The organism is Streptomyces melanogenes (genome assembly GCF_014649795.1).
GTDB classification, from domain to species: Bacteria; Actinomycetota; Actinomycetes; order Streptomycetales; family Streptomycetaceae; genus Streptomyces; species Streptomyces noboritoensis.
In genome coordinates this window covers 1-44,488 of sequence record NZ_BMTS01000041.1, presented here as the reverse complement: position 1 = coordinate 44,488, position 44,488 = coordinate 1, and the positions used below count along the sequence as shown (strand labels likewise).

Below are 44,488 nucleotides of genomic sequence, written 5' to 3'. Positions count from 1 at the left end.
GGTGTCGGTTATGTCGTGATCGCGTGGTTCATGAAGTTCATCTCCAGCAAGAGCTTCATGCCGTTCGTGGTCTACCGCATCCTGCTCGGCATCGTGCTCTTCGCGCTGGTCGGCGCCGATGTGCTCAGCCCGCACGCGGGCGAGGTCACCGGCGGCTAGCTAGGCCCCGGGCGGCGCGCCTCACTCCCCGAACGCCCCATGCCGCCCCGCACCCCCCGCGAACCGCGCCGCCCCCTCGCCCGCCCGCTCCAGCGACCGCACGCCGTGCGCGAGTTCGTTGCGCAGGGCCTCCGGCTCGGGCAGGGCCTCCTGTTCGAGGAGGGAGAGGCGGTCCTCGCGCAGGCACAGCTGGGGGAACGCGGCGATCTCCGACGCCAGCTTCTCCGCCGCCGCCCGGGCCGTCCCAGTCGGCACCACCCGGTCGGCCAGGCCGATCGCCAGCGCCTCGGACGCGTCGACCGGGCGGCCGGTCAGGACCAGGTCCATCGCCCGGCCCGCGCCGATCAGCCGGGGCAGCCGTACCGTACCGCCGTCGATCAGCGGGACTCCCCAGCGGCGGCAGAAGACGCCGAAGACCGCGTCCTCTTCAGCCACCCGCAGGTCGCACCAGAGCGCGAGCTCCAGGCCGCCCGCCACGGCGTGGCCGGAGACCGCCGCGATCACCGGCTTGGTCAGCCGCATCCGGGTCGGGCCCATCGGGCCGTCGCCGTCCTCGGTGACCGCGTTGCCGTGCTCGGTGCCGATCGCCTTGAGGTCGGCGCCAGCGCAGAAGGTGCCGCCCTCGCCCCAGAGCACCGCGACCGCCGCCTCGTCGTCGGCCTCGAAGGCGCGGAAGGCGTCGGCGAGCGCGCGGGCGGTCGGCCCGTCCACCGCGTTGCGCGCGTGGGGGCGGGAGAGCACCACGGTCGTGACGGGGCCGCTGCGCTCGCTGCGGACGGCGGCAAAAGCGGGGGCGGATTCGCTCGGTGCGGTCATGGCGCCCAGCGGTAGCACGTGCCCCCGGACGCCCACAAGAGCGGGTCCGTCCGCGTTGTCGGCCGTCGAGGCCCCGGGCAGACGGGAATTTGACGACAGGCCCTAGGCCCCTCGCGTCCGCTGCCGGACACTGAGGCGATGACCCAGCGTGTGGAACTCTCGACCGTGATGGACCGGCTCGCCATCGATGAGATCGTCACCGGGTACGCGGCCGCCGTCGACGACGCCGACTGGTCCGCGTACGGCGAACTGTTCACCCCCGACGGACGCGCCGACTACCGCGCGGCGGGCGGGATGGAGGGGCCCGCGGCCGAGGTCGCGGCCTGGCTCGCGGAGACCATGCGGCTCTTCCCGGTCCGCCAGCACCTGATCGTCAACCGGCTGCTCACCCTCCAGGACCTGGGCGGCTATCCCGGCGACCGGGCCCGGGTGCGGGCCGACTACCTCAACCCGATGCGGTTCGGCGCGCAGGACAACGGCGACGGCGGGCCGGTGGAGCCCAACTTCGTCTCCGGCGGCCGGTACGCGTTCTCGCTGCTGCGCACCGACGCGGGCTGGCGGCTGCGCGAGGTGACCGTGCGGGAGAAGTGGCGGCATGTGTCGGGGGCGCTCGGCGCGAACTGAACCAGCGTACGGGCGCGCGGCGGGGCGGACTCGCCGGGCGCGCGGGCCATCTGGGCGCCGCCGCTCCGCTGTCGCACACTGAGGGCGCACACTGGGGACACGCTCGGGCGGAAACCACTGCTCACGGGCGGGGCGAGGAGGCGCGGCATGCGGGTTCCGGTCGGGCTGCGGCACACCCTCACGGGGCTGCGCCACCGCCTCATGGTGTCGCGGTGGTGGCGGGGCGCGGCGGCGCTGCTCGCCGGGGCGCTCCCGGCGCTGGCGTTCCCGGCGCCCGCCCTGTGGTGGTTCGCCTACGTCGCCCTGGTGCCGTGGCTGCTGCTGATCCGCTCCGCCCGCGACGGGCGGCGGGCCGCGCTCGACGGCTGGCTGGGCGGCACCGGTTTCATGCTCGCGGTGCACCACTGGCTGATGCCGAGCCTGACCGTCTTCATCGTCGTCCTGGCCGCGCTCCTCGGGCTGCTGTGGGCGCCGTGGGGCGCCCTGGTGCGCTCGACGCTCGGCGGGCCCGGCGCGGGCAGGCCCTCGCCGCAGCGCGCGAGCGCCGCGCTCGTGGTGCTGCCCGCGGGCTGGCTGATGGTCGAACTGGTCCGCTCCTGGCAGGGGTTGGGCGGCCCGTGGGGCCTGCTGGGCTCCAGCCAGTGGCAGGTGGTTCCGGCGCTGCGCCTCGCCTCGGTCGGCGGGGTCTGGCTGGTGAGCCTGTTCGTGGTGGCCGCCAACGTCGCGGTGACGGTGCTGCTCGTCTCCCGCCCGGCGCGGACGCCCGTGCTGGCCGCGGTGCTCGCCGGGGCCGTCGCCGCCGGGGCCGTGTGGGCGTGGGCGCCGCGCCCCGAACGGGCGGGCCGGGTGCGGGTCGCCGTCGTCCAGCCGGGCATGTACGAGGGCGGCGACGCCCGCTTCGCCCGCAGCGAGGCCCTGACCCGTTCGCTGGCCGGGCGGGACGTGGACCTGGTGGTGTGGGGCGAGAGCAGCGTCGGCTCCGACCTGACGGCCCGGCCGGATCTGGCGGCCAGGATCGCCGCGCTGTCGCGGGCGGTGGGCGCGGACGTCCTGGTGAACGTGGACGCCCGCCGCGCCGACCGGCCGGGGATCTTCAAGAGCTCGGTCCTGGTCGGGCCGGACGGACCGACGGGCCAGCGCTACGACAAGATGCGCCTTGTGCCGTTCGGCGAGTACATCCCGGCCCGCTCGCTGCTCGGCTGGGCCACCTCCGTCGGCAAGGCCGCGGGCGAGGACCGGCGCCGGGGCTCGGCGCCGGTGGTGATGACGCTGCCGGACGGGCTGCGGTTCGGCCCGGTGATCTGCTTCGAGTCGGCGTTCCCGGACATGAGCCGCCATCTGGTACGCGAGGGCGCCCGGTTGATCGTCGCCCAGTCGTCGACGTCGTCGTTCCAGCACAGCTGGGCGCCCGCGCAGCACGCCTCGCTCGCCGCGCTGCGCGCCGCCGAGACGGGCCGCCCGGCCGTGCACGCCACGCTCACCGGGATCAGCGCGGTGTACGGCCCGGACGGCGAGCGGATCGGCCACTGGCTCGGCACCGGCCGCAGCACGGCCGAGGTCTACGACGTGCCGCTCGCCGACGGCACCACGCTCTACGTCCGGTTCGGCGACTGGGCGGTGTACGCGGCGCTGCTGGTCCTCGCCGCGTACTGCGCCTTCACCGGGCGGCGCTCGCTCAGGAGGCCTGCTCCAGAGCCTCCCGTACCACCCGCTCGCACAGCTCATGAGTCGCGAGAGCGTCCCGTGCACTGAGCGTCTTCCCGGCCCGGACGGCGTCGAGGAAGGAGTGCACGGACTGCTCGATGCCGCGCTGGCGGGCCACCGGCACCCAGTCGCCGCGCCGGCGCACGGTCGGCTGGCCCTTGTGGTCGACGACGTCGGCCAGGTTGAGGACCTGCCGCTTGGTGTCCTGGCCGGAGACCTCCAGGATCTCCTCGGTGGAGCCGTTCATCCGGTTCATGGTGCCGATGGCGGTGAAGCCGTCGCCGGACAGCTGCAGGACGACGTGCTCCATCAGGCCTTCGCGCACCCGGGCCCGTACGACCGTGTGCTCGATCGGTCCCGGCGCCAGGAAGCGCAGGGTGTCCACGACGTGGATGAAGTCGTCCAGGACCAGCGTGCGCGGGTCCTCGGGCAGCCCGACGCGGTTCTTCTGCATCAGGATGAGCTCGCGCGGGTGCTCGGCGCACTGCGCGTAGCCGGGCGCGAGCCGCCGGTTGAAGCCGACGGCCAGGCTCACCCCGCGCTCCTCGGCGAGCTCCACGAGCCGCTGGGAGTCGGCGAGTTCGTACGCCAGCGGCTTGTCGACGTAGGTCGGCACGCCCGCTTCGAGCAGCCGGGCCACGATCGTCGGGTGCACGGCGGTCGGCGCGTGCACGAAGGCCGCGTCGAGGCCCTGCGCGAGGAGCGCGTCGAGCTCGGTGTGGCGCTGCGCGAGCGGCACGTGGTGGGTGTCGGCGACCCGCGCGAGGGTGGCGGGGGTGCGGGTCTGCAGATGCAGCTCCACCCCCGGCAGGGTGGTCAGGACCGGCAGATAGGCCTTCTGCGCGATGTCCCCGAGTCCGATGCAGCCGACCTTCACGAAGTCTCCTGTCGCCGTCCGGCTTCCTGCTTCCTTGCCTGGTCAGCATACGTGGGCCGGGATCGGGCCGGACCTCGCCCGATATCCCGTGGCGGGGGCGGGGGCGATCCGTGAGGATGGCCGCCATGACGACGACCGAGATGCCCGAACGCCAGGAGCCCGCCCTCGACGCCGACGAGCTGTCGATGCTCGTGGGCTGGCTGGACTACCACCGCGAGACGCTGGCCGCGAAGTGTTCCGGCCTCACCGACGACCAGCTCAGGACGGCTTCCATGCCGCCCTCCTCCCTCACCCTCATGGGCCTGGTACGGCACATGGCCGAGGTCGAACAGCACTGGTTCGGCAATGTCTTCGGCGGCGAGCAGGGCGCGCCGCTCTACTTCACCGACGAGGACCCGGACGGCGACTTCCACCCCGGCCCCGACGCCACCTACGAGGAGGCGCTCGCCACCTGGCGCGGTGAGATCGCCAAGGCCCGCGCGCACGCCGAGGGACACGCCCTCGACGATCTGAGCACCGGCACCTCGCGCGGCGGGCAGCACTTCAACCTGCGCTGGATCTACACCCACATGATCGAGGAGTACGCGCGCCACAACGGCCACGCCGACCTGCTCCGCGAGGGCGTGGATGGCTCGACCGGCGACTGACCCCGTCACCCTCGGCCGTCACTCGTGCGGGCCAATCCGGGCCCGCACGCGCGCACAACGGGCCCCGCACCCAGCAGAGTTGAGCGGGTGCACCGAACACGAACCGCAGTGAGGCTCCTCGTCGGGGTGGCCGCCCTGGCCGTTTCCGGCTGTGTCACCGTCCCGCGCGGGCCCGCCCCGGGGCCGCCCGCGCCTTTGCCGCAGACCAGCGAGCGGGCCGACCGGAACGTCCGGCCCCAGATCGTCCAGGCCCCCGTCCGCGAGGCCCTGGACGCGGCCCTGCCGCCCGTCCCGGCGCCCCGCGCTCCGGCCGCCGCGCACCGTTCCCCCACGCCACACCCGCATCCGCGTGCCCGTCCGGCGCCGGCGCGCCCGCGCCCCGCGCCGCACCCGGCCGTGCCGCAGGTGCCTCATGTGCCGAGTCCCGCGCCGCTCATCGGGGACGACGTCTGCGACCTGGGCAGGTCGCTGGGCGGCTGGCGTCCGGACAGCCCGGAGGCGCGCATCTGCGAGGGGACGTACGGGAAGTAGCGGCGGGCCCCCGGCACCTGCGGCGACAGGCCAGGGGGCCGCGCCGGAGCCTGAGCCCGATTGTCGGTGCGGGCGGCTAGCGTCGAGGCGACCGGATGCGTACGACAGGCTCGCGGAGGCCGCAGTGACGGAGCAGCAGGAGGCGTCGGAGGACGTCGTCATGACCCGGATCGGGCAGGCGCTGATGCTCCTGCACGGCGGCGACCGGGAGGAGGCGCGCAACCGCTTCGGCGTCATCTGGGCGGAGATCGGCGAGCACGGAGACCCGCTGCACCGCTGCACGCTGGCGCACTACATGGCGGACGCGCAGGACGACGCGGGCGACGAACTCGCCTGGGACCTGCGGGCGTTGGCCGCCGCCGACGGCCTCGGCCAGGACCGCCTCGACGCACACCACGCCTCACTGGCGGTCCGGGCCTTCTACCCCTCGCTGCATCTGAACCTGGCGGCGGACTATGTGAAGCTGCACCGTCCGGACGCCGCCCGCATCCATCTGGACCGGGCGCACACCGCCCTGGACGCGCTCGACGACGACGCGTACGGGAACGGGATCCGGGCGGCGCTCGACCGGCTGGAGGGGCGGCTCGAAGGCGCCTGAGCACCCGCGCCGACGGGCACCCGCGCGGACCGTCGCGCGGGCGCCCCCGGGCGGGTCAGCCCAGGTTCGGGATACGCCAGTCGATCGGGTCGTGGCCCTGCGCGGCGACCGCCTCGTTGATCTGGGTGAAGGGCCGCGAGCCGAAGAAGCGCTTGGCCGACAGCGGCGAGGGGTGGGCGCCCTTCACCACCACATGCCGCTCCTCGTCGATCAGGGGGAGCTTCTTCTGCGCGTAGTTCCCCCACAGCACGAAGACCGCCGGGTCCGGGCGGGTGGCGACCGCGCGGATCACCGCGTCGGTGAACTTCTCCCAGCCCTTGGCCTTGTGCGAGTTGGCCTCGCCCTCGCGGACGGTCAGCACCGCGTTGAGCAGCAGGACGCCCTGCTCGGCCCACGGCATCAGATAGCCGTTGTCCGGCACCGGGTGGCCGAGCTCCTCCTGCATCTCCTTGTAGATGTTGCGCAGCGACGGCGGCGTCCTGACGCCCGGCCGCACCGAGAAGCACAGCCCGTGGCCCTGGCCCGCGCCGTGGTACGGGTCCTGGCCGAGGACCAGGACCTTCACCTTGTCGTACGGAGTCGCGTCCAGGGCGGCGAAGACCTCCTCGCGCGGCGGATAGACGGGACCCTTCGCCCGCTCCTCCTCGATGAAGTCGGTGAGCTCCTTGAAGTACGGCTTCTGGAGCTCCTCGCCGAGGACGCCGCGCCAGGACTCGGGCAGCATGGCGATGTCGGTCACGTCAACAACCTCCGTGGGACGTTCGGTTCCGCACCCTGCGGTGCGATACCGAAAAACCTACCGGCCGCCACTGACAACGCCCGCCACGCCCGTTCCGCCGGGCCTCCTACCAGCTGGTCTTGCGGTGCAGCTCCCACATGCACATGACCGTCTGGGGGTCGATGGCCCGCTCGCCGCCCGCGATCTCCTCGCTGGCCGCGACGTACAGCTTGCCCTGCCACAGCGGCAGCAGCCGCACGTCGTCGGAGAGCACGTCCTGGGCCCGCTCGAACTTCTTGCTGACCGCGCCCCGGTCGGAGACCTCGCGGGTCTGCGGGATCAGCTGGTCCACGATCTCCTTGGGCTCGTACGGGGTGCCGACCGCGTTCTCCTTGCCCACGAAGGGGGCGATGAAGTTGTCCGGGTCCGGGAAGTCGGGGAACCAGCCGCGCCCGAAGACGGGGTACTCACCGGCCTGCATGCCCTGCGTGTACGCCTTCCAGGGGCGGCTCTCCAGGGTCACCGTGAACAGCCCCGAGGCCTCCAGCTGCCGCTTGATCTCGGCGAACTCCAGCGCCGTGGACGAGCCGTACCGGTCGGTCGTGTACCAGAAGGTGAGCGGCACGGGGTCGGTGATCCCGGCCTTGCGCAGAATGGACTTGGCCTTGGGGGCGCTGGGCGCGCCGAAGGTGTCGAAGAAGCTCACCGTGTGCCCGGCCACGCCCTTGGGCACCATCGAGTACAGCGGCTCGGCCGTGCCCTTGTAGACCTTGGCCACCAGCGCGTCCCGGTCGACGAGCTGGGCGACGGCCCTGCGGACGGCCGGGTTGGCGGCGAGCGGGTCCTTGGGGTTGAAGACCAGGAAGCGGATCTCCGTGCCGACGGTCTCGACCAGCTGGAGCGGCTTGCCCGCGGCCTTCTCGTTCTGGACGTCCACGACCTCGTCGGCGGTCAGGCCGCGGTAGGTGACGTCGATCTGCTTCTTCTTGAGGGAGTCCACCATGGCGGCGGAGTCCTTGAAGTAGCGGATCGAGACGGCGTCGTTCTTGAGCTGCGCGAACCCGGCGTAGTGCGCGTTCTTCTTCAGCTCGGCCCGGTCGCCCGCGTGGTACGACTCCAGGGTGTACGGGCCGGAGCCGGTGAGGCCGCCGTCCTCGCGCAGCGCGTTCGCCGGGTAGGCCTTGGGGTCCACGATGGACATGGCGGGCGCGCCGAGCACGAAGGGGAAGGTCGCGTCCGGCTTGTTCAGATGGAAGGTGACCGTCCGCTCGTCGTCGGCGGTGACCCGGTCCAGGCTGGTGAGCAGGCCCTTGGGGCCCGCCTTCACATTGATCTTCACAATGCGGTCGATCGAGTACTTCACGGCGGCCGCGTCGATCTTGTCGCCGTTGGAGAACTCCAGCCCCTTGCGGAGCGTGCACTGGTACGTACGGCTGTCCGAGCCCTTGAACTGGCAGTTCTCCGCCGCGTCCGGCTGGGGCGTGTTGCTGCCGGTCGGGAAGGACACCAGCGTCTGGAAGACGTTACGGAACAGTTCCCAGGAGCCGTCCCAGGAGGCGGCCGGATCGAGGGTGCTCGGCTCGCTCACCGTGCCGACCTTGATCGTCTGCTCGGTGTCCGAACCGCTCCCGGAGAGCAGTCCGCAGCCGCTCAGCAGGGACATCGCCGATATGGACGCAAGGGCCGCGGTGGTGCGCAGGCATATGGTCCGGTTGAACACGTGCACGCTCCTCGTTCAGCCATGAGTCGGCAGACCATACCGCAGCGCCCCGCCCGGTCAACTGGAGGACCGGACGGGGCACTTGTGGCGATTGAGGGGCAAACCGGGCTACTACTCACCGGTACGAAGATCACCCTACGCGACGCACGCGCGCGTACGCGCGGCGGCGCACCCGCGCGTCAGTGCACGCCCGCGCCGAGGAACAGTCCTCCGTCGACCACCAGCGTCTGCCCGGTCACCCAGGCCGACTGCTCACTGGTGAGGAACGCGACCGCTCCCCCGATGTCGGAGGGCACCCCGAGGCGCTTGAGGGGGTAGGCCGCGGCGGCCTCCTCCTCGCGGCCCTCGTAGAGCGCCTGGGCGAACTTGGTCTTGACCACCGCCGGGGCGATGGCGTTGACCCGCACGTCCGGCGCGAACTCGTGCGCCAGCTGGAGGGTCAGGTTGACCATGGCCGCCTTGCTCATCCCGTACGCGCCGATGAAGGGCGAGGGGGCGAGGCCGGCGACGGAGGCGATGTTCACGATCGCGCCGCCGTTCTCCTTCTGCCAGGCCTTCCAGGTCTGCTGGGCGAAGCCGAGCGCCGAGATCACATTGGTCTCGTACACCTTGCGCGCCACGTTCAGGTCGAGCTCCGCCATCGGGGAGTAGACCGGGTTGGTGCCCGCGTTGTTGACCAGGAAGTCGACCCGGCCGAAGGCCTCCATGGCGCGCTCGACCGCGACGGCCTGGTGGGCCTCGTCGTGGGCCTTCCCGGCGACGCCGATGACCCGGTCCGCGCCGAGCCGCTCGACGGCCTCCTTGAGGGCGTCCTCGCCCCGGCCGGTGATGCAGACGCGGTCACCGCGGGCGACCAGCGCCTCGGCGACGCCGTAGCCGATGCCCCGGCTGGCGCCGGTGACCAGCGCGACCCGGCCGGAGAGCTCGGGGAGCTGAGTGTCCGTCATGATGTCTTCTCCCGGCTTCAGTTGAGGGGTCCGCCGGCCACGTACAGCACCTGGCCGGAGACGAAGCCCGCGTCGTCGCCGGTGAAGAAGGCGATGGCGTTGGCGATGTCGTCCGGCCTGCCGACGCGCTGCACGGGGATCTGGGTGGCGGCCGCGGCCTGGAAGTCCTCGAAGCCCATGCCGACCCGGGCGGCGGTCTGCGCGGTCATCTCGGTGACGATGAAGCCGGGGGCCACGGCGTTGGCGGTGACGCCGAACTTGCCGAGCTCAATGGCGAGGGTCTTGGTGAAGCCCTGGAGGCCCGCCTTGACGGCGGAGTAGTTGGCCTGGCCGCGGTTGCCGAGCGCGGAGGACGAGGAGAGCGAGACGACACGGCCCCAGCCGGCGTCGACCATGTGCTTCTGGACGGCCTTGGCCATCAGGAACGCGCCCTTGAGGTGCACGTTCATCACGGTGTCCCAGTCGGACTCGCTCATCTTGAAGAGCAGGTTGTCGCGCAGCACGCCCGCGTTGTTGACGAGGATGGTGGGCGCCCCGAGCTCGGCGGCGACGCGCGCGACGGCGGCCTCCACCTGGGCACTGTCGGAGACGTCGCAGCCGACGGCGATCGCCTTGCCGCCCGCCGCCGTGATCTTCTCGACGGTGTCCTTGCAGGCCGCCTCGTCGAGGTCGAGTACGGCGACCGCGCGGCCCTCGGCCGCGAGCCGGACGGCGGTCGCGGCGCCGATGCCCCGGGCCGCCCCGGTCACGATGGCTACGCGCTGCTCGGTGGTGGACATGCTGTTCTCCTCGCCCTGGGGATCCGCGGCTCCTCGTCCCTGAGCAACCGCTTAGTAGCTTCAGCAGACGAGACGCTAGAAGCCCTGGCACCCGGTGTCAACGGCCCACGGATCCCCCGGCGAAGGTCACACCCGCGCGGCCCGCGCCCCGACGGCTCCCGGGCCTGGCCTCAGCGGACCAGCAGGTCGAGCAGCCGCTCGGTCTCGGCCGCCGGATCCGCGGTGAGCCCGGTGTGCACCGGCCCCGGCTGCACCACCGTCGAGCGGGGTGCGATCAGCCAGCGGAAGCGGCGCCCGGCGTCGTCGCCCGCCGCCTGCCCGGCCGCCTCGCCGCCGCCGCAGACCCCCTCGACGGCCCGCAGCGCCGCCCGCACCCCGACCACATCCGCGTGCGGGTCGAGCGCCTTCAGCTTGGCCTCGTCCAGATGCGTACGGGCCGCCACGAACGACTTGGCCCGGCAGTAGACCAACACGCCGGCGTTGAAGCACTCCCCGCGCTCGACGCGCGGCACCACGCGCAGCAGCGCGTACTCGAATACGTCGCGGTCGCTCACTTGCCGTCCTTCTCGCCGGACTGGCCGGCCTTGCTGTCCTTGGTGGGGTGCGGCCAGGGCTTGAGGTGGTCGGTGAGCCAGCCCGGCGCCTGCGAAGGAGCGGACTTGGCGGGCGCGTCCAGCGTGATCCGCTCGTGGATGTCGGAGGCGCGGGCGAGCAGCGGCGCGATGTACGCCCGGCGCAGCGCGTCCGTCGTGTCGAAGCCGGGCTCGTCCACCAGCCACTCGTCGGGCACCAGCGCGGCGACCTCGGTCAGCAGCTCCTCGGTCACCAGCGGCGCCAACTCGGCGGCGGCCGAGGCCACATCGGGTCCGAACGGGGCGAGCGCGTGGTCCGAGGCGTTGTACGGCTTGGCGGCCGAGGCCTGCGCGCCCGGCCAGTTGTGGTGCCAGATCATCGTGGCGCCGTGGTCGATGAGCCAGAGATCGCCGTGCCAGACCAGCATGTTAGGGTTCCGCCACGAACGGTCGACGTTGTTGATCAACGCGTCGAACCAGACGACCTTGCCCGCCTCCGCCGAGCTCACCTGGTAGGCCAGCGGGTCGAACCCGATCGAACCGGGCAAGTAGTCCATTCCGAGATTCAGCCCGCCGCTCGCCTTCAGCAGCTCCTGCACCTCCTGGTCCGGCTCCGAGAGCCCGATGACGGGGTCGAGCTGAATGGTGACCAGTTCGGGGACGCGCAGAGCGAGCCGTCGGGCGAGCTCCCCGCAGATCACCTCCGCCACCAGGGTCTTGCGACCCTGCCCGGCGCCGGTGAACTTCATGACGTACGTACCGAGATCGTCGGCCTCGACGATCCCCGGGAGCGAGCCGCCCTCACGCAAAGGCGTGACATAGCGGGTCGCTGTCACTTCATTAAGCATCTGTCCAGGCTACTGGGACGGATGCGACTGTTCGATCACTCAACCGCCCGATGCCCCCCCCCGAAGGGACGCTTCGCCATGCCCACCGAAGACAACACCGCCCAGGCCCCGACCGCCGAGGACCTGCCCCTCCAGTTCGCCCGCACCAGGCGCTTCACGCTCGGCGCGCCCCGCGGCCTCACGGTCTCCCCCGACGGCGAGCGGGTGCTGTTCGTCCGCAGCGCCGACGGGCGCTCCCCGCTCAGCTCGCTGTGGCTGTTCGAGGACGGCGAGGAATGCGTCCTCGTCGACCCGCTCGCGCTCGGCGAGGAGGGCGAGGTGCCCGAGGCGGAGCTCGTCCGCCGCGAGCGGGCGCGCGAGACGGGCGGCGGCATCGTCGGGTACGCCACCGACGCGGCCGTCCGCACGGTCGTCTTCGCCCTCTCCGGCGCGCTCTGGGTGGCCGGGACGGACGGCGGCGCCCCGCGCCGGATCCCGACGGCGGGCCCCGCCGTCGACCCGCGCCTCTCCCCCGACGGCACCCTCGTCTCGTACGTGACCGGGCGCGCCCTGCACGTCGTACGCGCCGACGGCACGGGCGGGCGGCAACTGGCCGCGCCGGAGGGCCCGGAGGTGTCCTACGGCCTAGCCGACCACGTCTCGGCCGAGTCCATCGGCCGCGCCCGCAGCTCCTGGTGGTCCCCGGACGGCTCCGCGCTGCTGGTGGTCCGCGTGGACAACTCGCCCGTACAGCGGTGGTACCTGAGCGATCCCTCGGACCCGGCGAAGGCCCCGCGCGCGCTGCCGTACCCGGCGGCGGGCACGCCCAACGCGGAGGTGTCGCTGGTCGTCGTGCGCGTGGACGGCGAGCGGGTCCCGGTGCGGCTGCCCCGGTCGACGGACCCGGAGTCGCACCCGGGCGGCGCCTGGACCGACCCGGCCTTCGCATACGTGGTGGAGGGCGGCTGGGACGGGGCGGGCCCGTTCGCCACCGTCCAGACCCGGGACCAGCGCACGGCCTACCGCCTCGCCATCGACCCGGCGACTGGGGAAACAGAGGCGACAGACCGTCACCACGACGACCACTGGCTGGAGTTCACGCCGGGCACGACGGCGCTCGCCCGACGCGGGGCCGCCTTCCCGGACGGGCTTCCCGCCGGACTGGAAGTGCGGGCGATACTCGGCTCGGCCGGTGACACGCTCTACTTCACCGCGAGCGACGAGCCGACCGAGACCCATGTCTGGGCGTACGCACCCGGCTCCGGCTTCACCCGTGTCACCGAGGAGCCCGGGGTGCACACGGCGGCCCTCGGCGGCGACACGCTCGTCCTCGACAGCCGCACCCTGCACGAGCACACCGTCACCGTCCTGCGCGACGGCAAGCCGATGGGCCGGATCGGCGTGCTGACCGAGCGGCCGGTGGTCACGCCGAGGCCGGTGTTCCTGTCGCTGGGCGAGCGCGAGCTGCGCACCGCGCTCTATCTGCCGTCCTGGCACCGCGAGGGCGCGGCCCGGCTGCCGGTCGTCGTGCACTCGTACGCGGGCCCTGGCCTCCAGACCGTCGTACGGGCCGCCTCCTGGCACCACACGGTCAACCAGTGGTTCGCCGAGCAGGGGTTCGCGGTGCTGTCCGTCGACGGGCGCGGCACTCCGGGGCGCGGCGAGGCGTGGCGGACCTCCATCCACGGCGACCAGCTCACCCCGGTCCTGGAGGACCAGGCGGACGCGGTGCGGGCGGCCGCCGAGCGCTACCCGGACCTGGACACGGGCCGGGTGGGCATCCGGGGCTGGTCGTTCGGCGGGTATCTGGCGGCAGCCGCCGTGCTGCACCGGCCCGATGTGTTCCACGCGGCCGTGGCGGGCGCGGCCCCGACCGACCTCACGCTCTACGACACCCACTGGAAGGAGCGGTATCTCGGCCACCCGGACGTGCAGCCGGAGAACTACGCGCGCTGCTCGCTGGTCGCGCACGCCCACAAGCTGACCCGGCCGCTGATGCTCGTGCATGGGATGGCGGACGACAATGTGGTGCCCGCACACATGCTGCGGTTCTCGCAGGCGCTGCTCGCGGCGGGCAAGTGGCACAGCGTGCTTCCGCTGGTGGGCGAGAGCCACTTGGTCACCAAGGAGGGTGTGGCGGACACCCTGCTGTGGCTCAATCTCGACTTCCTCAAGAAATCCTTGAACGTCTGAACAAGCGGTCGCGCCCGGCCGTATCCCTTCATGCAGCCCCGTGTAGCAAGGTGAAGGGAAAGCCAGTATGAGCACCCAAGCTCTTCCGTCCGAGCCGGGCCCGGCCCGCCGTACCGTCGTCGCGGCGGTCGGCGGCGCCGGGCTCGCGGCCGCGCTCGCCGCCTGCGGCGACTCGGACAAGTCCGGCGACGCCGCCAAGTCCTCCGGTGACGGGGGTACGGGAGGAACGGGCGGCACGGCCGGAGGGGGCGACGCCGGTGCGGCCGGCGGCGGGGTGCTGGCGAAGACCGCCGACATCCCGCAGGGCGGCGGCAAGGTCTTCCCCGACCAGGGCGTGGTGGTGACCCAGCCGACGGCGGGCACCTTCAAGGCGTTCTCGGCCACCTGCACCCACCAGGGCTGCACGGTGAAGGACGTCGTCGGCGGCACCATCAACTGCCCCTGCCACGGCAGCAAGTACGACGCGGCCACGGGCAAGGTCACCGGCGGCCCCGCGCCGAGGCCGCTGCCCGCGAAGACGATCAAGGTGGAGGGAGACGCGATCAAGCTGGCGTGAGGGGACTCGGGCTCAGGCCCGACGCGGCCCCTTCAGACAGGCCACGATGTCATCGGTCGTGGCGACGGTGGCGACCAGGGCCAGTGTGTTGCGGATCATCGCGGGGGTGTACTCGGCGGGCACCCCCGCGACGGCGTCCGCCGGCACCACGGCCGTATAGCCGAGGTTGACGGCGTCGAACACGGCGTTCGGGATCGCCACGTTGGCCGAGACACCGCTGACGATCAGGGTGCGGCAGCCGAGGTTGCGCAGCAGCGGGTCGACGTCCGTCCCCGCGATCGGCGAGAGCCCGTGCAGCCTGCGGACCACGAGGTCCTCGTCCGCCACGTCGATGCCGTCGACGATCCGCACCGCCGTCGTGCCCGAGTACTGCTGCACGGGCAGCCGTTCGGCGGCCCGGAACAGCCGGGCGTTGCGGGACGCGCCGCGCCCGTCCGGCCGCCGCTCGGCCACCGCGTGCAGCACCTGGACGCCCGTCTCGTGGGCGGCGGCGACGAGCCGGGCGATGTTGTGGAGCGCACCCGAGGACCGCGCCACCTTGGCGAGTTCGGGCAGCGCACTGTCGAGGCCGACCACTCCCTGCTGGCACTCCACGGTCATCAGCACGGTGGAGGCGGGATCCAGCTGCGAGGCCAGCCGTTCGGTCAATCGCTCATTCATTCGTTCGTTCGTCGCCATGGCGCGGGAGGCTAACGGGCATTGCGCGAGGGGGAAAGGGCGCGCAATGATTTCTGACACCCAGTCAGTTCACGGGTCCAACTCACCGCAGGAGCCGCCCGATGACCGCAACCCAGCGCCGGGGCCGCCGGATCATGATGACGGACGCCGAACGGGACGCGTTCCTCGCGGAACAGCACACCTGCCGGGTCGCCACGGTCTCCCCCGACGGCCACCCGCACGTAGGCGCACTCTGGTACGTCTGGGACGGCACCGCCCTGTGGCTGTACTCCATCACCCGCAGCCTCCGCTGGTCACAGCTGCTCAAGGACCCCAGGATCGCGGTGGTGGTGGACGCGGGAGAGTCGTACGGGGAGCTACGCGGCGTAGAACTCCGGGGCAAGGCGATCCCCGTAGGCGAAACCCCCCGCACGGGCGAGCCGTGCCCCGAACTGGAGGCCCCGGAGCGCCAGTTCGCGAGCAAGAACTTCGGCCTGAAGGAAATGATCCACGACGGCCGCCATGGGTGGCTGCGCCTGAGGCCGGAGAAGATAGTGTCGTGGGACTTCAGAAAGCTGACCAATTCCCACCCCACCAACACTTGAGGGGGCAGGGGCCGCAGGCCCCGCCCTTCAGGGGCGCGGGGAACTGCGCGCCCAGCCACACTCAGCCCGCAGACGAAAAAAAGGGGGGCCCGGGGGCAAAGCCCCCGGCAACGGCGCGAAACCCCCACCCGGCCGCCCGCCCAGGGCCTTAGGGAAGGGGCGGGGAGGGGAATCTCACCCCGCCAACCCCCGGCCGGCCAAGGCCAACGCCTCCACCGCAGCCCGAATAGAAGGCCGCCGATCCGCATCGGCCCGCCACACCGCATAAACATGCCGCCGCATCGCATCCCGCACAGGCACCACCCGCACCCCCTCAGGAACCGGCCCCCGCCCCAGCCGAGGCGCAACACTCACCCCCAACCCCGCCGCCACCAGCGCAAGCTGCGTCGCATGCTCACGCGCCACATGCCCGATGCGCGGCTCAACCCCCTTCCCCCGCAGCGTGAACATCAGCCACTCGTGGCAGAACTCACCCTCGGGCCAGGTGACCCACTCGTCCGAGGCGAACTCCTCCAGATCCACGGCCGAGCGCCCCGCGAGCCGGTGCCCCACCGGCATCGCCACATCCGCCAGGTCGTCGAGGACCGACCGCTTCGCGAGCCCGTCGGGCAGCGGCAGCGGCTTGTTGTACCAGTCGAGGACGACCGCCAGGTCAAGGTCCCCGAGGAGCACACCCCGTACGGAGTCCTCCGCTTCCAACTCATCGGAGCGAACGGCCAGTTGAGGATGGTCGGCGCGCAGCGCCGTGAGCGCCGCCGGGAACAGCCCCCGCGCGGCCGTGGCGAAGCCCGCGATCCGCAGCTCGCCGACGACCCGGCCGCGCTGGGCCTCCAGATCGGCCTGGGCGATCTGCACCTGGGAGAGGATCCGCGCGGCGTGCTCGGCGAGCAGCCGGCCCGCGTCGGTGAGGCGCACGCCCCGCCCGTTCTTGGCGAGCAGCGGCTGCCCCGCCTCCCGTTCCAGCTTCGCGAGCTGCTGGGACACGGCCGAGGTCGTGACGTGCAGATTGTCGGCGGCGCCGCCCACCGAACCGTGGCGGGCCACCGCGTCGAGGGTCCGCAGGCGCTCCAAGTTCAACATATAAGCGATGCTAACCGAAGCTCTCCACTTTTTCTCGCTTGTGCTACGAGATCGAACAGGCCAGGCTTGCCGCCATGAGCACCGTCACCCCGCCCCGGTCCCCGTCGACCACGGCTCCGTCCCCCTCCCCTTCCGCCACCACCCGCCGCCCGGCCCTCGACTGGCGCGTCCGGTTCGCGGTGCTCTCGCTGGTCTGGGGGTTCAGCTTCCTCCTGATCAAGGTGGGCACGGACGGCTACGCCCCGTTCCAGGTCACCTTCGGACGCCTCTTCTTCGGTACGGCGGTGCTCGCCGTCGCCATGGCCGTCAAGCGGGAGCGGCTGCCGCGCGGCGCCCGGACCTGGCTCCATCTGGCGGTGGCGGCCCTGCTCCTGAACGCGCTGCCGTTCTCGCTCTTCGCCTACTCCGAGCTGACGATCCCCTCGACGCTCGCCGGTATCTGCAACGCGACCTCCCCGCTGTGGGGCATGGCGCTGTCGCTGGTGGCGCTCTCCGAGGACCGGCCGACCCGGCGCCGGGTGGCGGGCCTCGGCCTCGGCTTCCTCGGGGTGCTCACGGTCCTGGGCGCCTGGCAGGGCTTCCACGGCCTGGATCTGAAGGGCACCGCGATGGCCCTGCTCGCCTCGCTCTGCTACCCGGTCGGCTGGATCTACGTCCGCCGTACGTTGGCGGGCACCGGCCACTCCAGCCTGTCGCTGATCGGCTCCCAGCTGGGCCTGGCGACCGTGCAGCTCGCCCTGGTCACCCCGGTGTTCGCGGGCTTCCCGACCTCGTTCCCGGCCGTCCCGCTGCTCGCCGTCGCGGCGCTCGGCGCCCTCGGCACGGGCTTCGCGGTGCTCGTCCAGTACGGCCTGGTCAACGAGGTGGGCCCGACGACCGCGCAGATGGTCACGTACTTCATCCCGGTCATCGCCACCGCCGCCGGCGTGCTGCTCCTCGGCGAGAGCCTGAGCTGGAACACCCCGGTCGGCGCGTTGATCGTCCTCGCGGGCGCGGCCCTGACGCAGAGCCGACCGAGGCGGCAGGCTGCCGCGGCATCCGCCGACCAGCCCTAGGAACTAGTCATAGCGCCGCCCCGGCGCCGACCCCGTCGCCGCCGCCACCGCGTCGGCGGCGGGGCCGAGGTCGGCCGGGGCGAGCGTGGAGACCGTGAGGCGGATGCCGGGCGGGGCCGCCATGCGGAAGCGCGCGCCCGGCGCCACCGCCCATCCGGCGTGCAGCAGCCGCGCCACCGCCGCCGTCTCGTCGGGCACCGGCACCCACACGCTGAACCCGCTGCGGCCGTGCGCCGCGACACCCCGTGAGCGCAGCGCGCGCACCAGGGTGTCGCGGCGCTCGCCGTAGGAGCGGGCCACGGCCGCCGGGTCGAGGACGTCCGAGGTCCACAGGTGCACGACGGTCCGCTGGAGCAGCCGGCTGACCCAGCCGGGACCGAGCCGCTGGCGCCCGCGCACCCGGTCGAGGGTGACCGCGTCCCCGGTGAGCACGGCGAGCCGCAGGTCGGGGCCGTAAGCCTTGGCCACCGACCGTACGAAAGCCCAGTGTTCGGTGGTCCGCGAGAGCGGGGCGAGCGGGACGTCGACCATGCCGTGGCCGTGGTCGTCCTCGATCAGCAGGACCGAGGGATGCGCCGACAGCACCTCGCGCAGCGCGCGGGCACGGGCCGCGCTCACGGCCGCACCGGTCGGGTTCTGCGCGCGGCAGGTGACGACGAGCGCCTTGGCGCCCCCCGCGAGCGCACTCTCGACCGCTTCGGGCAGCGGCCCCTCGTCGTCGAGCGCCACCGGCACCGGCCGCAGCCCGAGCGCCGGCACGAGGTCGAGCAGCGCGCCCCAGCCCGGGTCCTCGATGGCGACGGCGTCGCCGGGCCGCAGATGCGCGGCGAGCACCCGCTCGATCGCGTCGAGCGAGCCGGAGAAGACGCCGACCGGGCCCGGCGGCACCCCGTCGGCGTCCAGCGCCGCGCGGGCCAGCCGCGCCAGCTCCGGGTCCACCGGGTCCTGCCCGTACAGCGTGGGCCGCTCGGCGTGGTCGCGGGCGGCGGCCGCCAGCGCGTCACCGAGCGGCGGCAGCAGGGCCGGGTCCGGGTTGCCGTCGGCGATGTTGCGCACGCCGACCGGCACGTCGATGCGCTGGGCGTCGCGGGCGGTGCTGGCGGGGCGCGACCGCACCCGGCTGCCCCGGCGGCCGCCGGTCTCGATGACGCCCCGGTCCCGCAGCAGCCGGTAGGCGGCCGCGACCGTATTGGGATTCACCCCCAGCTCGGTCGCCAACTCCCGCAACGGCGGCAGCAGTTGCCCCGGCTCCAGCTCCCCGGCGCCCACCGCGCGCTCCACGTCGGCGGCGATCTCCGATGCACGACGCCCCACGATCCGATACTCTCCTAGCACAAACATAACTATGCACTAGTGCAATGGAGAACGCAAATGCCCGACACCGCTGCCTACGAGCCCACCGAGCGCACCGTGCCGACCCGCTCGCGCGAGCGGGCGTCGTACGACCGCGAGCTGGTGCACGGGATACTCGACGAGGGATACGTCTGCCACCTCGGCTTCGTCCGCGACGGCGCCCCGGTCGTGCTGCCGACGCTGTACGGACGGATCGGCGAGCGGCTGTACGTGCACGGCTCGACGGGTTCGCGGCCGCTGCGCATGACCGGCAAGACCGACCCGGGACTCGCGGTCTGCCTCACCGTCACGCACGTCGACGGCCTGGTGCTGGCCCGCTCGGCCTTCCACCACTCGATCAACTACCGCTCGGTCGTGGTGCACGGCACCGCGTACGAGGTCACCGACCCGGAGGAGCGGCGCACCGCGCTCGACGCGCTGGTCGACCAGGTGGTGCCCGGCCGCTCCTACGACTCGCGGCAGGCCAACGCCAAGGAGCTCGCCGCGACCGCGGTGATCCGCCTCGATCTGAACGAGGTGTCGGCGAAGGTGCGCACCGGCGGCCCCAACGACGAGCCCGAGGACAGCACCCTGCCGCACTGGACCGGCGTGCTCCCTGTCGTCCGCGGCTACGGCACGCCGATCCCGGCCGCCGACCTGGACCCGTCGGTGGAGCTGCCGGGGTATCTCGCGGCGCTGTGAGCGGCGCGGCCCACGGGAAACGCCGGACGGGCGTGGCAAATCCAGCCCGTCCGGCGTTTGAGGACGAGTCAGGCCGAAGGCCGACGATCAGGGGGCGACCACCGCGGCCCGCGCCCGCGCCGCGAGCCGCGCCTCGGCTCCCGCGAGCCCGACCACCGCGACCAGCAACAACAAGGTCCCGGCAACCGTCGCCGCGCTCAGCCGCTCACCCAGCACCGCCACCGCGAGCAGCGCCGCGCTCACCGGCTCCAGGAGCATGATCACGGAAACGGTCGCGGACCGGACGACGGCCGCGCCCGCGAAGTAGAGCGCGTACGCCAGCGCCGTGGGCACCGCCGCCACGTACAGCAGCAGCACGGCCACCCGCACCGGCTCGACGGTGTGCGGCACCAGTCCTTCCGCGCCCGCGAACGGCAGCAGCAGGACCGAGGCGATGGCGAACGCCCAGGCGGTGGTGGTGGAGGGGTCGGCGGCCTCGCCGTCGCGGCCGAGCCGGCGGGTGAGCAGCGTGATCCCCGCGTACCCGGCCGCCGAGAGCAGCGCGAGCAGCACCCCGGCGGGGCGGACCGTGCCACCGCCGTTGCCGAGGACCAGGACCGCGAGCCCGGCGAGCGCCCCGGCCACGGCGGTCAGCCCGGCGCCGCCGATCCGCTCGCCCAGGGCGAGCCGGGCGCCGACGGCGATGAGCACGGGCCCGGCGCCGAGGGTGACCACGGTCGCCACGGCCAGGCCGGTCGAGGCGACGGCGGCGAAGTAGGCGCTCTGGAAGACCGCGAGGCCCACGCCGTTGCCGAGGGTCCGCAGCAGCCGCCTGCCGAGCGGCTCGGCGGGCCTGCGCACCGGGCGCCGCCGCAGCGCGCGTGCCGCGAGCAGCAGGACGAGCCCGCCGACGCAGCGCCAGAAGGAGAGGGCGAGCGGGCCGAGGTCGCTGGCGTCGAAGACCAGCGCGGCCGCGCCGCCCGCGGTGCCCCAGGCGACACCCGCGAAGACGAGATAGAGCAGGCCGCGCCCGACGGGCAGGCCGGAGGAAGAGGAAGCGTTCGACACGTACGTACTCCGAAGAGGAAGACGGGAAAGATCGCATGCCTGGAGTACGCGGGCAGCGACGAGCCGCTCGGGGACTGCCCGAGCCCGGTCTTCGTCTGGGGTACGGCCGCCCGCGCTTACGCGGCGGGAGGCGGCAGAACGGTCGAATGCATGATCATCACCTTACGGGGCGGTCCGACCGGCCGACAACTCGCTTTCGGGCGCGGCCGTCTCGTGGATCTGGAGGGGAAGTCCCTCCCCGCCCGCCACCGGCCCCGACCGCTCCTTCGGTGCCGAGGACTGGGCGATGAAGGCGCCGACCAGGACCACCGCGCCGCCCGCGATCTGCGGCGCGGAGAGGTGCTCGCCGAGCAGCACCCAGGCCAGGACGGTCGCGATGACCGCCTCCAGGCAGGCGACCACCCCGGCCACCTGCGGCGACAGCTTGCGCACCGAGATCACCCCGGTGACGTACGCGATCACGGTCGCGATCAGCACGATCCAGCCGAGCAGCAGCGCCGCGGGCACGTCCGTGCCGTTCATGTCGGCGCTGCCGCCGAGCACCGACCAGTCCATCCCCCAGGGCCGGGCGACCAGCGTGAGCAGGACGGACCCGATGAGCAGGCCGTACGCGATGACGCCGATCGGGTCGGGCGCGTCGTCCGTGTCGCCGCCCTGGTCGGACAGGACGAAGTAGCCGACCTGGCAGCAGGCGGCGCCGAGGGCGAGCACCAGGCCGAGGACGTCGAAGCTCAGCCCGGACCAGATCTCGACGACGGAGGCGAGGCCGCCGACGGCGAGCACCACGCCGATGGCCGCCGCCCGGGTCACGGGCCTGCGCTGGACGAACCTGACCCAGCCGAGGACGAGCGCGGGCGCCAGGTATTCGACGAGCAGGGCGACGCCGACCGGGATGCGGGATATCGCCGCGAAGTAGCAGGCCTGGACGCCGGCGACGGCGAGCAGGCCGAAACCTGCGAGCAGCGCGGGCCGGCGCAGGAGCAGGCTCCGGTGGCGCCAGGCCACGGGCAGCATGACGAGCGCGGCGCCCGTCACCCGTAGCCACACCACGTGCAGCGGGTCAAGGCCCGCCTCGATCAGCGGCTTGGCCGCGACACCCGATCCACCGAATGAGAACGCCGAGGCCAGGGCCAGTCCCAGGCCGACGTTCCTCCCCTGAGACGCCTGCATCGGCACATCATGACAGGAGAAGTCAGGACCGTCACCCCTGTGACACCTGTCGAGACGGCGGGGCCTGCGCGAGCCGTGCCGCGAGCTCCCCGGCGTCCACTCCGGCGTGGTCGAGGACCTCCACTGCCCGGCACTCCGGGTCGGCCGCGAGCGCCGCGAGGAGGTCGGTGCCTCCTACCCGTATCTCACCGCGGGCGCCGGCCCGGGCCAGGGCGCCCTCCATCGCGGTCACCGCGGCGGGCGACCAGCCGGGCTGGGTGAGCAGCGGCAGCGCCCCCGAGTCCTCCACGGACCCCTGCCAGCGCAGCCCGTACCCGATGGAGCGCTGGACGAGGTAGCCGAGCACCCGCGCCACCTGCGGTGCGCCGTCGAAGGCGGCCCGCACCTCCGGGTCCGTCTCCATCAGCGAGTGCAGCAGATGGGCGGTGTCGATCTGCCGGTCGCCGTCGCGCAGCGCCCGCCTGCGGGCACCCGCGACCACCGAAGCCATCTCGTCGGTGAGCCGGGCTTCGAGGTCGGGGGCGGCGGGGACCGGAGCCGGGACGGCCGGGACCCGCGGGATCGGGAGGTGCACCCTCCTACCCCATCAGGCCACCCACCCCCGGGACATCCCCGTCGGGAAGCATTCCGCATCCCACGTTGGGTGGGTACGGATGACCGGGTTCTCCTCCTTATGGATGAGATCTGCGGTTTACGTCTCGGGGGCGCGCGGCACCCCGCGGTACGCCCCGCGCGCAACCACACCGCCGCCGGACACGTCCCCTCCCGTACGACACAGCCGCCCCGGCAACCGCGGGAGGGGGCCCGATGTGCTGGATGGTCGCCCTGCTCGCCCAGGACGGGCTGCAGTACGTATACCGCGTGTACGCCCCGGGGGACGCCCTGCGCGGCGATCTGTTCTGGGCCGCCTTCCACTGCCACGACGAGTCGTCGCGGCCGCGCGCGTCCGACCTCTTCGACTCGGCGCAGATCTGGGCGTTACCGGTGAGCGACGCCAGGATCTGACGGCGGTCCGGCAGCGATCTGACGGTTCATCAGTATTGAATGTTCACGACACCCCGGCTACGTTCCGCGACACGTTCCCTGTGCGCATTCCCGATGCGCGTTCCGGACTCGCGTTCCTTAGTGAAGGGGTGGTCGCATGGCCGAGGTCAGCGCGGAGGCGCGCCTGGAGGCTCCGGCGGAGAAGGTCTGGGCCCAGCTGACGGACTTCACCGCGTACGGCGAGTGGAACGCCACCCACACCAGCTTCCCGCAGGGCGGCCCGGAGAAGCTGGAGCTCGGCGCCAGTTACGCCGAGAACATGAAGCTGATGGGCTTCCCCGCCGAAGTCACCTGGACCGTGGACGAGTTCGAGGCGGGCCGCCTCCTCGGCGTCAAGGGCAAGGGCCCGATGGGCGTGAGCGTCGGCAACCGCTACACGCTCACGCCCGACGGGGACGCCACACTGGTCCGCATCGAGGGCGAGTTCACCGGCGCCGCCGTCTCGCTGATGGCGGGCAAGCTCAAGGACTCGGCGACGGCCGCGCTGAACGAGTCGCTGCGCAAGCTCGGCGGCCTGGTGGCCTGACCGGCCCGCGCCCCCTACGGGAAAGCCCCGCGACCGGCGGTCGCGGGGCTTTCGGTGGCCGGCGGGGTCAGTCCTCGTCGGCCAGGATCAGATACAGCTTCTTACGGGCGTCGTTGATGACCCCGAGCGCCTTCTGGCGCTGCTCGGCGGTGCCGGTCTTCCAGACCTGGCCGAACGCCTCCATCAGACCGAACCCGGCCTGGCGGATCTCGTTCATGCTCTCCCAGTCGACCCCGCGCCCGGCCTCTTCCCACGGGGCCTCGGACCCCGATTCGGCCTCGGTGCGCCCGGCGTCGGTGAGCGTGAACAGCTTCTTGCCGCCCTCGCTCTCGCTGGTGATCAGGCCCTCGTCCTCCATCATCTGGAGGGTCGGGTAGACCGAGCCGGGGCTGGGCTTCCACGCCCCGCCGCTGCGCTCGACGATCTCCTGGATCATCTCGTAACCGTGCATCGGCCGGTCCTTCAGCAGGGCCAGGATCGACGCGCGGACATCGCCGCGCCGCGCCCTGCCCCGCGGACCGCCCCGGCCGCCGCGGCCGGGCCCGAACGGTCCGCCGCCGAAGCCGGGACCGAAGGGTCCGAAGGCGGCACGCCGCCCCTCGAAGTCGCCCCGACCGCGATGGCCGGGTCCGTGCTGTCCGTGTCCATGTGAACGCATCGCTACGCTCCTTCCATCGTTGATCCGTCGCGATGCTTCAACGATATATCGGGACTGTTCGGTTGGCAAGCCTCTTCCGAACGCCGTACGGGACGGGCGCCCTGGGCAGCACCGAACTGACCGGCCTCCAGGCCTCCGCCCGGACCGGCCTGGTCCGCACATCCCTGCGGGGCGAGCGCACCCTGCTGACCGGTTCGGCGGTCACGGTCATCGAGGGCGAGCTGCTGACGGCGCCATAGCCGAACCCGTGGAACGCGTAAGGGGCGTAGGCAATAGCCGTACGCCCCTTACACCTCGGCTACGCGCGCGTTGCGCGGCAGCGGCCAGTGGTCACACCGTTGGCAGCCAGCTCACCTTCCCCGCCAGCAGCGCGTACCCGACGAACGCCCCGATGTCGAGCAGGGAATGGGCCACGACCAGTGGCCCGACCCGCTGCCAGCGGCGGTAGAGCAGGACGAACACCACGCCCATCGCCATGTTGCCGAGGAAGCCGCCGATGCCCTGGTAGAGGTGGTAGGAGCCGCGCAGGACCGAGCTCGCCGCCAGCGCCGCCAGCGGGGTCCACCCCAACTGGCCGAGCCGGCGCAGCAGATACCCGACGACGATCACTTCTTCCAGTACGGCGTTCTGCACCGCCGACAGGACGAGCACCGGGTACTTCCACCAGACGTCCGGCAGCGACTCGGGCACGACCGTCAGATTGCCCCCGGCCGCCCTTGCCACCAGATAGAACCCGAGCCCCGCGCTGCCGATCCCGGCGGCGATCAGCGCGCCCCTGCCGAGGTCCGGCCAGGGCCGCTTGCGGTCGAAGCCGAGCACCCGCAGACCGCCCGCCCCCTCCCGCAGCAGCAGGTGCGCGACGAGCGCCACCGGCACCAGCGCGGTCGCGATGCCGAAGAGCTGCCAGGCAAGATCCAGCCAGGGCCGCCCGGGGGCGTACGAGGTGTTGAGTTTCGCCGCCTGGTCCTTGAGGCCACCCGGCTTGGTCAGCGATCCGACAAAGCTGATCAGCGCCGACACACCGCTCGCGCCGAGCGAGAGCGCCAGCACGAGCACCGTCTCGGACCGCAAGATCCGCGGCGACACCCCCTGTTCGGGAAGAGAATCAGCCACACGCCCCGCCTCCACCTGCACACCTGCCTCCAGTTGACCGAACCCGTCCCATGCCCCCCACTGCCCCGCTAGGGTCTCGAATGAAAGTACGAAGATCGCGCGCGACAGGCCGGGGGGCGAGCGCCATTTCGATGGTGCGGTCCCTCTTTTTCCTTGTTCAGGGTTCAAGGAGGGCACCACCGCCATGGGACGTCACAGCTTGCCCGACGCGTCCGCGTCCGAGGGCACCCGGGGCCGCCCGGCCGCCGGCCGCCGCCGTACGGTCGTCGTCGCCACCCTGCTCGTACTCGTCGTGGCGGGCGGCGCGGCCGTCGCCGCAGGCAGCGGACTGCTCTCCTTCGGCGACTCGTGCCGGGACTCCGCGGTGCGGCTGGATCTCGTCGCCTCTCCCGATGTCGCCCCGGCCGTCCGGTCCGTCGCCGAGCGGGCGCGCGCCGACAAGGTCACCTCCGACGGCTCCTGCATCGACGTCCGGGTCACCGCCCGCGAGTCGTACAAGGTGGCCGCCGCGCTCGGCGCGGGCCGCGAACCCGACTTCGCGGTGTGGATACCGGACTCGGCGCTGTGGGTGGACCGCGCCAAGGAGGGCGGCGACGGCGTACCGGTCGCCACGGCGGGCCACGTCGCCGCGTCCCCGGTCACGCTCGCGCTGGTAGCGCCCGCCGCCAAGTCGCTGGGCTGGCCCTCCAGGACGTACACCTGGGCCGAACTCGCCGCGGCCGCCACCCGATCGGACGCCCTGCGCCTGGGTGCGGCCGACCCGGCCCGCTCGGCCGTCGGCCTCCTCGCGCTGAGCGGCATCGGGCGCTCCACGGCCCGCCAGGGCGCGGACGGCGGCACCAAGGCGGCGGCCCTGGCCAAGCTGCTCTCGCAGCGCACCTCCGACACCGATGCCCAGGTCGTCGACACGCTCGCCCGGGACGGTTCGGGCACCGAGAGCGGCAACCCGCGCCGCAACCAGGCCGTCGTCCTCTCCGAGCAGGCGGCGTACGCGTACAACACCGGCCGGGGCGCGAGGCAGGGGCTCGACCTCTTCTACCCGAAGGACGGGGCACCGCTGCTCGACTACCCGTACACGATCGTCCGCGAGAACCGGCTGAGCACCGACCGCAGCCGCGCCGCGATGCGGTTCCTGACGCTGCTCGGCGAGCCGGAGTCGCGGCGGACCCTGACGCGGAGCGGCTTCCGCACCCCCGGCGACGCGGTGGACCAGGCGGCCGTGAAAAAGGCGGGCGGCACCGCGCCGCAGCCCTACGCCACGTCCACCGCCGAGGCGCCGTCCGCCAAGGAGCTCCAGGAAGCCCTCGGGATGTGGACGATCATCGTGCAGAGCGCCCGGCTCACCACGGTCGTGGACGCCTCGGGGTCGATGGCCGCGGCGGTGCCGGGCGCGGGCGGCCGGACCCGGATGGACGTCACCAAGGCCTCACTGTTGCAGGCCCTCGCGCAGTTCACGACGGAGGACGAGATCGGCCTCTGGGACTTCGCCACGCGCCTCGACGGCTCGCGCGACTACCGCGAGCTGGTGCCGACCGCCCGCCTCGGCGACCCGGTCAAGGGCGGCCGCACCCAGCGCGAGCGGCTGGCCGCCGCCTTCGGCGCGCTCCAGCCGGTGCCGGACGGGGCGACCGGTCTGTACGACACGACGCTCGCCGCGTACAAGCAGGCCACAGCGGGCTACCGGCCGGGGAAGTTCAACGCGCTGGTGATCCTCACGGACGGTGCCAACGAGGACCCCGGCAGCATCTCGCGCGCCGAGCTCATCGCCCGGCTCCAGAAGCTCGCCGACCCGGCGAAGCCCGTGCCGATGATCGCCATCGCGGTCGGCCCGGACGCGGACGGGGAGGCGGTCAGGGAGATCGCCAAGGCGACCGGAGGCGCGGGCTACCAGGTCACCGACCCGGCCGAGATCCAGGCGGTGATCCTGAAGGCCATCATGACGGTGGGTCAGGGCGGCGGGACGGGCTGAGGAAAGCCGCCGCCCGCCCGCGCCCCATGCCCCTCACCCCGGCGCCGGGAACCCCACCGGCCAGGTGTGGACCGGCTCGCCCCCGTGCATCAGATCGCGGTAGCGCCGGGTGGTGGCCGCCAGTGCCGCGTCCCGGGTCAGACCGGCGTCCAGGGCGCGGTGGTACGTGTCGACCTGCCAGGAGGCCCCGTTGACGCGGCGCCGGCAGCGCTCCTCGATGACGCCGAGGTAGTGGTCCCGGTCGGCCGGCTCCACCCCCCAGGCGTCGAGCCCCGCGTAGGCCAGCGGCAGCAGTTCGTCCCGGACCAGCTTGACGGCCGGTACGCGCGCGACGCCGCCCGCCCGGCGCGGCACCGGCCACAGCAGCTCGGCGTCGATGCCCTGGCGGCACGCCGTCTCGAAGTTGGCGGCGGCCACCGCGAACGGCAGCCGGGTCCACACCGGCCTGCTGTCCTCGGCGAGCGAGCGCACCAGCCCGTAGTAGAAGGCCGCGTTGGCGATGACGTCGGTGATGGTGGGCCCGGCCGGGAGCACCCGGTTCTCCACCCGCAGATGCGGCACGCCGTCCGCGATCCCGTACACCGGGCGGTTCCAGCGGTAGATCGTCCCGTTGTGCAGGACGAGTTCCTGGAGCGTGGGCACCCCGCCGGCGGAGAGCACCCGCAGCGGCTCCTCCTCGTCGCAGATGGGCAGCAGCGGCGGGAAGTAGCGCAGGTTCTCCTCGAACAGCTCGTACGCGGAGGTCACCCAGCGCTCGCCGAACCAGGTGCGCGGGCGCACACCCTGGGCGCGCAGCTCCGGCGGCCGGGTGTCGGTGGCCTGCTCGAACAGCGGCGGCCGCGACTCGCGCCACAGCTCACGGCCGAACAGGAAGGGCGCGTTGGCGCCCACCGCGATCTGCACGGCGGCGATCGCCTGCGCCGCGTTCCACACCGCGGCGAACCGGGCCGGGGTGACCTGGAGGTGCAGCTGCACGGAAGTGCAGGCGGCTTCCGGGGTGATGGAGCCGGAGGTGCAGACGAGGCGTTCGACGCCCTCGATGTCGAGGGTGAAATCCTCCCCGCGGGCCGCCACGATCTGATCGTTGAGCAGCACATAGCGATCGGAATTGGAAAGGTTCGTGGAGACCAGGTCCTGCTGGCTGATCGTCGGGAGAATTCCGATCATCAGGATCCCGGCACCGACCTCGCCCGCTTTGCGCTCGGCATACCCGAGCCCTGTCCGCAGCTCCTCGGAGAGCTGATCGAAAACCCGGCCGCCGAGCCGGTGCGGGGCGATATTCACCTCCAGGTTGAACATCCCGAGTTCGGTCTGGAAATCCTTGCTCGCTATCCGCTCCAGAACCTCCGCGTTCATCATGCGCGGCATACCGTCGGGCCCCACGAGATTCAGCTCGATCTCCACGCCCATCAGATTCCTCGGACGGTCGAACCTCCGTTCGGTTAGGAGCCGCCCCAGCCCCTCCAGGCACTGCTGGAGCTTCTGCCGGTACGCGTGCCGATCGGACAGGTCGAACTCGCCCGCCACGACCTTCTCACCCATCGAAGCGTCCCTCCTCGAATGGGCAGCCGGCCCGGCCGGCCGCGTGCGTCACGGTCGATAATGCCCAGGCTGGCTGATCCATAACGCCCCATGGAAGGGTGCCGGATAGTAAGCTGGTACGAACCGGCCCCAGGCACATGCATTCGGCATACAGCAACCTGCGGATACCACCGCTTCGGGAATCGTGAAAAACACCGACGGGTTTCGGCCTACCGCCATCGGCGGACCTTTCCAGGCCAGTCCGGTACCCCGTTCCGCGAATCGGGATGAATGCCGCATCACAAGGACCTGAATCCGACTTGCCCGCAATACGGGCGAGAGCTAGCCGAAACACGCCCTGAACACGTGTCGTATAAACTTCGCGAACGAGGCAGAGAGTTGGCGCCCCGGCCACTGTCCCCCGGCCCCCCTCTGACCCCGTATCACCGCAGACAGCGCCGTCCGCACTGCCCACGCACCAACGTGTCTCCGAAGTGAGAGGCGACCCACCATGCCGCTGCATGTTCCCCCGGCCCCCGCGCCCGCCCTGCGCAGCGTCCTCGCGGCACTCGGTTCCCCCACCGCCGTCCGCGCGGCGCGCACCCCCGCCCTGCGATCCGCGCAAGGCCCGCTGACCCCCGAACTCCCGCTCCCCGTCCACGTGCTGGACCGGATCACCCCGAGCGCCCGCGCCCCGCGCAGCCGCCTGGCCGGCTGGCGCTTCCTGATCAGCGACGGAGAGGGCGCGGTCGCGGCCGCGGACACCATGCTCACCCCGGACGGCTGGGCCTTCTCGCACTTCTTCGAAGGCCCCTACCTCGCCTCGACCCAGCGCGCCCTGCGCCAGGCGGAGGCGCTGACCATGGACTTCGAGCCCCGGCTGCTCTCGGTGCCGGAGCTGTACATGCTCACCCTGTGGCTGCGCCGCGACCTCACGGCCGACCCCGCCTCCGGCGCCCTGGACCCGGCCGACCTGCTGGTGCCGCTGGCGCCCGCCCCGCCCGGCATCTGCGCCCACCGCCCGCACCGGGTCTCCGAGCTGCTGCCGGTGATGACCCTGCGCCTCACCCCCGCGCCACTGCTGAGCCAGCCGGTCTGACGCCCCCCAGGCCGCCCGCCGCGACCACGAGCCCACAGCGTCCCGGAGCCCCCTTCGGCCCGGGGCGCTGTGCCGTGCGCCCGCGCACATCCTCCGTACGGGCTAGCCCGTAACGGCCACCACGAACCACCCGAAGGGACAGGGCAGTTGAGTTGAACCGGCCGCACGAGTGATGCGTCAATATGCAGTAGGAAGTGGTGCCGCGAAATCCCTGCGGATTGACGCCCGTAGGGCAACACTGGGAGCGGACCGACCGACTTACCAACGGGGGGCGGCCATGAACACCGCATCGAGCCGCAGGACACTCACTACTACGACCCAGCGAAAGAACGCATCCATGTGCCAGCACCAGCCAGCCTGCCCGACAGCCGACTCCGCCGACCGGGAGGCCGCGCAGCTCGTGGCGCACCACCCGGAGCAGGGCTGGAGCCTGCTGTGCAACGGCGTCCTGATCTTCGAGGACACCGGTGAGCTGCTGCCGGACGGGCGGATCATCGCCCCGCACCGGGCGCTGACAGCCGGACAGGTGGCGAAGGCCGCCTGACACGGCCGATGGCACGGAGACAACTCCACAGCACCGCACGACAAAGGGGCCGGCCGGGGGAGAAAACCCCCGCACCGGCCCCGACGTATGTCAGCCGTAGACGGCCCTACGTCAGTTGTCGTACTCGTCCAGCGGCGGGCAGGAGCAGACCAGGTTGCGGTCGCCGAAGGCACCATCGATGCGGCGCACCGGCGGCCAGTACTTGTCGGCGGCCGAGACCCCGGCCGGGAAGACCGCCTCCTCGCGGCTGTACGCGTGGTTCCACTCGCCGCCGAGCGCGGCCGCCGTGTGCGGGGCGTTGGCCAGCGGGTTGTCGTCGGCGGGCCACTCGCCCGACGCGACCTTCTCGATCTCGGCGCGGATCGCGATCATCGTCTCGCAGAACCGGTCGATCTCGTTCAGGTCCTCGGACTCGGTCGGCTCGATCATCAGCGTGCCGGCCACCGGGAACGACATCGTCGGCGCGTGGAAGCCGTAGTCGATCAGACGCTTGGCGATGTCGTCGACGCTGACGCCGGTCGACTTCGACAGCGGGCGCAGGTCCACGATGCACTCGTGCGCCACCAGGCCGTTGGGGCCGGTGTAGAGCACCGGGTAGTGCGGCTCCAGGCGCTTGGCGATGTAGTTGGCCGCGAGCACCGCGACCTGCGTCGCGCGCTTGAGGCCCTCGCCACCCATCAGACGCACGTACGCCCACGAGATCGGCAGGATGCCCGCCGAGCCCCACGGGGCGGCCGAGATCGGACCGACGCCCGTCTCCGGACCGGCGGTCGGCTGGAGCGGGTGGTTCGGCAGGTACGGCGCGAGGTGCGCGCGCACACCGACCGGGCCGACGCCGGGGCCGCCGCCGCCGTGCGGGATGCAGAACGTCTTGTGCAGGTTGAGGTGCGAGACGTCGCCGCCGAACTTGCCCGGCTTGGCGAGACCCACCAGCGCGTTGAGGTTGGCGCCGTCGACGTAGACCTGACCGCCCGCGTCGTGCACCTCGCCGCAGATGTCCGCGACGTGCTCCTCGAACACACCGTGCGTGGACGGGTAGGTGATCATCAGCACCGAGAGCTCGTCGCGGTACTGCTCGATCTTGGCGCGCAGGTCGGCGATGTCGACCTCGCCGTCGTCGGCGGTCTTCACCACGACGACCTTCATGCCGGCCATCACGGCGCTGGCGGCGTTGGTGCCGTGCGCGGAGGACGGGATGAGGCAGACCGTGCGCTGCTCGTCGCCGTTGGCCCGGTGGTAGGCGCGCACCGCGAGCAGACCCGCGAGCTCGCCCTGCGAACCGGCGTTGGGCTGGATCGAGACCGCGTCGTACCCGGTGACCTCGGCGAGGCGCTCCTCCAGCTCGTGGATGAGCGTGAGGTAGCCCCCGGCCTGCTCGACCGGCGCGAAGGGGTGCATCTGGCCGAACTCGGGCCAGGTGACCGGCTCCATCTCGGTGGTCGCGTTCAGCTTCATGGTGCAGGAGCCGAGCGGGATCATGCCGCGGTCCAGCGCGTAGTCGCGGTCGGCGAGCTTGCGCAGGTAGCGCAGCATCGCGGTCTCGGAGCGGTGCTGGTGGAAGACCGGGTGGGTCAGGACGTCGTCGCTGCGCAGCAGCGCGTCCGGCAGCGTGTCCGCGGCCGCGGCGTCCAGCGCCTCGACGTCGCCTTCGGCGCCGAAGGCGGCCCAGACGGCGGCGAGGCGGTCGCGGTCGGTGGTCTCGTCGCAGGCGATCGAGACGGTGTCGGCGTCGACCAGGTGCAGGTTGACCCCGCCGTCAGCGGCGGCGGCGACGGCCTCGGCGGCCTTGCCGGGGACCTTGACGGTCAGCGTGTCGAAGTACGAGCCGTGCACGACCTCCACACCGGCGGCGCGCAGCCCCTCGGCGAGGATCACCGCGTACCGGTGGGTGCGCCGCGCGATCTGCCGCAGGCCGTCCGGGCCGTGGTAGACCGCGTACATACCGGCCATGACGGCGAGCAGGACCTGCGCCGTACAGATGTTGCTGGTGGCCTTCTCGCGGCGGATGTGCTGCTCACGGGTCTGCAGCGCCAGGCGGTACGCCCGGTTGCCGTCCGCGTCCACGGAGACGCCGACCAGGCGGCCGGGCAGGCTGCGGGCGAACTTCTCCTGGACCGCCATGTAACCGGCGTGCGGGCCGCCGAAGCCCATCGGGACGCCGAAGCGCTGGGTGGTGCCCACCGCGATGTCCGCGCCGAGCTCGCCGGGCGAGGTCAGCAGGGTCAGGGCGAGCAGGTCGGCGGCGACGGTGACGATCGCGCCCAGCTCGTGGGCCTCGTCGATGACCGGCTTGAGGTCGCGGACCTCACCGGAGGCGCCCGGGTACTGGAGCAGCACACCGAAGACACCGCGCTCGGCGATCTCGGCCGGGATGCCGTGGCTCAGGTCGGCGACGACGACCTCGACACCGGTCGGCTCGGCGCGCGTCTCTATGACGGCGACGGTCTGCGGCAGCGTGTCGGCGTCGACGAGGAAGACCCCGCCCTTGACCTTGCCGACGCGGCGGGAGAGCGCGAGCGCCTCGGCCGCCGCGGTGCCCTCGTCGAGCAGCGAGGCGCCGGAGGTGGGCAGCCCGGTGAGGTCGGCGACGACGGTCTGGAAGTTGAGCAGCGCCTCCAGGCGGCCCTGCGAGATCTCCGGCTGGTACGGCGTGTACGCCGTGTACCAGGCCGGGTTCTCCATGACGTTGCGCAGGATCACCGGCGGGGTGAACGTGCCGTAGTAGCCCAGGCCGATCATCGGGGCCAGGACCTTGTTGCGGTCGGCCAGCGAGCGCAGCTCGGCCAGGACCTCGGCCTCGGTGCGGGCGCCGGGCAGACCCAGCGCCTCGGCGCTCTTGATCACGTCCGGCACCGCAGCGGCGGTCAGCTCGTCGAGCGAGCCGTAGCCGACCTGCGCGAGCATCTTCGCCTGGGCCTCGGCATCGGGCCCGATGTGACGCTGCTCGAAGGGGATGCCACGCTCGAGCTCGGTGAGCGGCATGCGGTTGGCGGTCATTACGGAGGCCTCCTGGTCTGCACGACCTGCGAGGGGCACCACGGCGCGGGTGCCCGGACGGCCTCCCCCTCTGTCATCTCAACCTGAGAGCTTCACCGGGGCGCGTGGGGGCGTCCCGGCTTTCACCGTCGGTGAGGAAGGGGTGCGCGCATGGGCGGATGCCCGCACGTCCCCCGTCCTGCTTTCCAGAGTGACCTCGTCCGCGCGGTACGTGGGCCTGAGAGATTCCGGGGAGGATTTGCTCCTTCGGCGCCTCCGGACTTCTCTCCGGAGGACTCTCCCGCGCGGGGTCAGCAGCCACCGCCAGGGTACCAGCGCGTTCCGGCGCTGATCCTTCGAGTGGCCGACGCCCGCGATGTGCACTTTCGTAGTGCTTACGAGCAGTTGCGACCAGTTGGAGGGACCGTGCAGACCGATATCGATCCGCGCAGCCTGATCGGCCGCAAGGCGTTCGACCGCAACGGCAACAAGATCGGCACGGTGGACGAGGTCTACCTCGACGACGCCACCGGAGTGCCCGAGTGGGCCGCCGTACGCACCGGCCTGTTCAGCCGGGACGCCTTCGTCCCGCTGGAACCCAGCACCCTCGTCGACGAGGCGCTGCACATCCCCTACGACCGGGCGCTGATCAAGGACGCTCCCGACTTCGGCGTCGGCCGCCATCTCTCCCCCGAACAGGAGCTCCAGCTCTACCACCACTACGGTCTCGACATCGCCGCCCCCGATCCACTGCCCGGCCCCGACCGGGACTTCGGACGGCTCGCGGGCGAGGAGGACGACAAGGCCTGATCCTCCGCGTCACCCGTCTCCCCCGGCTCCGCCACCAGCGGCAGCGGCTCGGACGGCTCCAGGTCGGGGTCGTCCACCCGGAACGTCCGCACCCGTCCGGGCGCCTTCGACGTGGGCGTCTCGAACCGGACGGTGACCCGCCCCACCCCGCTGCCCTGCACCCAGCCGGGGCCGAACTCGCGGTGGCGCACGTCGTGCCCGGCCGGCCAGTGCCGCTCGGCCGGGTCGGCGGCCTCCGCCTGCTCGGGGGCGGCCGGATCCGCCTCCTCCTCGGCGGCCGCCTCCTCGACCGGCTCCCGCTCACCGGCGGCCTGGGCGAAGAGGTCCTCCTGCGTGTAGTCCGCGAGGCCGCTGACCCCGACCCCGAGCAGGCGCACGCCGCCCGTCGTGTCCACGGAGTCGAGGAGCCGGCCGGCCGCCTCGCGCACCACGGCGGGGTCGTCCGTGGGCCCCCGGAGCGTCTCCGACCGGGTCAGCGTCGAGAAGTCGTACCTGCGCACCTTGAGGACGATCGTGCGGCCCGAGTGCCCGGACGCCCGCAGGCGCTGCACACACCGGTCGGCGAGCCGCCCCACCTCGTTCATCACCCGCACCCGGTCGTGCAGGTCCACGTCGAAGGTGTCCTCGACCGACACCGACTTGGTGTCCCGCTCGGCCACCACCGGCCGGTCGTCGAGCCCGAGCGCCATCCGGTGCAGCGACGCCCCGTGCGCCTTGCCCAGCAGCCGTACGAGCTCGTCCTCGCCCGCTTCGGCGAGATCCGCGACCGTGGTCATCCCGGCCCTGCGCAGATGCTCCCCGGTCGCGGGGCCCACCCCCGGCAGCGTCCTGACCGGCATCGGGGCGAGCATGTCCCGCTCGGTGCCCGGCTCTATGAGCCTGAGGCCGTCGGGCTTGGCCTCCTCGGAGGCGATCTTCGCCAGCATCTTGGACCCGGCGAGCCCCACCGACCCCGTCAGACCCGTCACCGCCCGGATGTCCGCACGCAGCCGCTGACCGGCCTCACGGGCCGACTGAGCGTCCCACGCGACTCCCCCGGCCTCCAGGTCCACGAACGCCTCGTCGAGGCTCAGGGGCTCCACCAGAGGCGACAGCCGCCCCAGCAACTCCATCACCTGCTCGCTGATCGAGCGGTAGAAGCCGAAGCGCGGCACCAGATAGGCGCCATTGGGACACAGCCGTCTCGCCTGCGCCATCGGCATCGCGGACCGCGCGCCGAAGCGCCGTGCCTCGTACGACGCGGTGGCCACCACACCGCGCGGTCCGAGGCCGCCCACGATCACGGGTTTTCCGCGCAGGCTGGGCTTCGACGCCTGCTCTGCGGCAGCGAAGAAGGCATCCATGTCCAGATGCAGAATGGTCGGCGCGGCTCTCACATCACCGATGCTGCCTCACGCCACTGACAATCGGCCCCCGGCGGGCCCGCGGCCCCTCAGACCGCGCGGTTGCGGCGCCGGGCGAGCTCGTCGGCGGGGTTGTGCCCGACCAGCGTCTCGCCGGTGTCGACCCGCTCCCCGTGCAGCTGGGACAGGACCGCCTCGACGTCGCGCCACACCACGCCGACGGCGATGCCGAAGACGCCCTGGCCGCCCTGGAGCAGGTCGACGACCTCGTCGGGCGAGGAGCACTCGTAGACGGTGGCCCCGTCGCTCATCAGCGTCATCCGCTCCAGGTCGCGGAAGCCGCGCTCGCGCAGGTGCTGGACGGCGGTGCGGATGTTCTGGAGGGCGACCCCGGTGTCCAGGAAACGCTTGACGATCTTGAGGACGACGACGTCCTTGAAGCTGTAGAGCCGCTGGGTGCCCGATCCGTACGCCGGACGCACACTGGGCTCGACCAGGCCGGTGCGCGCCCAGTAGTCGAGCTGCCGGTAGGTGATCCCGGCCGCCGCGCACGCCGTCGGCCCCCGGTATCCGACCGTGTCGGTGCCGGTGTCGTCCGCACTGTCGTGAACGGGGTGTCCACCGCTCGGGCTCGGCCGAGAGCCTGGGGGCGGGTACGGCCCGCTCTCCCCCGGACGTCCGGGGGCCTCCCCTGCCGTACTGTCGCCGCTGCTTCTCACGCCGACCCTCCGTCCTAGAACTGCCTTCACGACGGTAGGCAGTCACTCGGGGTGCGTCAACGATCGCCACACTCGGCACGCCGAGTGATAATCACCCTGAGAGTGGTTTCACGTACCCCTCTTCGGGGAAAGGCTACTCGAATGCGCCGGAGCCACCCGGTCCCCGGGGGCTCCCGGCGCGGCGGCTCACTGGCTGTTGGTGCCGAAGTCCTCGGGCGAGATCTGGTCGAGGAACTCGCGGAACTTCTCCACCTCGTCCTCCTGCTCGTCCGGGATCGCGATCCCCGCGTCGTCGAGCACCCCGTCACTGCCGTAGATCGGCGTTCCGGTGCGCAGGGCGAGCGCTATGGCGTCGGACGGACGCGCGCTCACCTCGACACCACTGGCGAAGACCAGCTCCGCGTAGAAGACGCCTTCGCGCAGGTCCGTGATGCGGACCTCGGTCAGCTCCTGGCCCACGGCCTCCAGCACGTCCTTGAAAAGGTCGTGCGTCAGCGGCCGCGCCGGAGCCATCCCCTGCTGGGCGAAGGCGATCGCGGTCGCCTCCCCTGGACCGATCCAGATGGGGAGGTACCGATCGCCTCCCACTTCACGCAGGAGCACGATCGGTTGGTTGGAGGGCATTTCCACCCGGACACCCACGACGTCGAGCTCGTTCACACAGCAACCCTAGGACGTGCCCGGCAGGTTTGGGTAGTCGGGGACCCCCCGGCTCACTGCAGCCGGACCCCGAGAGCGGTCTGGACCAGGGCCGCGTGGAGCCGTACGGACAGCGCCGCGAGCTCCTTGACGGTCGCCTCCGCATGCGCCCTGGTCTGCGGGTTGCGGTGCAGCCGCAGGGGTGCGACCACCTGTTCGACAAGACCGGCCTCGCGGTCGGCCGCCGCCTTCATGGCGCGAAGATGCCGCGGTTCCAGGCCGAATCGGCCCAGGTCCGCCACGAGACGCGCCACGTTCACCGACTCCGCGTCGTAGCCGCCCTCGGGACCGGCCGAGATCAGCCCGTAGGACTCCCACTCGGTCAGCTCCGCCTCGGTGACCTCGGCGGCCACCAGAAGCTCCGTACGCCCCACACGGGACGCCGTGGGGCGCTCCGGGTCGCCCTCGCCCCCGCCGTCCGCGAGATCGCGCGCTCCGCCCGGAGCGGGCAGCGCGGGCTGCTCGCCCCGGCTCAGCGCGTCGAGGTGCTCGCGGATGACCTTCAGCGGCAGATAGTGGTCCCGCTGCATCCGCAGCACCTGGGCGAGCCGCTCCACGTCCTCGGGGCTGAACTTGCGGTACCCCGACGGCGTGCGCCGGGGCTCCACCAGGCCCTCGGACTCCAGGAAGCGGATCTTGGAGATGGTGACTTCGGGGAACTCCTCGCGCAGCTGGTTCAGCACGGTGCCGATGCTCATCAGCCGGTCGCCCGCGGTGGCGGTGCCGTTTCCGGCACCGCCAGTCGGTGTGTGCAGCATGGGCCTTCCCTGGATGGGTCTTTCCCCTGAGGGGCCCCCGAACGGTCCGGAAGGGGGTCAGGCGCCGCGCTGGCTCGCGTAGAACACCAGCCGGTACTTCCCGATCTGTACCTCGTCGCCGTTGGACAGGTCGATCGAGTCGATCCGCTCCCGGTTGACATACGTACCGTTGAGGCTGCCGACGTCCGAGACCGTGAAACGGCCGTCCGCGCCCCGGCGGAACTCCACATGACGGCGCGACACGGTCACGTCGTCGAGGAAGATGTCGCTCTGCGGATGCCGGCCCGCCGTGGTCAGCTCGCCGTCCAGCAGGAAGCGGCTGCCCGAGTTGGGCCCGCGGCGCACCACCAGGAGGGCCGAGCCCAGCGGCAGCGCGTCGACCGCGGCCTGCGCCTCCGGCGACAGCGACGGCACCGCCGTCTGGCCCGTCACCTCGGAGTCGTACGCCTCAAGACCGGAGATCGAGATCGTCGACGTGGTCTCCGCGGCACGCTCGGGGACCGCGCCCGGGCGCAGCGGTGCGCCGCAGTTGGAGCAGAAGCGGCTGGCCGCCGCATTGCTGTGCCCGCACCTCGTACACACCGGCATGGACGGATCCTCCTGCCCGGGCTGGACCGCGTGGGCGCTGGTCGCATACGGGTCGGGCGCATACCCACCCGCACTTGATGGATCCCCGAAACCTATGCGGCCGGGACCGGCAGGGTCAACAGAAGACGCGCCCGGACCGCCCGGAATGTCACCCCCGGGGCGGCTCACCTCATCGCGGAACAGCGGGCGCTCGCCGCCCTGCTCCTCCGCCTGTCCACGGCCTCGGGCACGGTGCCGGGCGGAGCCGCTGGCACCGTCCTCACGTGCGCTCTTGCCGAACAACTTCGCAAACAACTTCACGGGCGATTCCCCTTGACCGAAACAGACCCGCCCGTGGGGCAGGACGAACCCAGAATCAACACACCGGCCGACCCGGACATCCTCACAACGTCCGTATCCGCCAAACAGTTTCCACCACGCACCACGAGTTGGGTGCGCCGACCCCCCGCAAGCTCATGCCCTTGTACGACTCCTCGCATGCGGCCCCGCGTCACCGCGAGGACGACCGAGCGTAGTCAGGCCGCTTCGCCGGTCGCAAGGCATCCACGACGATCTTCTCGGAACGGACCACAGTGGCCGTGGCCTGCTCCTTCTCCAGAGTCTGCACCACGCCGCCGGGGATGTTGAGCGCGGGTTCGAGATCCTGTGGCTTCCCGATCACCTTGAAGACATAGGGAGCGGTCACCTTGCGCCCGTCGACCTCGATGCCCCCGTCGGCGTCCGAGAAGTACGTGTTGGCGACCACCCGGACGTCGTTGACCTGGATCGCCTCCGCGCCCGCGGCGCGCAGCTCCTGGATGGTGTCGAGCAGTTTGTCCGCCTCGACCGCCTTCTTGGAGTCGGTGATGGTCAGCGTGATGCCGGGGCCCTGGGCGGCGACCGTACCGGCCAGGATGCCCAGCTGACGCTCCTTCTCCAGGGTCTGCTTGCGCGCCTCCGCCGCCTGGTTGGAGCTGGTCTCCAGCTCGGTGCGCTGCCCTTCCAGCCGCTGCTTCTCGTCCTCAAGACGCTTGGTACGGGAGTCGAGCTCGTCCAGGATGCGCACCAGGTCCTCCTGGCGGGCCCCGCGCAGCGCGCTGTTGTCGCTGGTGGAGCGGACCTGGATGGCCAGGCCCAGACCGAGCACGAACAGCAGCAGGGCGACGATCAGTTGGGCCCGGGTCACCCGCGGCGGCCACAGCCCCGCGGCCAGCCGCTGGCGGCCCGTCACCTGCGGACCCGACGGCTCCTGGGGCCCGGGGGCGGGCGTCTCGGGCGTTTCGGGCACCGGGGGCATCCGCGACGGCGGGGGCGTCCCGGGCGCCTTCGGCGCGTCGGGTCCCTTCGGCGTGTTGCCCCGTGGGGGCTCCGGCACGGAAGGAGTGCTTCCGGCGCCCGGCCCGGGGGTGTGGTCCGGCCCCTGCTCAGGGGTGTCTTCGCTGCTCATCGGCCTCACGCCCGGAAGACGTGCCGGCGGATGGCCGCGGCGTTGGAGAAGATCCGGATGCCGAGCACGACGACCACACCGGTCGACAGCTGCGCGCCCACGCCCAACTTGTCACCGAGGAACACGATCAGCGCCGCCACCACGACGTTCGACAGGAAGGACACCACGAAGACCTTGTCGACGAAGATGCCGTCGAGCATGGCCCGCAGACCGCCGAAGACCGCGTCCAGCGCGGCGACGACGGCGATGGGCAGATACGGCTCGACCACCGCAGGCACCTCGGGCCGGACCAAAAGTCCGACCACGACTCCCACGACGAGGCCAAGTACGGCGATCACGATGTGCCTTTCCTTGTGGCGGCCGCGCCCCTGCCGGCGCCGGTGGCCTGCGGCTGTGCGGTACGTACGATCAGGCTCGGCGCGGCCGGCAGGCGCACCTCGCCCTGGTCCGAAATGCTGGAGCGGATGCCGTAGTTCTCCTGGAGGACATGGAGGTACTGGCCGTCGGCGCTGTCCTGGAAGGCGGTGCTGAGTTTCTTCCCGTCCCCCACCGCGAGCACCGTGTACGGCGGCACCAGCGGCCTGTTGTCGACCAGTATGGCGTCGCCCGCCGCCCTGATCGCCGAAAGGGCGGTCAGCCGCTGACCGTTGATGGCCACGGCCTCGGCGCCGGACTGCCACAGGCCGTTGACGATGCGCTGCATGTCCCGGTCGCGGACCCGGCCGGTGTCCGAGAAGCTGCTGTTCTCGCGCGGCCCGCCGCCCCCGCCCGACTCGGTGTTCTTGGCGTCGTCGACGACCAGCTTCACGCCGGGGCCGCGCACTTCGGTCGCTCCCGACAGCAGCGCGACCAGTTCGCCCTGGTCACCGCCGTGCTTCTCCAGCGCCTTGCGCTGGCGGTCACCGACCTCGTCGCGCAGCGAGTCGACCTCCTTCTGGAGGTCGTCCGCCGCCTTGGTCTCCGCCTCCACGCGCCCGATCAGCTCCTGGCGCTCCTTGGCGACCACCGGTGCCGTTATCCGCGCCTGCGCGGCGCCGATCGTCACCACCACGGCGGCCAGCACCAGACCGGCGGCCAGCCCGAGCTTCGCGCGCAGGGTGCGGGGCATGCCCTCCTGGCCCTCGGCCCTGCGCCGGGCCGTCGCCTCCGCGTACCCGTCGTCGAGCGCGTGGTCCATCACATTGGTCAGCAGCGACATGGACGCGTCGGGGCGGGACGGCGGAGAAGGCGTGCTCCGAACGGGGGGCTGCTGCGGCATGCCGCACATCGTCGCACGTCGGCGCCGCTGCCGCCGAATGGCCCCACCGGTGCGCCGGGCGGCGTCCCACGACCCCGCCCGGCGCCCCCGAAGACCTCAGTGACCTGCGCTGTCCACGATCGCGGACCACTCGTCGAGCAGCGCCTGCGCGGAGGCGTCGTCGGGCCCCTCGGCCCACAGATGAGTGACCGCCTCGGCCGGGTCGGGCAGCACCATCACCCAGCGGCCGTCGGCCTCCACGACCCGTACCCCGTCGGTCGTGTCCACCGACCGGTCCCCGGCCGCCTCGACCACCCGCCGCATGACCATGCCCTTGACGGCCCACGGCGTCGCCAGGTCCCGGCGCAGCACATGGGCGCGCGGTATCCGCGAATCGATCTGGCTGAGCGTCAGCTGCGTGCGCGCCACCAGCCCGATGAGCCGTACGAACGCGGCGGCGCCGTCGAAGACGCTGCTGAACTCGGGAATGATGAACCCGCCGCGCCCGTCACCGCCGAAGATGGTCGACTCCTCACGGCCCACCCGCGTGAGGTCGTCGGGCGACGTGGTCGTCCACTCCACCTGCGTGCCGTGGTACGCGGCGACCTGCTCGGCGATACGGGTCGTGGTCACCGGCAGCGCCACCCGCCCGCTGCGCCGCTCGGCCGCCACCAGGTCCAGCATCACCAGCAGCGCCCGGTCGTCCTCGACGATCCGCCCGCGCTCGTCGACCAGCGACAACTTCTCCCCGACCGGGTCGAACCGCACCCCGAACGCGGCCCGCGCCGAGGCCACGATCTCCCCGAGCCGCACCAGACCGGCCCGCCGCCCGTCGGCCGTCTCGGTCGGCCGCGACTCGTCGAGCCCCGGGTTGATGACCAGCGAGTCCACCTGGAGCCGCCCGAGCAGACTGGGCAGGACGAGCCCCGCACTGCCGTTGGACGCGTCGACCACGACCTTGAGACCGGCCTCCGCGACACCCGTCGTATCGACCTTGCGCAGCAGGGATCCGGTGTACGAGTCGAAGACGCTGCTCGGGAACTGCAGGTCCCCGATCTCCCCGGGGAACGCCCGCCGGTACTCCTGACGTGCGTACACCCGGTCCAGCTTGCGCTGCCCGGCCTGCGAGAGGTCCGCGCCCCGCTCGTCGAAGAACATGATGTCCACGGAGTCCGGCACGCCCAGCGAGGTGCGGATCATGATCCCACCGGCGCTGCCCCGCGCGGTCTGCTGTCTCGCCACCGGCAGCGGGACGTTCTCCAGGTCCCGTACGTCGATGGCGCTGGCCTGGAGGGCCGAGATCACCGCCCGCTTCAGGGCGCGCGCACCGCGCGAGTGGTCACGGGCCGTGGTGACGGTAGCGCCCTTCTTCAGGGTCGTGGCGTACGCGCCCGCCAGCCGCACCGCGAGCTCCGGGGTGATCTCCACATTGATGATGCCGGAGACACCGCGCGCCCCGAAGAGATGGGCCTGGCCGCGCGACTCCCAGATCACCGAGGTGTTGACGAACGCGCCCGCCTCGATGGTCTTGAACGGATAGACGCGGACATTGCCCTGAATGATCGATTCCTCACCGACCAGGCACTCGTCCCCGATGACGGCGCCGTCCTCGATCCGGGCCGACCGCATGATGTCGGTGTTCCGGCCGATCACACAGCCGCGCAGATTGCTGTGCTGCCCGATGTAGACGTTGTCGTGGACGACGGCCTTGTGGAGGAAGGCCCCGGTCTTGACGACGACGTTGGACCCGATGACCGTGTGCTCGCGGATCTCCACATCGGCTTCGACCTTGGCGTAGTCCCCGATGTAGAGCGGGCCGCGCAGCACCGCGTCCGGATGGACCTCGGCGCCCTCCGCGACCCAGACGCCGGGCGAGATCTCGAAGCCGTCGATGTCGACGTCGACCTTGCCCTCCAGCACGTCGGCCTGGGCCTTCACATAGCTCTCGTGCGTGCCGACGTCCTCCCAGTAGCCCTCCGCGACATAGCCGTAGATGGGCTTGCCCTCCTTCATCAGCTGAGGGAAGACGTCACCGGACCAGTCGACGGACACATCGGCTTCGACGTAGTCGAAGACCTCCGGCTCCATCACATAGATTCCGGTGTTCACCGTGTCCGAGAAGACCTGGCCCCAGGTCGGCTTCTCCAGGAAGCGCTCGACCTTTCCCTCTTCGTCGACGATGGTGATGCCAAATTCCAGCGGGTTGGGCACCCGGGTCAGGCACACCGTGACCAGTGCGCCCTTCTCCTTGTGGAAGTTGATGAGATCCGTCAGGTCGAAATCGGTGAGGGCGTCACCCGAGATGACCAGAAAGGCATCGTCCTTGAGGGCCTCCTCGGCGTTCTTGACGCTGCCCGCGGTTCCGAGGGGCTTCTCCTCATTGGCATAGGTGAGCTCCATCCCGAGCTCCTCGCCGTCGCCGAAATAGTTCCTGACCAGCGAGGCCAGGAACTGCACGGTCACGACGGTCTCATTGAGCCCATGCCGCTTGAGCAGCCGCAGTACATGCTCCATGATCGGCCGGTTCGCCACCGGCAGAAGCGGCTTGGGCATGCTCGAGGTCATGGGGCGAAGTCGTGTTCCTTCGCCACCGGCCATCACGACGGCCTTCATGTCGGAAGCGTCCTCCTTGACGAGACGACGGTCTAGCCGACTGCACCCGTCCGGGTGGGCCCCCTGGCATCATGCGCGGATCCCTCTGCTCCGAAGGACCGCCGACGAGCTCAATCGGCCGCTGAGTCCGCCTTCACCAGCCGGCGGACCTGAACCACATACAGGATCCCTGCCCACCAATACAGAGTTGTACCCCATCCGGCGAACGCCCATCCAAAAATCGCCGCCAGATCGGCGAGCCATCCGCTTCCGTCGCTCAGCAGAAGCAACGGGAAGGCGTACATGAGGTTGAACGTGGCCGCCTTACCCAAGAAGTTCACCTGCGGGGGCGGATAGCCGTGCCTGCGGAGGATTCCCACCATCACCAGAAGCATCAGCTCCCGGGCCAAAAGGGCAGCGGTCAGCCAAACCGGCAGGATCTCCCGCCAGGTGAGACCGACGAGCGTGGAAAGGATGTACAGCCGGTCGGCCGCCGGGTCGAGGAGTCGGCCGAGACTGCTGATCTGGTTCCAGCGCCGGGCGAGCTTCCCGTCCAGGTAGTCGCTGACGCCGCTCAGCGCCAGGACGAGCAATGCCCAGCCATCGCTCTTGGGCCCGCCGAACTCGGGTCGGAGGATCAGCCACAGGAACACGGGTACGCCGACGAGACGCGCCATGCTGAGGATGTTGGGGATGGTGAGCACCCGGTCCGTCTGAACGCGAGTCTCCTGGACCTCCACCCGGGGGCCTCCTGTGAACGTGCCAACGATGCCCCCTGACCTTACCGGCAGCGGACGTGCACGAGTGCACAGGGGTACGGGTCGGATAAAGCCCTGAACGGGACTTGAACGGGTCCTGAACGCAAAAATGCCTCAACCCCCGGCCCAAAAGGGCACGGGGGTTGAGGCTAAAGATTGTTCGGCGGTGTCCTACTCTCCCACAGGGTCCCC

44 protein-coding genes, 2 pseudogenes and 2 riboswitches are annotated in these 44,488 nt (G+C 71.8%); of the genes and pseudogenes, 18 read left to right on the top strand and 28 right to left on the bottom strand.

Annotated elements, in window-relative coordinates:
- Window positions 1-159, top strand: a pseudogene (locus IE252_RS40220) (undecaprenyl-diphosphatase); the annotation flags it as partial.
- 21 nt (window positions 160-180) lie between these two features.
- On the opposite strand, the gene IE252_RS40215 reads toward IE252_RS40220, so the two are convergent.
- Window positions 181-975 carry a crotonase/enoyl-CoA hydratase family protein gene (locus tag IE252_RS40215; protein ID WP_190094461.1) on the bottom strand — a complete coding sequence of 265 codons (795 nt, stop codon included), beginning with the start codon at window positions 973-975 and terminating at the stop codon, window positions 181-183.
- Between the two features lie 138 nt (window positions 976-1,113).
- Between IE252_RS40215 and IE252_RS40210 the strand changes: the two genes are divergently transcribed.
- Window positions 1,114-1,599: a nuclear transport factor 2 family protein gene (locus IE252_RS40210; protein WP_190094460.1), complete on the top strand. Its 486-nt coding sequence runs from the start codon at window positions 1,114-1,116 to the stop codon at window positions 1,597-1,599.
- 147 nt (window positions 1,600-1,746) lie between these two features.
- Window positions 1,747-3,351, top strand: a complete 1,605-nt coding sequence (lnt, locus tag IE252_RS40205; RefSeq protein ID WP_190094459.1) for an apolipoprotein N-acyltransferase — start codon at window positions 1,747-1,749, stop codon at window positions 3,349-3,351.
- Here lnt and IE252_RS40200 read toward each other — a convergent pair.
- Window positions 3,275-4,180, bottom strand: coding sequence for a Gfo/Idh/MocA family protein (locus IE252_RS40200; protein ID WP_190094458.1), 906 nt, complete (start codon window positions 4,178-4,180; stop codon window positions 3,275-3,277). The genes lnt and IE252_RS40200 overlap by 77 nt on opposite strands.
- A gap of 125 nt (window positions 4,181-4,305) precedes the next feature.
- Between IE252_RS40200 and IE252_RS40195 the strand changes: the two genes are divergently transcribed.
- The 3 genes from IE252_RS40195 (at window position 4,306) to IE252_RS40185 (ending at window position 5,956) form a co-directional block, all read left to right on the top strand.
- Entirely contained in the window at window positions 4,306-4,827 is a 522-nt protein-coding gene (locus IE252_RS40195; protein ID WP_190094457.1) for a DinB family protein, read from the top strand.
- Window positions 4,828-4,914: 87 nt separating this feature from the next.
- Window positions 4,915-5,358 (top strand): hypothetical protein, encoded by a 444-nt coding sequence (locus tag IE252_RS44075; RefSeq protein WP_190094456.1) that lies wholly within the window; start codon window positions 4,915-4,917, stop codon window positions 5,356-5,358.
- Window positions 5,359-5,482: 124 nt separating this feature from the next.
- Window positions 5,483-5,956, top strand: a complete 474-nt coding sequence (locus IE252_RS40185; RefSeq protein WP_190094455.1) for a hypothetical protein — start codon at window positions 5,483-5,485, stop codon at window positions 5,954-5,956.
- A gap of 55 nt (window positions 5,957-6,011) precedes the next feature.
- Here the strand turns inward: IE252_RS40185 and IE252_RS40180 are convergent, their stop codons facing one another.
- The 6 genes from IE252_RS40180 to IE252_RS40155 form a co-directional block, all read right to left on the bottom strand.
- Window positions 6,012-6,695, bottom strand: a complete 684-nt coding sequence (locus IE252_RS40180) for a uracil-DNA glycosylase (protein ID WP_190094454.1) — start codon at window positions 6,693-6,695, stop codon at window positions 6,012-6,014.
- A gap of 106 nt (window positions 6,696-6,801) precedes the next feature.
- Entirely contained in the window at window positions 6,802-8,337 is a 1,536-nt protein-coding gene (locus tag IE252_RS40175) for an ABC transporter substrate-binding protein (RefSeq protein ID WP_190094465.1), read from the bottom strand.
- Window positions 8,338-8,573: 236 nt separating this feature from the next.
- The gene (locus IE252_RS40170) at window positions 8,574-9,341 is read right to left on the bottom strand and encodes an SDR family oxidoreductase (RefSeq protein ID WP_190094453.1); all 768 of its coding nucleotides are present in this window, start codon (window positions 9,339-9,341) and stop codon (window positions 8,574-8,576) included.
- A 17-nt stretch (window positions 9,342-9,358) separates the two neighbouring features.
- Window positions 9,359-10,120: a 3-oxoacyl-ACP reductase FabG gene (fabG, locus tag IE252_RS40165; protein WP_190094452.1), complete on the bottom strand. Its 762-nt coding sequence runs from the start codon at window positions 10,118-10,120 to the stop codon at window positions 9,359-9,361.
- 170 nt (window positions 10,121-10,290) lie between these two features.
- The gene (locus IE252_RS40160; protein ID WP_067155391.1) at window positions 10,291-10,674 is read right to left on the bottom strand and encodes a DUF3037 domain-containing protein; all 384 of its coding nucleotides are present in this window, start codon (window positions 10,672-10,674) and stop codon (window positions 10,291-10,293) included.
- Window positions 10,671-11,540 carry a HipA family kinase gene (locus IE252_RS40155; RefSeq protein ID WP_190094451.1) on the bottom strand — a complete coding sequence of 290 codons (870 nt, stop codon included), beginning with the start codon at window positions 11,538-11,540 and terminating at the stop codon, window positions 10,671-10,673. Before IE252_RS40155 ends, IE252_RS40160 begins: the two co-directional genes overlap by 4 nt.
- A 78-nt stretch (window positions 11,541-11,618) precedes the next feature.
- Between IE252_RS40155 and IE252_RS40150 the strand changes: the two genes are divergently transcribed.
- Window positions 11,619-13,712 carry a S9 family peptidase gene (locus tag IE252_RS40150; RefSeq protein ID WP_190094450.1) on the top strand — a complete coding sequence of 698 codons (2,094 nt, stop codon included), beginning with the start codon at window positions 11,619-11,621 and terminating at the stop codon, window positions 13,710-13,712.
- Window positions 13,713-13,779: 67 nt separating this feature from the next.
- The gene (locus IE252_RS40145; RefSeq protein WP_190094449.1) at window positions 13,780-14,268 is read left to right on the top strand and encodes a Rieske (2Fe-2S) protein; all 489 of its coding nucleotides are present in this window, start codon (window positions 13,780-13,782) and stop codon (window positions 14,266-14,268) included.
- A gap of 12 nt (window positions 14,269-14,280) precedes the next feature.
- Here the strand turns inward: IE252_RS40145 and IE252_RS40140 are convergent, their stop codons facing one another.
- Window positions 14,281-14,928 carry a cysteine hydrolase family protein gene (locus IE252_RS40140; RefSeq protein WP_190094448.1) on the bottom strand — a complete coding sequence of 216 codons (648 nt, stop codon included), beginning with the start codon at window positions 14,926-14,928 and terminating at the stop codon, window positions 14,281-14,283.
- A 119-nt stretch (window positions 14,929-15,047) separates the two neighbouring features.
- Between IE252_RS40140 and IE252_RS40135 the strand changes: the two genes are divergently transcribed.
- On the top strand, window positions 15,048-15,530 hold the full coding sequence (locus IE252_RS40135; protein WP_190094447.1) for a pyridoxamine 5'-phosphate oxidase family protein: 483 nt from the start codon (window positions 15,048-15,050) through the stop codon (window positions 15,528-15,530).
- A gap of 174 nt (window positions 15,531-15,704) precedes the next feature.
- On the opposite strand, the gene IE252_RS40130 is transcribed toward IE252_RS40135, so the two are convergent.
- On the bottom strand, window positions 15,705-16,610 hold the full coding sequence (locus IE252_RS40130) for a LysR family transcriptional regulator (protein WP_190094446.1): 906 nt from the start codon (window positions 16,608-16,610) through the stop codon (window positions 15,705-15,707).
- 38 nt (window positions 16,611-16,648) lie between these two features.
- Here IE252_RS40130 and IE252_RS40125 point away from each other — a divergent pair, with 38 nt between their 5' ends.
- Window positions 16,649-17,665 carry a DMT family transporter gene (locus tag IE252_RS40125; protein WP_373298689.1) on the top strand — a complete coding sequence of 339 codons (1,017 nt, stop codon included), beginning with the start codon at window positions 16,649-16,651 and terminating at the stop codon, window positions 17,663-17,665.
- A 3-nt stretch (window positions 17,666-17,668) separates the two neighbouring features.
- Here IE252_RS40125 and IE252_RS40120 read toward each other — a convergent pair whose 3' ends face one another.
- Window positions 17,669-19,000: an aminotransferase class I/II-fold pyridoxal phosphate-dependent enzyme gene (locus IE252_RS40120; RefSeq protein WP_190094444.1), complete on the bottom strand. Its 1,332-nt coding sequence runs from the start codon at window positions 18,998-19,000 to the stop codon at window positions 17,669-17,671.
- A gap of 36 nt (window positions 19,001-19,036) precedes the next feature.
- Here IE252_RS40120 and IE252_RS40115 point away from each other — a divergent pair, with 36 nt between their 5' ends.
- Window positions 19,037-19,699, top strand: a complete 663-nt coding sequence (locus IE252_RS40115; protein WP_190094443.1) for a pyridoxamine 5'-phosphate oxidase family protein — start codon at window positions 19,037-19,039, stop codon at window positions 19,697-19,699.
- An 87-nt stretch (window positions 19,700-19,786) separates the two neighbouring features.
- Here IE252_RS40115 and IE252_RS40110 read toward each other — a convergent pair whose 3' ends face one another.
- The 3 genes from IE252_RS40110 to IE252_RS40100 all read right to left on the bottom strand — a co-directional run bounded on the left by IE252_RS40110 (window position 19,787) and on the right by IE252_RS40100 (window position 22,490).
- Complete coding sequence (locus IE252_RS40110; RefSeq protein ID WP_190094442.1) at window positions 19,787-20,746, bottom strand: DMT family transporter; 960 nt, start codon at window positions 20,744-20,746, stop codon at window positions 19,787-19,789.
- Between the two features lie 162 nt (window positions 20,747-20,908).
- Entirely contained in the window at window positions 20,909-21,916 is a 1,008-nt protein-coding gene (locus tag IE252_RS40105) for an EamA family transporter (RefSeq protein WP_190094441.1), read from the bottom strand.
- Window positions 21,917-21,947: 31 nt separating this feature from the next.
- On the bottom strand, window positions 21,948-22,490 hold the full coding sequence (locus tag IE252_RS40100) for a Clp protease N-terminal domain-containing protein (RefSeq protein WP_373298688.1): 543 nt from the start codon (window positions 22,488-22,490) through the stop codon (window positions 21,948-21,950).
- A gap of 233 nt (window positions 22,491-22,723) precedes the next feature.
- Between IE252_RS40100 and IE252_RS40095 the strand changes: the two genes are divergently transcribed.
- The gene (locus IE252_RS40095) at window positions 22,724-22,921 is read left to right on the top strand and encodes a hypothetical protein (RefSeq protein ID WP_190094440.1); all 198 of its coding nucleotides are present in this window, start codon (window positions 22,724-22,726) and stop codon (window positions 22,919-22,921) included.
- Between the two features lie 136 nt (window positions 22,922-23,057).
- Complete coding sequence (locus IE252_RS40090; protein ID WP_190094439.1) at window positions 23,058-23,486, top strand: type II toxin-antitoxin system Rv0910 family toxin; 429 nt, start codon at window positions 23,058-23,060, stop codon at window positions 23,484-23,486.
- Between the two features lie 67 nt (window positions 23,487-23,553).
- On the opposite strand, the gene IE252_RS40085 is transcribed toward IE252_RS40090, so the two are convergent.
- On the bottom strand, window positions 23,554-24,144 hold the full coding sequence (locus IE252_RS40085; protein ID WP_190094438.1) for a PadR family transcriptional regulator: 591 nt from the start codon (window positions 24,142-24,144) through the stop codon (window positions 23,554-23,556).
- Between the two features lie 101 nt (window positions 24,145-24,245).
- Here IE252_RS40085 and IE252_RS40080 point away from each other — a divergent pair.
- Window positions 24,246-24,383: pseudogene (locus IE252_RS40080) on the top strand (oxidoreductase); the annotation flags it as partial.
- Between the two features lie 91 nt (window positions 24,384-24,474).
- Here IE252_RS40080 and IE252_RS40075 read toward each other — a convergent pair.
- Window positions 24,475-25,278: a CPBP family intramembrane glutamic endopeptidase gene (locus IE252_RS40075; protein WP_190094437.1), complete on the bottom strand. Its 804-nt coding sequence runs from the start codon at window positions 25,276-25,278 to the stop codon at window positions 24,475-24,477.
- 163 nt (window positions 25,279-25,441) lie between these two features.
- Here IE252_RS40075 and IE252_RS40070 point away from each other — a divergent pair, with 163 nt between their 5' ends.
- Window positions 25,442-27,226 carry a substrate-binding and VWA domain-containing protein gene (locus IE252_RS40070; protein ID WP_190094436.1) on the top strand — a complete coding sequence of 595 codons (1,785 nt, stop codon included), beginning with the start codon at window positions 25,442-25,444 and terminating at the stop codon, window positions 27,224-27,226.
- A 33-nt stretch (window positions 27,227-27,259) separates the two neighbouring features.
- On the opposite strand, the gene IE252_RS40065 is transcribed toward IE252_RS40070, so the two are convergent.
- On the bottom strand, window positions 27,260-28,768 hold the full coding sequence (locus IE252_RS40065) for a glutamate-cysteine ligase family protein (RefSeq protein ID WP_190094435.1): 1,509 nt from the start codon (window positions 28,766-28,768) through the stop codon (window positions 27,260-27,262).
- A gap of 490 nt (window positions 28,769-29,258) precedes the next feature.
- Here IE252_RS40065 and IE252_RS40060 point away from each other — a divergent pair, with 490 nt between their 5' ends.
- Together IE252_RS40060 and IE252_RS40055 are read left to right on the top strand one after the other, a co-directional pair.
- Entirely contained in the window at window positions 29,259-29,846 is a 588-nt protein-coding gene (locus tag IE252_RS40060; protein ID WP_190094434.1) for a hypothetical protein, read from the top strand.
- 337 nt (window positions 29,847-30,183) lie between these two features.
- Window positions 30,184-30,390: a DUF5999 family protein gene (locus IE252_RS40055; RefSeq protein ID WP_067155431.1), complete on the top strand. Its 207-nt coding sequence runs from the start codon at window positions 30,184-30,186 to the stop codon at window positions 30,388-30,390.
- Between the two features lie 111 nt (window positions 30,391-30,501).
- Here the strand turns inward: IE252_RS40055 and gcvP are convergent, their stop codons facing one another.
- Window positions 30,502-33,387, bottom strand: a complete 2,886-nt coding sequence (gcvP, locus tag IE252_RS40050; protein ID WP_190094433.1) for an aminomethyl-transferring glycine dehydrogenase — start codon at window positions 33,385-33,387, stop codon at window positions 30,502-30,504.
- Between the two features lie 60 nt (window positions 33,388-33,447).
- Window positions 33,448-33,582, bottom strand: a riboswitch (glycine riboswitch).
- Window positions 33,583-33,680, bottom strand: a riboswitch (glycine riboswitch).
- Between the two features lie 112 nt (window positions 33,681-33,792).
- Here gcvP and IE252_RS40045 point away from each other — a divergent pair.
- A complete protein-coding gene (locus IE252_RS40045; protein ID WP_190094432.1) occupies window positions 33,793-34,176 on the top strand; it encodes a PRC-barrel domain-containing protein in 384 nt (127 codons plus the stop codon).
- Here IE252_RS40045 and IE252_RS40040 read toward each other — a convergent pair.
- The 10 genes from IE252_RS40040 to clsA form a co-directional block, all read right to left on the bottom strand.
- Complete coding sequence (locus IE252_RS40040; RefSeq protein WP_190094431.1) at window positions 34,086-35,552, bottom strand: DNA polymerase IV; 1,467 nt, start codon at window positions 35,550-35,552, stop codon at window positions 34,086-34,088. The genes IE252_RS40045 and IE252_RS40040 overlap by 91 nt on opposite strands.
- Before the next feature lie 56 nt (window positions 35,553-35,608).
- Window positions 35,609-36,238, bottom strand: a complete 630-nt coding sequence (locus IE252_RS40035; protein ID WP_190094430.1) for a MerR family transcriptional regulator — start codon at window positions 36,236-36,238, stop codon at window positions 35,609-35,611.
- 186 nt (window positions 36,239-36,424) lie between these two features.
- Entirely contained in the window at window positions 36,425-36,898 is a 474-nt protein-coding gene (locus tag IE252_RS40030; RefSeq protein ID WP_006123076.1) for a bifunctional nuclease family protein, read from the bottom strand.
- 53 nt (window positions 36,899-36,951) lie between these two features.
- A complete protein-coding gene (gene ftsR, locus IE252_RS40025) occupies window positions 36,952-37,695 on the bottom strand; it encodes a transcriptional regulator FtsR (RefSeq protein ID WP_190094429.1) in 744 nt (247 codons plus the stop codon).
- A gap of 57 nt (window positions 37,696-37,752) precedes the next feature.
- Window positions 37,753-38,691 carry an FHA domain-containing protein gene (locus tag IE252_RS40020; protein WP_190094463.1) on the bottom strand — a complete coding sequence of 313 codons (939 nt, stop codon included), beginning with the start codon at window positions 38,689-38,691 and terminating at the stop codon, window positions 37,753-37,755.
- An 82-nt stretch (window positions 38,692-38,773) separates the two neighbouring features.
- Entirely contained in the window at window positions 38,774-39,559 is a 786-nt protein-coding gene (locus tag IE252_RS40015) for a DUF881 domain-containing protein (protein WP_190094462.1), read from the bottom strand.
- 155 nt (window positions 39,560-39,714) lie between these two features.
- Complete coding sequence (locus tag IE252_RS40010; RefSeq protein WP_003970459.1) at window positions 39,715-40,047, bottom strand: small basic family protein; 333 nt, start codon at window positions 40,045-40,047, stop codon at window positions 39,715-39,717.
- Window positions 40,044-40,976, bottom strand: a complete 933-nt coding sequence (locus IE252_RS40005; RefSeq protein WP_190094428.1) for a DUF881 domain-containing protein — start codon at window positions 40,974-40,976, stop codon at window positions 40,044-40,046. Before IE252_RS40005 ends, IE252_RS40010 begins: the two co-directional genes overlap by 4 nt.
- A gap of 87 nt (window positions 40,977-41,063) precedes the next feature.
- Entirely contained in the window at window positions 41,064-43,559 is a 2,496-nt protein-coding gene (locus IE252_RS40000; protein ID WP_190094427.1) for a mannose-1-phosphate guanyltransferase, read from the bottom strand.
- Between the two features lie 110 nt (window positions 43,560-43,669).
- Window positions 43,670-44,278: a cardiolipin synthase ClsA gene (gene clsA / locus IE252_RS39995; protein WP_067155476.1), complete on the bottom strand. Its 609-nt coding sequence runs from the start codon at window positions 44,276-44,278 to the stop codon at window positions 43,670-43,672.
- Between the last annotated feature and the right edge of the window lie 210 nt (window positions 44,279-44,488).

What these genes read in the sequence shown, in the direction of transcription:
- IE252_RS40135 (WP_190094447.1), top strand. Translation starts at nt 15,048, where the DNA reads ATGACCGCAACCCAGCGCCGGGGCCGCCGGATCATGATGACGGACGCC.
- IE252_RS40140 (WP_190094448.1), bottom strand. Translation starts at nt 14,928, where the DNA reads ATGAATGAGCGATTGACCGAACGGCTGGCCTCGCAGCTGGATCCCGCC.
- IE252_RS40065 (WP_190094435.1), bottom strand. Translation starts at nt 28,768, where the DNA reads ATGGGTGAGAAGGTCGTGGCGGGCGAGTTCGACCTGTCCGATCGGCAC.
- IE252_RS40000 (WP_190094427.1), bottom strand. Translation starts at nt 43,559, where the DNA reads ATGAAGGCCGTCGTGATGGCCGGTGGCGAAGGAACACGACTTCGCCCC.
- gcvP (WP_190094433.1), bottom strand. Translation starts at nt 33,387, where the DNA reads ATGACCGCCAACCGCATGCCGCTCACCGAGCTCGAGCGTGGCATCCCC.
- IE252_RS40005 (WP_190094428.1), bottom strand. Translation starts at nt 40,976, where the DNA reads ATGTGCGGCATGCCGCAGCAGCCCCCCGTTCGGAGCACGCCTTCTCCG.
- ftsR (WP_190094429.1), bottom strand. Translation starts at nt 37,695, where the DNA reads ATGCTGCACACACCGACTGGCGGTGCCGGAAACGGCACCGCCACCGCG.
- IE252_RS40060 (WP_190094434.1), top strand. Translation starts at nt 29,259, where the DNA reads ATGCCGCTGCATGTTCCCCCGGCCCCCGCGCCCGCCCTGCGCAGCGTC.
- IE252_RS40210 (WP_190094460.1), top strand. Translation starts at nt 1,114, where the DNA reads ATGACCCAGCGTGTGGAACTCTCGACCGTGATGGACCGGCTCGCCATC.
- IE252_RS40175 (WP_190094465.1), bottom strand. Translation starts at nt 8,337, where the DNA reads ATGTCCCTGCTGAGCGGCTGCGGACTGCTCTCCGGGAGCGGTTCGGAC.
- IE252_RS40015 (WP_190094462.1), bottom strand. Translation starts at nt 39,559, where the DNA reads ATGCCCCCGGTGCCCGAAACGCCCGAGACGCCCGCCCCCGGGCCCCAG.
- IE252_RS40090 (WP_190094439.1), top strand. Translation starts at nt 23,058, where the DNA reads ATGGCCGAGGTCAGCGCGGAGGCGCGCCTGGAGGCTCCGGCGGAGAAG.
- IE252_RS40195 (WP_190094457.1), top strand. Translation starts at nt 4,306, where the DNA reads ATGACGACGACCGAGATGCCCGAACGCCAGGAGCCCGCCCTCGACGCC.
- IE252_RS40085 (WP_190094438.1), bottom strand. Translation starts at nt 24,144, where the DNA reads ATGCGTTCACATGGACACGGACAGCACGGACCCGGCCATCGCGGTCGG.
- IE252_RS40215 (WP_190094461.1), bottom strand. Translation starts at nt 975, where the DNA reads ATGACCGCACCGAGCGAATCCGCCCCCGCTTTTGCCGCCGTCCGCAGC.
- IE252_RS40095 (WP_190094440.1), top strand. Translation starts at nt 22,724, where the DNA reads ATGTGCTGGATGGTCGCCCTGCTCGCCCAGGACGGGCTGCAGTACGTA.
- IE252_RS40070 (WP_190094436.1), top strand. Translation starts at nt 25,442, where the DNA reads ATGGGACGTCACAGCTTGCCCGACGCGTCCGCGTCCGAGGGCACCCGG.
- IE252_RS40155 (WP_190094451.1), bottom strand. Translation starts at nt 11,540, where the DNA reads ATGCTTAATGAAGTGACAGCGACCCGCTATGTCACGCCTTTGCGTGAG.
- IE252_RS40130 (WP_190094446.1), bottom strand. Translation starts at nt 16,610, where the DNA reads ATGTTGAACTTGGAGCGCCTGCGGACCCTCGACGCGGTGGCCCGCCAC.
- IE252_RS40055 (WP_067155431.1), top strand. Translation starts at nt 30,184, where the DNA reads ATGTGCCAGCACCAGCCAGCCTGCCCGACAGCCGACTCCGCCGACCGG.
- IE252_RS40150 (WP_190094450.1), top strand. Translation starts at nt 11,619, where the DNA reads ATGCCCACCGAAGACAACACCGCCCAGGCCCCGACCGCCGAGGACCTG.
- IE252_RS40105 (WP_190094441.1), bottom strand. Translation starts at nt 21,916, where the DNA reads ATGCAGGCGTCTCAGGGGAGGAACGTCGGCCTGGGACTGGCCCTGGCC.
- IE252_RS40170 (WP_190094453.1), bottom strand. Translation starts at nt 9,341, where the DNA reads ATGACGGACACTCAGCTCCCCGAGCTCTCCGGCCGGGTCGCGCTGGTC.
- lnt (WP_190094459.1), top strand. Translation starts at nt 1,747, where the DNA reads ATGCGGGTTCCGGTCGGGCTGCGGCACACCCTCACGGGGCTGCGCCAC.
- fabG (WP_190094452.1), bottom strand. Translation starts at nt 10,120, where the DNA reads ATGTCCACCACCGAGCAGCGCGTAGCCATCGTGACCGGGGCGGCCCGG.
- IE252_RS40145 (WP_190094449.1), top strand. Translation starts at nt 13,780, where the DNA reads ATGAGCACCCAAGCTCTTCCGTCCGAGCCGGGCCCGGCCCGCCGTACC.
- IE252_RS40115 (WP_190094443.1), top strand. Translation starts at nt 19,037, where the DNA reads ATGCCCGACACCGCTGCCTACGAGCCCACCGAGCGCACCGTGCCGACC.